Source organism: Rothia sp. ZJ932, from assembly GCF_016924835.1.
Classification (GTDB): Bacteria; Actinomycetota; Actinomycetes; order Actinomycetales; family Micrococcaceae; genus Rothia.
In genome coordinates, this window is record NZ_CP070480.1 from 57,672 (window position 1) to 115,342 (window position 57,671).

The window sequence follows — 57,671 nt, forward strand, 5'->3', positions numbered from 1 at the left end:
AATCCGCGTAAGGCAGCATTCGCCTCATGGATCGGTTCTGCCCTTGAATATTACGATTTCGCGGTTTTTGGTACAGCGGCTGCGCTGGTTCTCAACCAGATTTTCTTCCCCGACGATTCGGCGGCTTTGGGCACTCTCAAAGCGATGATGACTCTGGGTGTTGCCTACGTGGTGCGCCCCTTTGGCGCGATGCTCATGGGCCCGCTGGGCGATAAATTCGGGCGCAAATTTGTACTGATGCTAACCCTCTTCCTGATGGGTGGAGCCACCTTCGCCATCGGATGCCTGCCCACCTACGAACAGGCTGGTATGCTCGGCTCAGTTCTTCTGGTGCTCTGCCGCGTCCTGCAGGGTCTCTCAGCATCGGGAGAACAGGCATCTGCCATTTCCATGTCGCTGGAACACGCCCATGACAAATCCCGCGCCTTCACCACCAGCTGGACGCTGCAGGGCACCCAATTCGGCTCACTACTGGCAACTGCCGTCTTCATTCCCTTCGCCGCGCTACCCGAAGAACAGCTGATTTCATGGGGCTGGCGCGTACCCTTCTGGCTCTCCGCCTTCGTGGTTCTCGCCGCCTGGCTGATTCGCCGCACCCTCGAGGAGCCACCCGCCTTCACCCAGACAATCACCGTGCGTCCGCACTCAGCTCCCTTGGGCGAAGTCTTCCGCAACCACAAACGCGCAGTACTCGCCGTTGCAATGTGCGCCCTAGTTAACACCGTCAATATGATCTTCACAACCTTCGCCCTCTCCTACGCCACCAAAGGCATCGGCATTGAACGCGGCACCATGCTGTGGGTTCCCGTTGCGTCCAATGCGCTGGGTCTGCTCGCCATTCCGCTCCTCGCTCGCCTCTCAGATAAGGTTGGACGCAAGCCCGTCTTCATTGGCGGCGCACTAGTTGCCGGGGCGCTCATGTTCCCCTACCTCTACATGATTCACGAAACCAATATCCTCGGTATCTTCGTGATCGGTGTGCTCATGCACGGCGGCTTCTACTCCATGGCAAACGGCATCTGGCCCAGCTTCTACGCAGAAATGTTCCCCACCCGCGTCCGCGTCACTGGTCTGGCACTGGGCACCCAAATCGGTTTTGCCCTTTCAGGTGGGCTAGCACCCGTTGCCGCTACCGCGCTCGCCGGTGCCGATCTGACCGGCTGGGTGGGGCCTTCCATCTTCACTGTTGCCGTGGCAGTTCTGGTGGCTATCGTTGCTAGCATGCAGCGTGAAACCGCCCACCTGCCGCTCGAAGACATCGACCGCTAAAACGTCCGATTATCCCCACAGAGTCGTGTACAACACTTGCTCAGTACCCGGTCAAGTCTTCGTTTAAGGAGCTAAATAGACTAAAATAGCTCCTGACGTTACGCAACGGTAACAACCGTGCGTACCTGGCGAAAGCCTATAAATCTTATGTTTTAGACGCATCATCTGCCCTAGATTCAGTAATTTATTCACAGGTTCTAGGGCTTTTTGGTGAACTCCCCTTGTTAAAAATGAAACTTTTGACACGGGATATAAAGCGTTGAGAGCAACAAGACTAAAAAATAGAAAGGTCACCATATGACCTTTCGTCACTCTCAAGAAAGAAAAACGATGAGCAAAGTTCAGAAGACTGCCCAGCCGGCAGCTGGCCGCTCCTTGCGTGCAACCCTCACCGAGGGTCTTGCTACCGAAGCGGGCAACAACATTTCATGGCGCAGCGTTTTTGCTGGCCTCGTCACCTTCATCTCACTCTCATTGCTGTTCACCCTCGTAGGTGCAGCAATTGGTTTGGGCGGTACTGACCTAACCGCAGCAGACCCCACTGCTGGCGTAGGTACCGGTCTCGCAGTGTGGACTATCTTCTCACTGATTCTTTCACTGGGCCTCGCTGGCTTCATCGCTGGTTTGACCGCTAACCGCGCGGGTTTCATCCACGGCTTCTTGACCTGGGCAACCGGCGTTATCGCAATTGTTATCCTAGCTACCTCAGCTGTATCATCAGCTTTCGGTGCTGTCGGTAACATGCTCGGCACCGCAGGTCGCGCAGCAGGCGACGTTGTTTCAACCGCCACCAACGCAACCGGCGACGTATTCAACCTCGTCGCTGAGCAGGTTGAACTCGACACCACCGGCATTGACCGTGAAGTCATCACCGCTCTGGAAAACAGCAAAATTGAGCAGCTGCACCCCGACTACCTGCAGTCACAGCTTGACGCAACCATCAAGGACGTCCAGGATGCAGGCAAGCGCATCGTTGTTGACGGTGAAGACGCAGGCGCTGTAGCTGAAGATGTTAAGGGCAACATCGAAGAGCGCGTAGCATCGGTGACCAAAAACATTGACCGCCCCACCCTGGAACGCGAAATCGCTGCTAACACTGACATGTCACAGCGCGAAGTGAGCCAGGCAGCTGACAACATTGTTTCAGCCTACGAAGATGCTCAGAAGAACGCTGAAAAGCAGCTCAACAACCTGCAGTCAGGTGCTCAGGAAGCATTCGACCGCGGCGTAGTTGTTGCTAACGACGCAATGAACAACACCGCGAAGTACTCCCTGTACCTCTTCGCTGGTCTTGTGATTGCTGCTATCGTAACCACCGGCGCTGGCGTTGCTGGTTCACGCTTTGGCAACAAGGTTCAGAACGTCTAAGGAATTTTATTCCTAGATACATGAATCCCGTGGGGCTCGTCTGAGTTCCGCGGGATTTTTGTTTAAAGATTCTTGGAGCGTAGGTTAGCTGACCTTTTTGAGCAGGGCTGTTAGCGCAGTTCTGGCTTCTGCCACCATGTCTTCGGGTGAGGTGAAATAGTATTTTTCGGTGATAGTTGTACCGGACGCGGGCACGAACAGCTCCCCGCCAAATGCAGCCGGAACAGGGTTTGGGCTCTCTGGCTCTTCTAATAGGGTGTAGCCGTAGGCGGTGGTGTCATCGAAGCTGAGGTTCAGCACGTAGCGGTGCGCTCGTCCGCCCACTCTAAAGGTGCGCGAAAGGTCAGCATCATCAAGAAACTCACCGTCGAGTTCTAACCCGCCGTTGTATTCAAGCTCCCACCCGAACTCGCGCGCCAGCGCGTAACTGACCTCTTTAATGCCGGTATCTTGTGCCACGAAGGAGCCTCCTGAGAAAGAAAAATGGATTGTTATATTTTACTACCCTGCCCAGAATGCAATTTAAGACATGTTTTGGGTGAAAATATGCCTTAAATTGCATTCTCGATGGGAGATCCAACCAGGGTTGCGAAGTGTTCCCTCATGCGGTGTGCGTTGGGGGTGATGTCGGCGATCAGGGCGAGCGCGTCCACTGCTTGACCTACCGCCATGTAGCCGCCGGGTAGAACGTGGCACCCTAGCTGGCGGGCGGCAACAATGAGCGGGGTTTCTTGGGGGAGGTAGATGACGTCGGCAACCCACAGATTTGCGTGCAGGAGAGAAAGGTCGAGGGGCGCACCGGGGTGTACGTGCATGCCAATGGGTGAGGCATTAACGAGGCCCTGCGCTTGGGGTAGGACGTTGGCGAGTTGTTGTGGGGCGGTGGCGATGACCTGCGCCTGCGGAAAAAGTGCCTGAAGGTCGAGGGCTTTTTCGGTGGCTTTAGCGGCGTCGGGGTCTACCAGATGTAGGACGCGCACCCCTGCTTTCAGAAGGGCGTAGGCGGTTGCTGAGCCGGCACCACCGGAGCCTAGCTGCACAACGGTGTGTAGGCGTCCTGAGGCTGCGGTGACTTTGGGTAGCCCCCATTTCATGCCGGTGAGAAAGCCGGAGTAGTCGGTGTTTTCGCCGTGGCGGGTGCCGTCTGTATTTATCAGAACAGTGTTGACCGCGCCGAGGGCTACGGCTTCGGGGGAGATGGTGTCGAGGTAATCGAGCACGCTCTGTTTGCAGGGGTGGGTGATGTTGAAGGCGTTGAAGCCTAGGAGGTGGGCGGCATCAAGCAGCGCTGGGAGGGAGTCGCCGTGAAGTTCTAGGGCGTGTAGATCTATGGGGCGGTAGAGGTAGTGCAGTCCGTGGTGGGTGGCTTCTGCTTCGTGCATGGGTGGGGTGAGTGAGGCTGTGATGCCATCGCCGATGAGACCCACTAGGTACGACTCGTTTCTCAGGCTCATAGGGCTTTATCTTAGTGGTCTTTGCCGGGTGGTTAGTAACTGTTTTTACGGTGTAAGACGGTGGGTGTTTTCGCTCAGGTGAATGAGTGGCTGATTAGATAGCCGCGGGCTAGACTTAAAAGGATTTGCAATTGAATCTATGGCGGGTACACAAAGATGTGGCTTGCACTATGAAAGGCATGACGTTGGTCGAACACAATGGCGTTGAGAACAAGTGGTCAGACGAGTTGGAGTGGGTGAATCAGTATATTCTCCATTCCACTGAGGATGAGTTGTCGATGTTTTCGGCAGCTGATATTGAGCAGATGGCGGTGGCGCACCGCAAGCTGGCGGGTAGGCGTGAGCGCGGCCAGGCGGTAGTTGATGTTATTGATGTTGCTGGTGCTTCTACGGTGTTGCTGGCAACGGATGACATGAGCTTTTTGGTGAGCTCCGTGACGGCGCAAATTGCGGCGAAGTATGGGGGTATTGCTACCCTGATTCACCCGACCTTCATTGTTCAGCGTGATGATGCGGGTAATTTGGTTGATCTTAAGGGCACGGGTTTGGCTCAGCCGGTGGCGTCCGGTGATACGGTCTCGCTGCCGAGTTTGAAGGTATCTGACGAGTCAGGACGCACGTTTGTTGAGTCGTGGATTGCTGTTCGTCTTACTTCTTTGGTTGAGGGTGAAGACCGTGCCCGCCTGATTGCTGAGATTGCTGAGATTCTTGATGATGTGAAGGTCGCTGCTGCTGACCGCGCGCAGATGGTGGAGCGCGTCCTTGCTATCGCTGATTCGATGGGGGAGCTGCAAGATATTACCCTGGGTGGTCCTGAACATTATTCGGGTTTTGTGAATTCTGAGGATGACCCGGCGTCTCGTGTTGCCCCGGTGCAGGAATTCTTGCGGTGGCTGACGCGCGGTAACTTCTTGTTACTGGGCGTGAAGGCGCGTGATCTTTCGGGTGATTCCTCTGCTGTGGTGTTGGAGGATCGCCCCGGTTCTGCTTTGGGTATTTTGCGGTATGACGCGGACGCCCCTGCTCGCCGTATTGAGCTGACGGGTACGGCGCTGAATAACGTGAAGACCCCGCATCCGCTGTATATTACGAAAGCTAATTCGCGTTCAACGGTGCATCGTCATGATTACCTTGATTATATTGGCGTGCGCGATTTTGATTCTTCGGGCAAGGTTGTTGGCGAGTATGTGATTCTTGGTTTGTTCTCGATGCAGGCGTATGCGCTGCCGGCTGCTGAGACTCCGCTGGTGCGTGAGCGTGTGGCGATTGTGCGTCGTCGCTTGGGCTTCCACCCCGGTTCGCATTCTGATAAGACTCTTTCGGGTATTATTGAGGATTTCCCGCGTTTGGAGCTTTTGCACTCGAACGTGGAGTCTTTGACGGAGATGTTCCGCGGCATCATGGGTCTTGAGGAGCGTCGCACTACCCGCTTGTTCCTGCGTCCTGATGCTTTTGGTCGTTTTGTGTCTGCTGTGGTGTTCTTGCCTCGCGACCGTTATAACACCGCGGTGCGTCAGCGTATCGAAGAGGTGTTCCGCAGCGAGTTTGACCTGCTCAATATTGATTTTGAGGTTCGCCTCTCGACCTCGTCGCTGGCGCGCTTGTATTTCCGTTTGCGTTTGACTGACCCCAATACGGTGCCGCAATTGGATGTTCAGGCAATCGAGAAGCGTCTACAGCAGACGGTTCGTTCGTGGGGTGAGGCTGCGGGTGCGGCGCTTGAAGAGGGCGGACGCGCTTTGGCGGCTGCGTGGGCTGAGGCTGTGCCGATGACCTACCGTGCTGACTATGAGGTTGCGGATGCGGTAGAGGACGTCGCAATTTTCGAGTCGCTGGATGCTGATGCCGGGCGTCCTGCCGCTGTGCGTTTGGTGGAACATAACGGTGTGACTCGTTTGAAGACTTATCTTTCGAAGGCGCACACTCTAACCGAGTTGCTGCCGGTCATGCAGAATATGGGTCTGACGGTGCTGGATCAGAAGCCCTATGAGATTACTCCGGCTGATGGTCGTAACTTCTTGCTCTATGACTTTGGTGTGCAGCTGCCTGAGGGCGTTGAAGCGCAGGCAGTGCAGGATCTTTACGAGGACTCCCTGAATGCCTTTTTGAAGGGGCTGCGTGAGTCTGATTCACTGGATCGCCTGTTGCTTGCCGAGCAGCTGTCGTGGCAGCAGGTAGCGATTTTGCGCGCCTACACTCACTACCTGATTCAGCTGGGACGCGGTTTCACTCCCCAGTTTATGGCTGATACTCTGCTTGCTTTCCCGCAGGTCACCGGTGTCTTGGTGCGTTACTTTGCGGTCAGCTTTGACCCCGATTTGGGTCTGTCTGAGCAGGAGCGAGAAGACGGACGCGCTGCCCTCTGGGCTGATTTTGAGGCAACGTTGGGTGAGGTGCCCACTCTTGATGCTGACCGTTTCTTGCGCTCCTTGGGTACGGTCATGGCAGCGACCTTGCGTACCAATGCGTATGTGGGCAGCTACTCACGGGCTATTAAGGTTGATCCTGAGGCGATTGATTTCGCACCTCTGCCCCGCCCCAAGTTCGAAATTTTCGTTTATTCCCCGCGCGTGGAGGGTGTGCATCTTCGTTTTGGTTCGGTAGCCCGCGGTGGCTTGCGCTGGTCTGACCGCCGAGAGGACTTCCGCACCGAGGTTCTGGGTCTGGTTAAAGCTCAGATGGTGAAGAACTCCGTCATTATTCCTACCGGCGCGAAGGGTGGTTTCTACCCCAAGCAGCTACCTAATCCTGCTGTCGATCGTGATGCTTGGATCACTGAGGGGCGAGAGTCCTACAAGATTTTCATCCGTTCATTACTGGATGTCACCGACAACCTAGAGGTTGCAGCTGACGGCACCGAAACCGTTGTACACAACCCGCGCGTCATTGCCCGCGATGGTGATGACTACTACCTGGTTGTTGCAGCCGACAAGGGCACTGCGGCATTCTCTGATACAGCTAATTCCATTAGCGAGGAATACGGTTTCTGGCTGGGGGACGCCTTTGCTTCCGGCGGGTCGGTGGGCTATGACCACAAGGCGATGGGCATTACTGCCCGTGGTGCCTGGGAGTCGGTCAAGCGTCATTTCTCCGAGCTGGGAATTAACTGCCAAGAGGAAGAATTCACTGCAGTGGGAATTGGTGATATGAGTGGTGATGTCTTCGGTAACGGCATGATGCGCTCACGCACCACCCGCCTGGTTGCCGCCTTTGACCACCGCGATATTTTCCTCGACCCCAACCCTGACGCGGCGACCTCCTTTGAGGAGCGCGTGCGTCTGTATGAGACCCCCCGTTCGTCCTGGCAAGACTACAATCGTGAGCTGATTTCGGCAGGTGGTGGCGTCTACTCGCGTGGCGCTAAGTCGATCGATATCACCCCCGAGGTGCGCGAGGCGTTGGGTATTTCCTCAAGCGTGGAAAAACTGGCTCCTGCAGAGCTAGTCTCAGCGATCCTGCGAGCGCCGGTTGATCTGGTCTACAACGGCGGAATTGGCACCTATGTGAAAGCTGCATCGGAAACCCATGCTGAGGTGGGCGATAAAGCCAACGATGCTCTGCGTATTAACGGCGGTGAAATTCGCGCCAAGATTGTCGGTGAGGGTGGTAACCTCGGTTTCACCCAGCTGGGTCGCATTGAAGCCTCTGAGGCTGGCGTGCTTATCAATACCGACGCCATCGATAATTCCGCGGGTGTGGAAACCTCTGACCGCGAGGTGAATATCAAGATTCTGGTGGACCGCCTGGTGACCGCCGGTCGCCTCTCGGCTAACGAGCGCGCGTCCTTCATTGAATCCCACCGTGAAGATGTCGGTGCGCAGGTGCTGCAAACCAACGTCGAGCAGAACGTACTCTTGCAAGCTGAGCGTCACGGCGTGATTCCCGGTGTTGAAGCCTACATTCGTCTCATCGGTTATCTGGAGCAAGAAGCCGGTCTCAACCGTGAGGTGGAGTTCATTCCCGGTGACCAGAAGATCCGCGAGCGCTACGAAGCAACCGGTATTACCCTCACTGCCCCAGAGCTGTCGGTGCTGGCTGCTTACGTGAAGATTCACCTGACTCACCAGTTGCAGCAGACCAACTTTGCTGATGACCCCTGGTTGGGCGGCGTGCTACGTAGCTACTTCCCGCCCGCTCTGGTGGAGCGTTTCGGGGACGCACTTGAAACGCATCCGCTGCGCCGTGAGATTATCTGCACTCAGGTGGCAAACGAGATTGTGAATATTGGCGGCATTACGCACGTTTACCGCGTCATCGAAGAAACCGGTGCGCCGGTGGATGTAGTTGCCCGCGCCTTCATGGTTTCACGTGAAACATTCGGTCTTGCGGATGAGGCAGCCCTGCACCGCGCCCTGCCTGCCGACACTCCTCTAGAAGCCTGGCAGTCAGTAATTCGCGACTGGCAGCGTATTCTCGACCGCCTGGTGCGCTGGTTTATTGCCGAGCGTTCTGTGGTGGTGGGGCACCCCATTGCAGATATGATTGAGCGCTTCTCGCACATCAAGACCCTGCGCGAGAACCTGCCCGACTATCTTTCCGAAGACACTCGTGCGCGCGTCCGCGCCAAACGTGAGCAGGCGCAAGAGTGGGGGCTGTCAGAAGAGCTTACTGTTTACTGGATCCGCGCCTTTGAGTCCTTTGCGCTGATGGATGTACTGCGTATTGCAGAAGCAAATGAGCTGGACGCCGACCAGGTAGCCCACCTCTACTTCTCAGTTTACGACCGCTTCTACATCAATGACATGCTCACCTTCGTCTCGCATCTGCCGCGTACCGACCGCTGGGAGACCCTGGCTCGCTCGGCGCTGCGTGATGACCTTTACGAGATCGCTGCCGCCGTGGCGTTGAAGGTGGCACGTGAGCAAGGTCTGGACGCGTCCATGGACACCCCCCAAGAAACAGCCGAGTTGTTGCGCGATTGGGTTCGCATCAACCCCGTCCGTACCGGACGTGTGGACGATATGTTTGATGAGCTGCGTGGCGGTGCTATTGCTGAGGGTGAGCGCCCCCGTCTGGCAGTGCTCTCAGTGATGATTCGTACCCTGCGCGCGATGGTTACCAGCTAGTCAGCGGTTCGCCGAGATCCTGATTTATCGCCCAAATCCTGATTTAAAACAGGATCTCGGCAACAAATCAGGATCTCGGTGGTTGGGGTGGCATCAACTAGACTGGGAAAGAGAAAACTTCTACCCACTTTTATAAAAGGAGCTGCCCATGATTGGTGCTCACGTTGAACACAAGGACGAGTTTGTGCTGGCTGGTTTTCGCGAGCTGGTGAGCCAGGGCGCTGATGCGGGCATGGGTGCCCTGTGGCAGAAGCTAACCAAGCACGCTGAAGAGCGCGGCGTAACCATGGAGGGTGTGCGCCTTTTCGGTGTCATTCTGGGTATGAACCAGAAGAATCAGTTCGATTACATGGCTGGTATTTTGGTTGAAGATAAGGACGTCGCGGCGAAGCTCGGTTTGAACGCGATTGTTGTTCCTGCCGGTGAGTTCGCGGTGACGAATGTTGAGGGTTCCATTCCGATGAGCATCATGGCAGGCGTGGATTTGCTGATGGGAAAGTACCTGCCGACCTCCGGTTTCACCCCCAACGGCCCGGTTTTTGAAGCCTACGGTCCCGGCGACCCCACCGCCGATGACTACCAGATGCAGGTGTGGGTGCCGGTTAAAGCCGCCTAGCGCTCGAACCAGAAAAGATTATGTGAACGTGTACTCTGTGCGCACGAGGTGCCTATTGCGATGGTGTACCCCGTGCGGGCAGGGCACATTTCGCGTGTAAGGCATCTCTATTCTTCGATGAACTTCCCGGCTCTGCGGGAGCTACCTTTTGAACTGCATCCGCGTTCGCGTTCCCTGCACAAAAAAGGGGGAAGTGCGGGTGGGTGCCGGGGGTGCAGCGTCCGGTTATTCTTCTTTGGGTACGTAGGCATTCTGATTTTCCGGCTAAAGTTCCAGGCGGTGAATCTGCGGGTGCGAGCTTGTACTCTGCTCATAATTTCGTTACCTGGTTCGCTACACGCGGGGTAACCGTAGCGCTCAAGAGTTGCCTCAGATGGTGGCGAAATCGGCACTCTTGAGATGCGCGGTAATATCGAACCCGCGGTCAAGATGTCGTTTCATACCACGTCAATGGTGGCGTCGTGAAAAAGGCGTTGCTCAGCGGTGAAGGTCGCGCAGACCAGCGCATCCTGGTCGAAAATGGTGGGCAGTCAGAACTGAACTAGCCTACACAAAGCCTTATCGCTTCAGGGCACGGGGCGTGAACATAGAGAATGGGCAATTGCTGTTCGCTGGTAGACACCAGATGAACAACAATTGCCCACTTTCAGAGAAGTTCAGAACGGTTGGGGTTACGAGCCGCAGCCACAACCGCCGCAACCACAGCCACCGGTGTTCTGCGCGGCAGGCTGCATCATCGCCTGGGTGATAGATAAGGACGCGCCGCCCCCCTTCACCGCCACCGAACCCTGGGTGGGAATACCGTCGCCGAAGTCGCCACCCATCAGGTTCACGCGGTTACCGATCTCCGGGCCGCCCACGGGGTTCTCAGCAATACCCGCCAGCGTTGCCGCGAAACCAGCAGGATCAAGGGCAGGAGCTGTAGCGGGGTCATCTGCGCCACCGGTGCCACAGGCAGCTGCCGCCGCAGAAACCTTCTTCTGCTTCACCTCGTTGCTACGCGAGAAACGGCGCATCTGTTCAACGGTGGGGTACATGTACGACACCTTCACCAGACCGTCTGCCAACATCACCGGCAAAACATTACGCCCCGAAACCTCAATCAAATCGGCAACCGGCACACAATCCTCAAAAGCTGAAGGGTACGAATCCGTAGAGTAAACCGCAATATTTGCACCCTCATCAAGAAGCGCCTGCGCCTGCTCCAAAAACTCGGTGCGCTGGGCATCGCCCGCGTCCTCAGGGTTCTCACCCTCACCCCAGATAAAAATTTCTAGCTCACTGGTGCCCAACTCATCTTTACGTGCCATCACACTACCTTTCTGCACTGAAACCTTACGCCACCTGTAACGGAAAAGGCCGAGGAAAAACTTCCCGACCCTCACCCCTCACCTACTACCCAAACCAGCGCTTGAGGGCACTACGGAAACCGCCCTCGTCGCTGCCGCGCTCGCCGCGGTGCTGGTCAACAAAACCTGACCTGGTCTCTTCAGACTCCTGACGCTGGGCAACTTCATCGAGCTTAAAATCAGCGACCGACTTGCCGCGTTCATCCTCCATGACCTCTTGCTCTTCAATGATGATTTCACCCTTGGATTCTGATGCTGGTGGGGTTGATTCATCACGCAGCATCGCCAAAGCCTCAACTTGGCTGCGGTACTCTTCGCGCGGCGCAGTCGTCTCGGCGCGTTCTGCTGCCTCATCGTAAACGCCGCTAATCTGCTCTAGGTAGGCGCGCGCCTCGCGGGTAGCGTCATCCTCAGAAACAGCTGGGGTAGCACCACCGACTGAACCCGGTTCGGTGCTGATAAAGAAAGAACTCGCTGACTCAAAATCACCCTTAGACGGTGCCAGGGTGTGCGGCATCTCAGCCTCCACCAAGAAGCGCGAATCGGTCTCAATCTCAGCGGGAGTCTTCCACTCCTCGGTGCCCTCAGCCACATCAATGCGGGGAGTATCATCGTCGGCAATCAGCGGGGTGGGCTGGGTAGCGGGGGAGAGCTCGGAGGTCTGAATAACGATGTCCTCGCCCTGCTCCTTGCTGCTCTCTGTGGGTTCAGCCGATTCAGCTGACTCAGCGGTCAGTGCCTCAGGCTCCCTCTGCGTCGAGCTTTCAACCGGCTCAGCTGACTCAGCCGGGGCAACAGATGCAGGTTCAGCAACTGCGTCCTCACTTGCTGCGCCCTTCCCCTCAGCGGGAACACCTTTAGGCGTTGCCGCGCTCGCTTCGGTCTCCCACTCATTGACGCTTAGTGGCTTGGTGCCGAACTGAGTGAGGACGCGATTGACCACCTCGCCCTGCTCAGCGGTGAGTGCATTAGCGGTGGTGAACTGCGCTATATTCAGGTGCTTAGGCAGATTGTCATCCTCGACCAATACCGTCCACACGCCAAGAGGTGCGGTCAGGCTGGTAATGCTCAAATTCTTCGCTGCCGAAGTGTTCGCCAGTTGATAGTCATGATGCTGGGTGAAGCGCAGCTCTTTCAGATGCGTCAGCGGAGTGAGCTGTTCAAGATCGAACGGTGTTGAAAGCTGCTGAATCTCAATGACCGTGCTCTCTTTCAGGTGCTGGGCGCTCGGCGTCACACCGTCTGCGAAAACAGCAACATTGCCGTACTGAGCATCAACATCTGAAACGTCTCCTGCACCCTGCCAGCTCGCAGCGCGCGCCTGGGCAGAAACCAGCTCACCGTTAATGAACTCGGTCAGCGAACGGGCAACCAGGCGCGGAGGAGTCAGCTCACCGTGGGTGAACTCCACTACCTGACCGGCGCGTCCTGCCGGGCCCGGTGCAATATCAAGAGCAAACTGATTACCGGCGTCATTGCGGGCAAAAACAATCCACTCACGGGCAGTAAACAGCGGGCGAACAGCGTCCGTCTCGGCAGGTGCGGGCATCGGAGGAATCTCAGATCTACCGGCGCGCAGAGCATCATCAACCACGTTGTCGCTCTCACCGGTACCCGCCTGCAAATCAGCGGCAAACACAGGTTTACCCTCAACTTCAGCGACCTCACCCTCACGCACCAGCGCGTAATAAAAGCGTAGCTCCGGAGGGAACTCAAGACCACGGCGCTGCTGCTCAGCGTCCAACTCAACCATCGAATAACCGGTGCCGTGCCCACGCTGTAAGAGGAGCTTACGCATCAACAAAGCATCATTGCGTACTGCCGAATCCTCAGCGACAGCATTCGCGTCCTCATCCTCACGGCCAATAGGGGTGGGAGGATGCAAACGCCCCGCCTCAACGGTCTTTGCCTTAAAATCAGCGGCAATAACCGGGGCATGACCCTGCACAAAGGCAGAAGAATCAACCTCAGTGACCCTCACCGGTGCACCAGCCTCAGACACCACTTTCACGTAGTAAGACTCCGGCAGATAACCCTCACCCAACAGTTGCGCCAAGGTCTTTTCAAGCATCGCCGCAAAAGCCTTCAGGGACGGTGCCAAGGTAGAAGTTCGCACCCCATCGCTACCGTAGAAAAAGGGGCCATTCAGTACCCCGTCGTCCACAGAAAAAACAAACTCAATACGCTCATGCGTTGCAGATGCGTGCCACTGCGACAGTGCAGCAATGGTCTCAAGGCGCGAAGACAAGGGGAGAGTAGTGCTCATGTTCTCCATCATACAAGCCGTGCCTTACAAAGTGCCCGCCACCGTCCCAGCTTCTACACGCGGGTGGGCAGTTTGCTGTAACAGGGCTGCGTGCCCGCATCGACAGCAAACACACGCTGATTTTCCCCTCTTGGGCGGACGCCTGCGCCAGGGTATTGCGCCGCAGTCTCGCACAACTTAAAAACTTTTTAAAAAGTTTTTTAAAACCGCGTCATAAAATCCGTCATCACCCCTCTTTAAGGGTGACGGCGTGAAAACCGCCCCTTGCTAGACAGTGTGTTCAGTGATTAGGGAATATGCGTGAGTAGAAAGTGTCAGTAGCTCATCCTGGGGAACTGCTGGTTTGTTTTCTACTAGCGCGTACGTGCGAAGTGAAGTGCTGATGACTTCGTGCAACTGGGCAAGCAATGCGGTAACAGGTTGGGGAATCTGTTACCGCAAGCAAGGAGCGACGCTGAAGTCACATGCTACTGGGGAGTAGCCTGTTGGCTCCGGCAATGTCGTTGCTCTGACCCGCACCGCTATGGGGATAGTCGGTACGAGCAGAACCTGCTGCAGGTGGATACCTCGGGGAAAGATAACCTCCTGCAACCTTTAAGTTCCACGATGCTGTGGAGCTCATTGGCTAATCATTGGGGAATGACTAGCGCATACAACACCGGTAAAGGCCCGGTGATCGCTCCGTTAGGGTGCGGTCGCCGGGTCTTCTCCATACCCCGCACAAGCCCCTTAAAGGTGTTCTCGCTCTCATAATGCCCTTTTTGGCGAAAAGCAGTGTAGGCTAAAGGAAGTGCTCATCGGTTGATGTTGTAAGTATTTTAGAAGCATTGTAGTTTTTGATTTTTTTGCGTTTCATCCACTGGAAAACATGAGAGCACGACCTTCGCGTTCGAGGTTTGAACGCAGGAAATTTCCAGTAAGGAATAACAAAAATGGCTACAGGTATCGTCAAATGGTTTAACGCTGAAAAAGGCTACGGATTCATCCAGCCCGACGACGGATCAGAAGATCTGTTCGCTCACTTCTCAGCAATCAACTCAAACGGCTTCCGTTCACTCGAAGAAGGTCAGTCCGTTGCATACGACCCCGAGCAGGGTCAGCGCGGCATGCAGGCAGCTAACATTACTGTCCTGAGCTAATAAGCTTTTATGAAAATCCCCACCCTCCAAAGGCGGGTGGGGATTTTTTGTGTACTGAATGAAAGTCTTGCGGAGGGTATGAAATTGTCTCCGTGGTTATTTACATTTCCCCGTACTTTAACCACGGGGAAATGTAAATAACCACGGGGAGAAGTCAAACCGTTTCTGCCAGGCTTACTAGCTCTACACTCTTTCCTGGCTTAGGGGCTTTGCCGCAGGATGCATAAACCTCCGGCAGGGTGCGGGTGGCCGTGGTTGCTACCCAGCTTCTACCGTTTGTGTGGCTGATGCTCACCTTCATCAACTCATTATGGTTGTTTTCTGGTGTTTCACGTGAAACATAAAGATCGTTCATGCCAGCAGGCTCACCCTGTTCAACCAACAAAGACCTCACCGCAAGGTCAGCCACCTGTTCCTCAGGTGTGTAGCAGGAGCGTCCGCGCAGTCCTTCGAGTTCAGGGGCATCCCCGCGATGGAGAGCCTCGAAAGTCGCCCGTGCGCTGGCTGGGCTGAGTCTGCCGTAGGTGTAACCGGTGGGCAGAAAAATAGCGACCGGGGCAAACCGATGCCCTCCGGTGTGGGAACACTCCCAAATATTCTCATCGGGAAAAGCCGCATCAAGTGCCGACGCAATGGGACGACCAAACACTGCGCAGCAACGATCACGTTTGGAATGGGCGCACAGAAGGGCAAGAGTTTGCCCGGTTTCTTGCGCCCCGACAGTGGGCAGAAGGTGCGGAGCATCAAGGGGCAGGTGCAGTAAATCCTCCGGCGAATCGACGGTGAGTTCGTACAGTTTTTCTGCGCCCGGCTGGGTGACTGCTACAAAGACTCGACGAGAGTTGTGAGTATCAATCTGACCGGCGCGTCCGGGTTTGCGAATCAAAAGCAGGCGCGCACCGGCGTCCCTCATCTTGTGGGTGAGCGCAGCAGAAAGCTCGGCACCAAAGGTAGTGCCATCGAGAATATCTTTGCCCCAGTTACCGGGGTGCTCCAAGCAGACCCAGACAGTCTCAGTAGATGCTGTGCCCGGTAAGGGTTCGGCGTTGAGCAGTGAACAGGAGTCAGCGGGGGAGGTGCGAGGTGAACTCATGCCTCTCACTTTACCGCCGCTGCGCTCGGGAGGGAGCGGGTTTTGTATATTTCATCTGCGGTTCAAGAGAGTTAGGTAGTTTGAGCTGCTTGGTAAGCTGGTGGGCATGGCAAGTGAAGAAACGAAACCCGTTCGGGTAGACGCCTGGTTGTGGGCGGTGCGTATTTTCAAGACGCGCGGGCTAGCCACGGACGAGTGCAAGGCTGGGCACGTTCGCGTCAACGATGAGCACGTGAAACCTTCGCAGAAGCTGCGTATTGGCGATGTGGTGCGCGTGCGCTACCCGGGCTGGGAGAAGGTGCTTAAGGTCGAGAAGATGCTTGCCAAGCGAGTGGGTGCGCCGGTGGCGGTGACCTGTTATGAAGACTTATCAGAACCTCGACCTGCTTATTTCAGCGCCGGTGTTCCCCGGCGTGATCGCGGTACCGGCAGACCGACCAAGTTAGAGCGCCGCAAGCTCAATGACCTGCGCGGTTATGAGAAACAGTAATGACCATAATCTACCGTTTAGCGACCCTTACTGATGCGCCTGCTCTTGCTGCTGTGGTGCAAGCGTGAACGTTTGGTTTGTGGGCGGTAAGAGACCACGAGCCTTGGTTTGAACCGTTTTGTTGGTGAATCAGCGCAGTTCTGAGGAACCCCCCGGTAGCAAGCTCGCCATGCTCTCGTCCATCGCGAAGGCGAAACTGACCGGTGAGCGTCCCTCGTGGAACCAGCGGAACTATTGCACTCTCGGCTAGGGTTGATGGAGTGAAAACCTCTACGCCCTCCCTCAATCGCCAGATTCTCGCCCTCGCTGTACCGGCTTTTGGTGCCCTCATCGCTGAGCCGCTTTTTGTGATGGCTGATTCTGCTATCATCGGTCACTTGGGCACCCCGCAGCTTGCCGGGCTAACCCTCGGTTCTACAGTGGTGCAAACCATTGTTGGCTTGGCTGTTTTCTTGAGCTATTCCACCACTCCGGCGGTTGCGCGCGCGTTTGGTTCCGGTGATTTGAAGAGGGCATACACGGCAGGACGCGATGGGTTGGTCACAGCCTTGATGCTGGGAGTTTTGGTAGCAGGTGCCCTCTGGCTAACTGCGCCGGGTCTCATCACAGCACTGGGTGGCACCGGTGAGATGCACACTTTTGGCGTGGACTATTTACGCTGGTCACTGCCGGGACTGCCAGCTATGCTCGCGGTGCTTGCTGCGGTGGGCGTCCTGCGCGGTATGCAAGACACCAAAACCCCGCTCTACGTTGCCACTGGTGGCGCGGTGCTCAACGCCGGGCTGAACTGGGTACTGGTCTACCCTGCGGGTATGGGGGTTGCAGGTTCGGCGCTGGGAACATCGGCGGTGCAATGGCTCATGGCGCTAGTCTTGGGAGCAATGGTGGTGCGTGGCATGCGCGCCCATCATGTCTCAGCATTACCGGGAATAACCGGGGTGGCGGGGGTGTTGCGCGTGGGGTCTTGGTTGATGTTGCGCACACTTTCAATGCGCATCGCCCTACTTGCCACCGTGTTTGTGGTGACCGCCCAAGGTGCTGAAAACCTCGCGGCATACCAACTGGTGCTCACCTTCTTCAACTTCCTCGCCTTTGCTCTAGACTCTCTTGCAATCGCTGCCCAAGCCCTGCTGGGCAAAGAACTCGGCGCTCGCAATCTTGACCGGCCCGCAGAGCGCGATGCAGTGGTCGTTCTCAAGGATCGCCTGGTGCGCTGGGCACTCGGATTTGGCCTAGTCACAGCCCTGTTATGCCCGTTAGTTGGGTTCTTCGCAGCACCGCTTTTCACCTCTGATTCTCAGGTGCAACACCTCTTTGCGCTCGCCATGCTGGTGGTTGCGGTGGGGCAGCCACTCGCGTCCTACGTCTTCATTCTCGACGGTGTTCTCATCGGCGCCCAAGACGTGCGCTACCTAGCACTTGCCTCCCTGCTCAACGCGGTGGTTTACCTGCCCATGCTGGTAGCTGTGTACCTGATTTTCTCGGGCAGCGCATCTGTTGCCGGCTTCATCTGGCTCTGGGTTTCCTACGCCCTTGGCTACATGGGAATACGCGCTCTCACCCTGGGGCACCGTGCTCGCCAGGGCGTGTGGATTAAGTAAGGACGCATCCGACCGCCGGCAGGGTGCGCGGCAGAGGAACCGAAATCGCGTGCTATGGTTAAACTCCATGGTGAATAAAATTGGTTTTGACCGTGAGAAGTACATCGAAATGCAGTCCGCTCATATCAAGGAGCGTCGAGAGCAGATCGGTGGCAAGCTTTACCTCGAAATGGGCGGCAAACTATTTGACGACATGCACGCCTCTCGTGTGCTGCCGGGGTTCACACCCGATAACAAGATCGCGATGCTCGATCACATTCGCGACGAAGTTGAGATTCTAATTTGCATCAACGCCAAAGATCTCGAACGTAACAAAATCCGCGCTGACTTGGGTATTTCCTACGAAGACGACGTTTTGCGTCTGGTAGATGTTTTCCGTGAGCGCGGTTTTTTGGTGGAGCACATTGTGCTGACTCAGATGGAAGACGACGACCGCAAGGCTGTTGCTTTCAAGGAGCGTTTGGAGCGTCTGGGGCTGAAGGTTGCCCGTCACCGTGTGATTCCCGGTTACCCCGCAAACACTGATTTGATTGTGTCTGAAGAGGGACTGGGGCAAAACGAATTTTCTGAGACCACCCGCGATTTGGTGGTTGTAACCGCGCCGGGCCCCGGCTCAGGTAAACTGGCTACCGCGCTTTCGCAGATGTATCACGAACGCAAACGCGGTGTTGAGGCCGGTTACGCGAAGTTCGAGACTTTCCCCATTTGGAACCTTCCTCTAGAACACCCCGTCAACCTGGCTTACGAGGCGGCAACCGTTGACCTCAATGACGCCAACGTGATTGACCACTTCCACCTGAGCGCCTACGGCGAGTCAACGGTTAATTACAACCGTGACGTTGAAGCATTCCCGTTGCTGAAAACCATGCTGGAGAAGCTGACCGGCACCACCCCCTACCAGTCACCGACCGATATGGGTGTAAACATGGCGGGTAACTGCATTACGGACGATGCCGCTTGCCGTCGCGCGTCCGAGCAGGAGATCATTCGCCGCTACTATAAGGCGCTGGTTGATGAAGCGCGTGAGGGTCTGGATTCTACCCAGTCTGACCGTGCCGCTATTGTTATGGCGAAGGCTGGCATCAAGTCAACTGACCGCATGGTGGTTGAGCCCGCCCGCAAGCGTGAGGAAGAGACCCAACTGCCCGGCGCTGCAATTGAACTGCCAGATGGCACTATCGTTACCGGTCGTACCAGCGATTTGCTGGGTTGTTCATCGGCGATGCTGCTGAACGCACTCAAGCACCTGGCCGGTATTGACGATGAGGCACACCTGCTCTCACCCGAGTCGATTGCTCCGATTCAGAGCCTAAAAACTGAGCACTTGGGCAGCACTAACCCGCGTCTGCACACAGACGAGGTGCTGATTGCACTGACCGTTTCAGCAGCTACAAATGCGGACGCGCGTGCCGCCCTAGAGCAGTTGAAGAACCTGCGCGGCGCTGATGTTCACACCACCACCATTCTGGGTTCGGTTGATGAGGGAATCTTCCGCAACCTCGGTGTGCTGGTGACCAGCGACCCGAAGTTCCAGCGTAAGAGCCTCTACCAGAAGCGATAAACCCTTACCGCCGAGATCCTGATGTGTTGTCGAGATCCTGTTTTATGTCAGGATCTCGGCGATTAATCAGGATCTCGCTGTTTAAGGATGCGGATAGCGGGTAGGGTTAAAGCATCAGTTCGTCGTAGGGAGATTTAAGGGGTTGAGATGGTGCTAGGTACTGTTTTGATTTTTCTGGGTCTGGTACTGCTGGGTGTTTTGGGCTTGATGTTGCTCATGAGTATTCTGGTGGTTCCGCAGTCAGATGTGTACGTGATTGAGAAACTGGGTAAGTATCACCGCACTCTCTTCTCCGGTCTGCATTTTCGGATGCCGTTTGTTGACCGGGTTGCCTACAAGCAGACGCTGCGCGTGAAAGAGCTTGACCTGATGGTTGCAACAAAGACCAAGGACAACGTGTTCGTTCAGGTTCCTGTGAACGTGCAGTATTTCGTGAACGAGAACGAGCAGGATATTAAGAATTCGGTGTACCGCCTGTCTAACCCTGAGAACCAGATGCGTTCTTACATTCAGCAGAATATTGTGGGGTCACTGTCGAAGCTCGATCTTGATGAGGCGTACGGTTCACTGCACCAGGTTGGTCTTGCGCTGCAGGGTGAGCTGACCGAGAAGATTGGCGAGTACGGTTACGTTATTAAGGATACGAACGTCATTGACGTTGACCCCGCGCCCGAGGTGAAGGACGCGATGAACCAGGTGAACGCGTCCGAACGTAAGCGTCAGGCACAGATTCTGACCGCCGAAGGTAACAAGGCTGCCGCGATTTTGGAAGCTGAAGCTGAGCGTGATGCGCGCCGTCTACGCGGTGAGGGTATCGCCCAGGAGGGCGACGAGATCGCTAAAGGCATGAAGGAGCGCATTGATAAGCTCAAAGACGCGGGCCTATCAGCCGAGGCTGCTGTGGAGTGGCTGAAGTTCAACGACGGCATCGCAGTCTATACTGCTTTAGCGTCGAGCAACAACGCCAAGATCATCATGATGGACAACAACCTGGGCCCGACCTCCGGTCGCCCCATGACCTCCGAAGACATCACCCGCAGCATCATTCGCGCGGACGAGGTACAGGGTAGGTAGAGAGTATATATTACATTGATCTTTTACGCGCTGCAGGGGCTGGCAGGTCTCCTGCAGCGCGTTTTATAGGGGTGGAGGGAAAATGGTTAGGGAGTGTGGAGTTTCCACAAAGGATCTTGTTCCCATCTATTGGGGAAACCCATCTGCGACTCTGTGAGAAAAGGAATGTCAGCCAAGTTGTCCTGCACTAGATTTGCGACGTTCTTCGACCAACTTGAACCCGGTGAGACAGCCTCAAGTGTATACGCTATACACGTCAAGGCACCGTATAATTTTTCACTCTGAGGTAACGGCAAGGAGCTTAGCTGAGGGATTTGTCTTAGTATAGGCGTACCGACAGGAGGTAACGAACAGTTCCAGATCCGGGCATGATGGGCCGCTTTGTTGCGTAGTACTGTTAACTGCCGTAGAACTGAAGCGAGAGGATGCGCGTCCCTATATGCGGAGTTTTGATTACTTGTTCGACGTATTGATGAAACGTCAAAACCTAATAAGTCAGCGATTTTTTCTTGTTCCGTGGTCTTCAACATACTATAAGTTTTAGACATATCGCTGAAATCTAGAACATCGGCGAGTACCCAGGGAGCTAGCAGAACACCATATTTTTCCACGTTGTGGTGAACTGATGTTCGTTCTCTTGAATTGAGGGATCTACTGATACGACCAGTCACTGTACTGATGAGCTGGTAGTGGTCAAACTCTTTGCGAGGGTTGATCCTAAAAGTATCTCTTTGATAGAAAGCGAGGGGACCCATCGCCCCTAATGTTTCTGCTAGCGCTGTTCGTCCGGCAATTTCTACTCTTTCGATGCCGTCGTGGACTAAAGTTCGAAGTTTTCTATCAAATTCGTAGAGTTTTACAATGTCTGAAAAATCTGTGTTTGGCTGGAACGTATCATCGCGAATTGGGGTTCTTTGTCCAGTGGATGCTGGATTCTCTGTGCGGCAGATGTACCAATATCCACTTAACCGATAATAACCAACATAGCTTAGCCACTGCTGCGCTTCAGCTGGGTCAATCAACATCCCGCGGCTCTTCAGTAGGTCAATTTGTTGGTTGATAGTGGTGTAAGGCTTAATCTGCGCATCCATAGTTTTAAGGTAGCAGAAAAGAAATCCAGCCCACTCCAGAGAAACGAGTTTCTCCGTGCGGGCTGAACGATTAATACATACTTTACATGTATCTGTGGATAAATGCCATATTTATGTAGATTATGTGCATCACGAGGTCTCGTGCGGACGCGTGGGCCGGCTGTGCGGGTTCCCGATCTTTTCACGATCTTCTTGGGGGCTGGATCCAGCCTGAACGACCATGATGTTCCTAGCGTTGAGAGAAGGGCATCATGGATTTATTGCACGTAGTTTCAGTAGACAGTGACTTTGGGAAGGCTCTACTCATTGCGGGCAGGCGGGTAACGCCCGAAACTTTTACGCCCTTCATCCGCACATGCCGGGTCACCCAGCAACTTGTAGTTTTCTACGGTGCTGGCACGCTGCATCCGGCAGTGAGTGACGATGTAGTGACTGCTTTTTGCGATGAGGTAGGCACCCGTCAGCCTGTAAGTAGATGGTGCGACGCAGTGTCTTTTACCGAGATGCAGAGAGCAAGACTACTCAGGCAAGTCGCGCTCGCACAACGTTTGGTGGGTGAACACGCCGTAGGTATAGAAGACGCAGCGCGAACTTCCGAGGTATTGGGTTTTGCGCTCGCCCTCTTGGGGTCTGTAGACCGTGATTTCGGTGCCCCTTCCCTCATCTACAATGGATGCCTTGTCATAAGCCAACTGGAATGGGTATCAAGGCACCTACTCACCGGAGGCACAGAAGTTCTTGTAATTACAGGTTTCCACGCTCGGTGGTGTGAAGAAAAATGAGTGCCCACCGGGCAGCCTACTCGACGAAGAAGAAGCAAAAATCTAAGCTGCTTGTATGAGTAATGCGAACGAAAAATTACCTTATGGGCTTTATGAACTTGCGAAGTCACATCAAAACCTTGCACTAAGTATTCCAGAAGACGCGGAGTGGTCAGAAACAGTTTGTCGACGCAGATGACGCTCTGCATATCCCCTCACTATCGCGCTATGTTGCTGAGCGAATTACTCATCACCTTGAACAAGCAACGCCTAAAGAACGTGTAGCAATCGTTAATTCTCTACTGAGTCAGTTAGGGTCTGAGCTAGGCGAAGACAGGTTGGAATCTACCGGTGATAAAGGTGCGCTCATACAGCTAACGGAGCTTAAGCCTAAAACGCAGACGCAGCCATCAGCACGTCCTGCTACTCCCCTGTCAGAGGTGGCTCTTCTTACTAACAATCCTAAAGAACCGAGCCTTTCGGACGAAATTCAGCGTGAGCTAGAGAGCGCTGACCGCGTGGACCTTTTGTGCTCTTTTGTGAAGCTATCAGGCATTAATATTCTGAGGAAACAGCTGAGCTTTTTGAAGAGTAGGGGCATACCCTTTCGTGTTTTAACTACGGTATATATGGGGGCTACCGAGCGCCCAGCAGTTGACAAACTGGTTAAAGAGTATGGTGCCCAAGTCAAGGTAAGTTATGAGCAAAGAGTAACCCGCTTGCATGCCAAGGCATGGATTTTCCACCGTAATTCTGGGTTCACCACCGGATATGTAGGTAGCTCTAATCTTTCACATGCAGCTCTAACGGATGGTTTGGAATGGAATGTGCGCGTTTCGAATTCAGTTACACCCGGTATTTTGCGTCAGTTTGAAGTGGCTTTTCAGAATTATTGGGAGTCAGATAGTTTCGAGAGCTATGACGGCAGCGATGAAGACGGTGCCAAACTTGAGAAATCTCTGCTCAATGCTGCGATAGGTAGAGGTTCCCAGCGGCGTCCAAATATGGCCATCAACTTTTCGCATGTTGATGTTCAACCTTATCCACACCAGTCGTTGATGCTTGATGAGCTTCACGCTGAAAGAGGTAAAGGGCATCATAAGAATTTGGCTGTCGCTGCTACAGGTACTGGCAAAACTATATTCTCTGCACTGGATTATCGCAGATTATGTGAAGCTGCCGGTGGCCGTAGATTGCGTCTACTTTTTATTGCACATCAGAGTGAAATCTTAAATCAGGCGCAAAGTGCATTTGCAACGGTTATGCGGGACGAAAGTTTCGGCGAATCCTTATTCGATGGTAGAAAACCAATTCACAACGAACATATTTTCGCAACCATTCAAACCCTTGCACAGGGTGCTATGGAGGAGTATTCACCGGACTATTTTGACCTCATTATTATCGACGAATTTCACCACTCGGCGGCACCGAGTTATCGCAAAATACTGGATTACTTTAGGCCTGAGGAACTGTTGGGACTAACCGCGACCCCGGAACGTACTGATGGGACAAACGTTGCAGCTGAGTTCTTTGAAGGACGTATAGCAACCCAGCTTCGCTTGTGGGATGCGCTTGAAGAAGGTTTGCTGGTGCCTTTTCACTACTATGGCATCGATGATGGTACCGATCTCAGCGAAATTAAATTTCACTCGGGAAAGTACAATGAGTCTGATCTGACGAAGTACTATATGAGTCACACAAGACGTACGCGCATCATCTTGCAACAGCTGGAAGACAAAATTGCTTACCCTCAGCTGATGCGAGCTATCGGTTTCTGCGTCAATGTGGACCACGCAAAATATATGGCAGAACAATTTAATACAGCTGGTCTATCTGCTACATATCTTGAGGGAAACAGCACACTCGATGAGCGCACTGAAGCAATCCGTCGTCTTAAAAATCCTGATGACAAACTGTGCATAATTTTTACCGTTAATCTTTTTAACGAAGGTGTTGATATTCCTGAAGTCGATACCTTACTCATGCTTCGTCCTACCCAGTCTATTACGTTGTTCCAGCAACAGCTGGGGCGAGGGTTGCGTCGTACGGCCGATAAAGCGGTGCTCATTGTCTTGGATTTTGTGGGTAATCAGGCTAGTGGTTTTAGGTTTGATATGAAGATGCGCTCTTTCACGCGCGATGGTCATATCACAAAAAGCTTCATTGAGAGTCCTGAACTTCCTGTTGGGTGTAATTTACAGCTAGACCGCAAAGCCCAAGATCAAATTCTTAGAAGCATTAAGAAACAACTTAACCCCAAGGTTCCTGCAATGGTTGACCAGCTAAAAGTATTTGTTGAGGAGGAAAAGAAAAAGAACCTCGATGTTGTGGTTACCGAGTTGCTCGAGCCGTACCTCGAAAAGCACGGTTTAGAGCTGGCAAACATATATGGTAGGTCCGTTGCCTATAAGCAAGGACAAAACAAGAAGGGGCTCACTTTTACTTTCTTGCTGGATGCAGCCGGGCAAATCCCCCAAATTCCTTTGCTTTACGAAGAAGGTTCACGGGTGCAGCAGATTGCTAATCGTATACGGGCATTAACCCATGTCAACGATGCGCAACGGGTTGATTCCTATACCAGATTCCTTACAACAGATATAAGTGAATCCCAGATGACCTTAGCTGAAAAGCGTATGGCATGGGGTCTAGTATTTTCTTTTTGGCCCTACGGAAAATTTGAGGCGGGTAAAGAGAACCCGGTAATGACTCTTGACGAGGGCCTAATCGAGTTGCAGAAGCACCCATATTTCATCAATGAGTTACTGCAGATCTGGGCTTACAAGCTTGATATTGACCGGCATCTTCCTCAACAGAGTGCATCTCTAAGTCCAGATATTCCTTTATTAACTCATGCATCCTATAGTCGTGAAGAGATATATGCTGCGCTGGGGGCGCACGAGGGTGACAAGTTTACTAGCCCCGGTGGCTCTGTAAGCGGGGTATTAGAAGCTAAACAGACTAATACGTTGGCATTGACAGTTACTCTTGAAAAGTCAGAAAAGTATTACTCACCAGAAACAATGTACAGAGACTATGCCATCACAGAGAAGAAATTTGCATGGGACTCTCAGAACCGAACGACCCCAGAAAGCCGTCTGGGAAAAATTTATCGACACTGTTCGAATAAAGGTGAAATGCCCTTACTGTTCGTTCGGTACGTCCGTGAAGATGGTATGGGAACAAGCCCCTTTATGTTTATTGGTTCGGTGAGTTATCTGGCTCATACTGGCTCGCAGCCTATGCACATTACTTGGGATTTGGAGAGGGATTTGCCTGCTGAAATGTTTAATCTTGCGAGAGCTTCAGCTTAAATGTGGAAGTTCAAAGCCTAAGGTTTAAAGCGGACCTCAATATTTGGTCTTTTTGCTCCGCCTGCTGGGGAATTTGGGTTTCTATATGGTCAGCTTTACTTCTTGTAGAGCCAGTGATCCACCGGTTCTCCGCTGCTCCCCTCGCCTAGCAAAGTTGAAGCCTACTTGCGCCTAGACTTCATTCGCTGATTTTAGCGTAAAGTTCGATGAGATTTTGTGACAGGTTGTTACGGGCGCGCTGGTATGCCTGACTAGGACGAACGCACCTGCTGGGGAAGTTATCCACAAGTTACTTGGTAGTAAGGTGCGCCAGCTTGCCCGCTGGGCTATCTTACAAGGTAACCACTAGAACCACGCGAACCATATCGAGTACTCGCACTGAACCTCTAAGGAGACAACACCCCATGTGCCTTATGCCCTCAAAAAGTCTTGCTGTCCTGGCCCTTGCCGGGGTAGCTCTTGTTGGTTGCTCGGCAAAAAATGAAGCAACTGCTGAATCAACGGCTAGTGCAACTGCTTCAGTATCAGAAACTCAGTCGACTGCCAGCTCTAGTGCTAGTAGCTCGGAACCTGAAGTCTCGCCCCTACCCACTCTTGCTAACGGTGAGGAGGTAAAACTAAGCGATGAGGAACGTACCGCGTATGAGGCGGGGAAGTACGTGCCTGCAACTGAAACCCACCCCGCCTTGAATGTTCCTAAGCCTGTGATGCCTGAGCTTGCGAAGGAGCAGAGTTTTGAGGGGGCGAAAGCGTTTATCGAGTACTGGAACGAGGCAAATAACTATGCCATTCAGACCGGGGCTACTTCTATGGCTATGGATGCTACTGGAACGGAGTGGAAAGAACATCGAGCACTTTTAGATGAAGTTAATAAGATTTATGTTATTAAAAATGGCTGGCTGTCTGGAGCAAGCTATCAGGTTGAAGTGCCCGACTATGGGTACCAAGCTCAGATGGATAACCAAGTAGATATCGTTGTTGTACTAACTCGCTCAACTGGTGTTGTCTATGATCAAAATGGTGCGGTAGTAGAGGAGACGGGTGTATTTAATAAAAGTTCACAGCCAACCACGATGACCCTTGGATATGAGGCAGGTAGGTGGTCTGTTGCATCTTCGAGCGGAATAAATGGGGTTGATTATGAATAAAAAATTCATCCTCTCTGCGAAATCCTTTTTCCTCGCAATTTTTATCGTAGGGGCTTCATCCTCGGGTGCATTCGCTGATATGTTTGCTGAGGCAGATCAGAGCGTTGTAAATCTTCATACGCACGAGTCCGTACAGGAGCAATTAACTCTTGGCATTGAATATGCACAGCAAGAAAGCATTTCAAATTATGTGCCTGAGAAGGATCCCCACCAGTACGCCTACACTGAACCCTGTACCGTGCAGTCTACTGATTGCAACTTGAAAAAGTGCCAAGCTGGTGAGAACACGGGCGTCTTACTGTCACTTCTTTATGCTGACGCTAACGCCGCCGTTGAGGGAGTCGGTGCTCATATTGATTGGGATAATCAAAACAGGTTGGCTGGGTGGCAGCGTGCTGGTACTTTTTGCTCGGCTATCTTGGATGCTCCTGAGAGTGATGCGCCTGCGCAGCAGCTGATTATTACCGTTACTAATGAGGATTTTCGCAGTCTTAATGTTTTACCTGCCAGCATTATGGGTCAGGGTTCTGGGCATACGTTGAAGAACTTCAACACAAATTTGTGGGCTGATGCTCAGGAGCAGACTTTTGATACCCAGATTAGTGGGCGCAGTGTGCGGGTTGTTGCTACTCCGGTGAGTTATATCTTCGATTATGGTGATGGAACCACCATTACTAGCTTCAGCCCTGGCTATGGGTTGCCTGCTGGTCAGGAGTGGGCTGATATTCCTACTGATACTTCTCATGTTTACACTGAAACCGGTGACTATAACGCTACGGTGACCACTGTTTACAGTGGTAGGTATTCTGTGGAGGGTGGCCCGTGGTTGCCGGTGGCTGGCACTAATGAGGTGGTTTCTGATCCTCGCGTGGTGCGGGTGTGGAAGGTGAAGGTGGGTAACGTGGCTGAGGACTGCCTGGCGAACTCAACAGCCTGGGGCTGCTAACCCAAATCCTGCGCGTCCTGAAAACTGAAATCAGCACATATTAACCGAGAACTGTGTACCCTTAGAACCGCTGTTGGCGAGTTCGGAGACTGGTTTTGGTGCGCCTCTTCGTCGCTGAACGTCGCGTCCCAACCAATGTAGTTGCGCTCTGCCTCATCAACACGTCTGCCAGCGCGAACACGAACGTTAACAGTCTTTTCTGGAATCTTCTCAATAAAAGGGGCACAGCAATTTCCACTTGCAGCGCAGGAAGCACCAGTAAAAACGCTATGAAGAAAAAAGAACTGGCAGAAAAGTTTGGTCTCATCTCTTACTACGCTAAGGGTTACACCGATTCATATTTGGGTGTAAAAACTGCGAAAGTTAAGAAAGAGAATATCGCCCAGCTGGTTCAGCTCACCCTTGACGCCATGGTTGCAGCTCAAGAAAGTGTCTCACCTTAAGAACTGACGTGAAGCCTCCACCTGTCAATGACGGGTGGGGGCTTTACTTTTTCTCTCTGAAGGTAACCGTCATGTTCGAGTAACCGCACCGGTCGCAGCAATGAGCCGCTATACCTCTTACAGCTTGTCTGAATCCAACAGGCTTAGAGAGTCGTCCAAAGGATCAAGTGCTGCGAAGTCCATCCTTACACTAGTGCCAGTAACTCCTCGTGTACCCTTGTATCGCCGGTGAGTTCCGGGTGGAACGAAATGCCGATGATGTTGCCCTGGCGCACGCCCACAACCTCACCGCGATACTTAGCTGTAATGACAACATTTCCACCAACACGCGAGATACGGGGCGCACGAATAAAGACTGTTTTTACCGGCGTGATCTCACCCGCGACGGCCTGCCAATCGAGAACCGCCTCAGCAGAATCAACCTGCGAACCAAAGGCATTGCGTCCTACCGACACATCCAGCACCCCCAGCGACTGCTGACCCGGTGCAGAATCATCAATCTCCCGCGCCAACATAATCAACCCCGCACAGGTGCCCAAGGTTGGTAGCCCGCTTTCAACCGTATCAATGAGTGGCTCACGCAGACCAAAGATGCGCGTCAGCCGGTCAATAGTAGACGACTCCCCACCGGGTAGCACCAGGGCATCCAAGCCAACCAAGTGCTCAGGTTTCTTGACGAGAACGACGCGCGCCCCCAACCTCTCAAGCACGGCGGCATGCTCGGCAACGCCACCTTGCAAAGCCAAAACACCAACAGTTTTACCGTTGCTAACAAGAGCATCAGCCACGAAAGAACCCCCAAAGAATGTGATTACAAAAAGCCAAAGACCCTGTACACCGACGGACGCACGCGACAACGACGTATGGACAGAGCGAAGCGGAAGGACGCCTAACGCCCGCACACAAAGCGAAGGAATCAGTCGCAGAGCAGCGTCCAGAGGCGTACCCCTCCCACAAGTCAGACAAGGCGCTCACAAGCTCGCAGTGCAAAGCACATTCTGGGAATCTACCCCCAAAGTTCACCAGCGCCAGCACTAATCTTCTCTACTCCACAATTTTTACTTCCTCGCACGCTCGGAAAATACTTATTGGTGCTCGCAAGCTCGCACTGCCCTCTACTCACCGCTTCGCTGTGTTCGCAGTAAATATGATTTTTTGGTTCGCCTGTCGGCGAAAAAATCATATTTACCAGCCTCTCTCCGCCAGGCGGTGCGGTGCCGGAAGATCCGACACATTAATCCCCACCATCGCCTCACCCAAACCACGCGACGCATCCGCAACAGCCACCGGATCATCAAACTGCGCCGTCGCCCTCACAATCGCCCTCGCGCGCGCCTGCGGGTTGCCCGACTTAAAAATACCCGAACCCACAAACACACCGTCCGCGCCCAGCTGCATCATCATCGCCGCATCCGCAGGGGTCGCCACGCCACCAGCCGTAAACAGAACCACCGGCAACTTACCAGTGCGAGCCACCTCAAGCACAATGTCATAAGGAGCCGCCAACTCCTTCGCCTTCACATACAAAAGATCAGGCGAAACCGCGTGCAACGCCTGCAACTCAGCGATCTGGGTTTTGATAGTACGAATATGCTTGGTCGCCTCAGAAACATCACCCGTACCAGCCTCACCCTTAGAACGAATCATCGCCGCGCCCTCAGCAATACGACGCAACGCCTCACCCAAGTTCGTCGCACCGCACACAAAAGGAACCGTAAAAGCCTGCTTGTCGATATGATTCACGTAGTCAGCGGGGGAAAGCACCTCGGATTCATCAATGTAATCAACCTTCAGCGCCTCAAGAATCTGCGCCTCCACAAAATGCCCAATGCGAGCCTTCGCCATCACTGGAATAGAGACAGCATCAATGATGCCCTCAATCATGTCGGGGTCAGACATACGTGCCACGCCACCCTGCGCGCGAATATCAGCGGGTACCCGCTCCAGCGCCATAACAGCTACCGCACCAGCATCCTCAGCGATGCGCGCCTGCTCGGGAGTCACCACATCCATAATGACGCCGCCCTTGAGCATGTCAGCCAAACCGCGCTTTACCAGGGGTGAGCCGGTGATGTTTTCGTTAAAAGTCTTGTAATCAGTCATGTCTTTCATTCTGAACCCGCATCTGGTCTACTCTAAGAACCAGAATCACAAAGAATTTTTAGACCAGATGTATTCTCCGAGAAAACCCCACCATGTCCCGCTCTTCCGGCCCCGCCGAATTACCGCTTGCCATCAGCCGTGATGTGCCTGAGTCGATTCCTACCCAGCTCGCTGAACAGCTGCGCGCTCACATTCTGGCGGGAACCCTCGCCCCTGCGGACGCGCTGCCCTCAACCCGCGCGCTGGCGGCACGGCTTGATATTGCCCGTGGGTCGGTGGTTGCTGCCTATGAGCAGCTTTCCGCTGAGGGGTACCTTGAAACATCTAAAGGTGGCACCCGCGTTACCAAAAACTTGAAATTACAAGAAGTTCTTGGGGCTCGCTCAGGTGGGACTCAACCGGGGCACCTTCCTCGTAGCCAACAGGTGATGCTCTCAAACGGTGAGCCTTTAGTAGCGGGTGGGGGAGTGCGTCCGCCACGACCACCTGTACCGCCTAGAAATCGCACTATTAACCTCACTCCTGGCAGTCCCGATACTTCACTCTTGGCGAGTACTGCCTGGCGGGCGTCCTGGCGTGTCGCTGCCGCTGAACCCACCGCCAATTACGGTGCATCAGGTTCGCCCGCCCTGCAATATCAACTCGCTGAGCACCTGCGTACGATGCGCCACACGGTCTGCGCTCCGCACGAAATTATGGTGACTGCCGGTGCGCGTGACGGTTTTCGTTTGCTGTTGAGTTCTCTGCGAACCCAGCGCCGAGAGAGACCGCTGCGTATCGCGGTGGAGAACCCCGGCTACCCTTCGCTGTATCAGATTCCGGCGGTTTTTGGGCACGAGATCATACCTGTGAGGGTCGATCAGCACGGGCTTGACCCCGCTTCTTTGCCCGCTGAAGCTCCCGATCTTGTGCTGGTTGCCCCGAGTCACCAGTACCCGCTTGGAGCGTCGATGCCGGTCACCCGCCGCCTTGAACTGCTGGACTGGGCGCGGGAAAATAATGCCTACATCGTTGAAGATGATTACGATTCAGAACTGCGTTACGTGGGCGATGCCCTTCCGGCGCTCACTGCTCTTTCGCGGCAGCATCCTGATGATCGAACAATTATGCTGGGGTCTTTTTCTAAGACGCTGACCCCCGCTCTCGGTCTGGGGTTCATGCTGGCACCGGTGTCTCTTCACACTGATATTTTGCGGTTGCGGCGGGTCATGGGTAACCCTGTTTCAGCGTTGACGCAGGATGCCGCTACTCATTTCTTTGCTCGGGGTGGGGCGCATCGGCATATTGCGCGTATGCGCCGGGTCTACAGGCAACGCCGTGAAACCCTTGTGACTGCTCTGGCGCAGAGCCGGTTGCCTGACTGGGTGAATGTGCTCCCTATGGACGGCGGTCTTCACTTGGTTCTTGAGTTCACCGGTGTCTACGCTAGTGCAGGCTATGAGACGCTTGTCTGCGAAACTCTTATGCGAAGCGGGGTGGAGGTAGCGGCTTTGGGGGACTACTGGGCGCACGCTGCCCTCACCTCTCGCAGCCTGCCGCCAACTGGTACGGACGTGCCTTCTGATGCCCAGCGAACTTTTGGCGTAGTGCTGGGTTTCGGTGTTGAGGCGCCGCATCGTTTGCAAGCTGCTGCGCAGAAGATGACGCAAGTGCTCGATAGCATGGGTGTCGCCTGAAGATCTTTCCTGAACAGTTGCCCCTGTGTACTACCATTCTCACCCTGAAAGAAACTAAGCTAGGGAACGTGAATTTTTCTCTTGCTGCGCGCCGTTTTGTTGCGCCGACTCTCGCCTTGTCCTTGGTTTTTGTGGTGTACGGTCTTATTACCGTTTTCTGGCAGCGACCTACTCTTGATTTTGCTGCGGTGCTGATGAGTATTTATTTTTTGTGTATGGGTGGTGCGAGTTTTTTGAACTCGCGTGCAGCGAGCACTGTTGCCTATGAGGGGGATTCTCGCCGGGCGGATGCGAGCCTGCAGGACGCGCCCGTCGGGGTGAATATCGGCAGCGTGGGTCAGCTGTGGCGTTCGTTGGCGATGATTCAACTGGCAGGTGGTGTTCTCCTGCTGGTGGTTCCTCATACTGAGCTGTGGATGACTCTTATTGGTAGCATCATTCTGGGTCTTACCGGTGTGGCGCTTTTGCTGATGGGTTTGCGTGTTAAGAATGTTCTGCCCACTGATAAGGATTGGCGCATAGCCGGGTTTGTGACCGTGATGTCAGCCTTGGGTCTCACCGTGCTCTCAGATTTGGGCGCAAAAGCTATGTTGGGTGTTACTGCGGGTGGTGCGCTCATTGCCGGTATCTTCATGGTGATTGGCGCTATTTCCCTGCGCGGTCAATCCAAAAATCACCGTTAGTAGTACTCACTAAGGGCGGCGTTTACTGAGCGGTAAGTAACGCCCCGCCCCGTCGTAATACTGAGTACTTCTGGGTGGTGGCGCGGGTAGAGTAGATTGAACACTCTTTTGTGGGAAGGAATTCTAGGTGACTCAGAAACGTGGCGGCATGAAGGAACAAATTAAAGGGCCGCTTCTTATTGCGGTGGGTCTTGCCCTCGTGGCTTTTTTTGGCGTGGTGCTCTTTGCTACCGGTGGCACTAATAACCCGCCTAAGGTTCCCCTTGCGGCGTCTGTATCAGGTGCTGTTTTTGTGGTTACTCTGGTTATGTGTGCAACCCTCATGATGATTGAGACACCCAACGACGAATCCCTCGGCAAGGGCTCGGGCATCAACCGCTCCTCAGCGAAGCTCTATGCTGAAGCCCGCGCTAAGCGCGAAGCAGCAGCCCGAGAAGCCTCTAAGAATAAGACCTCATCAGCTCAGCACAGTGACTCAACAGCTCACACCCCTGAGCAACCGAGCGCCTAGAAAGACCCACTAAAGACTTTTACATGCACAAGGGGGCGCATCTTGAGACTTCATAGAAGTCAAGACGCGCCCCTTGCACATACCTCAAATTGCCAGTGTTAAACGTTCACAGCCTCAAGATTGATGACGGTATCGTCATCAACATGCTGTCTGATAGCAGCTGTTGCGCGGCGCAGGACGTCCGGCACGCTTGCTTGGCGACTGACGCCTAAACGAGCGGTTACGCGCAGGGGTTCCTCTGAGCCGAACGACGGTGCGCCTGCGGCGGTGTCTCCCACGGGTGAACTGGCACGCTTCATCACATCAGTGGCACCTTCCACCATAGAACTAATCGCAGCACCAGCGGTCCCAACCGCCTCACCCAACATCTGAGCCGCTGTAGTTGTGTCATGAGCGGTTTGCGGCTGCTGATCATTTCCGTTGTTCAACACCGCCGAACTCACCATGCGCAAGGCACCACCGACCAGGGGCGCGTCCGCATACAAACGCTCAACACCCTCAACCTCGCAAACTGCCTTGTACAAGGTGCCCAGCAACTGCTGATGATCGCTCTCATCACTGTGAGCAGGGTCTTCAATATGCAATATTTTAGGCATGAGGCGGCTCCTCGGGCTTAGCATTGAGCTCCGTTGCCGGCGAGTGGACGTCCTCAACCGTGATATCTACAGCCACAAGATTCAGCTCACTCGTACGGTCAATTTCTTCAAGGACGCGCGCTCGCACTTGCTGCGCCGCATCGGGCACCGCGGTGTTTTGGCGGACGGAAATATTCATTTCCAGTGTGATTTCGGCGTCGGGGGTCTCAATGTCACCGTGCAGGCGAACCTTGCCGACTAGAACGCCGCTGACGCTCTCGCCGGCGCGGCGAGTGGCAGAAAGAATAGCGCCCTCCGTCACGCTGAGCGTGTCGAGGGGGTGATCGCCGGTCAGCGGAATGGCGCGCCCCGCTTTCGTCTCAAGAATAAGATTCTCCAGCAGAGTTTCAACCCAACCAACGTGTGCTGTTTGGGTGTTCTCATCTTCATCGATGAGTTCCTGGGTGGCGCGTTCTAAGCGCTGCAAAGCTTCAAAACGTTGAGTGCAGGTAGGGCAGTTTTCAATGTGTTTGCCCCGGCGCTGGTGCTCGGCACCGGCGATACCGCTGTGCTCATCGTCAAGCCAGATACTCAGGTCTTCAAGGGGGATGTGATTGCTGTTCACTTCCATTCCTCCATTTCCTGAACTAGTTTGACGCGTGCGCGGGCGAGTTTTCCGCGTACGCTTGCGGGTGAGATTCCCAGCAGTTCGGCGATTTCCTGGTACGACGAACCACCTATTTCACGCATAATCCAAATCTCGCGGGACTGCTCTGGCAGGGTCTCAAGAGCGTGGGCGAGAGCGTTAATCTGGGAACCGGTGATAGCACTCTGCTCGGGGGTTTGCTCTTTTGCGTGAGATTCTGCAACAGAATCAATCGAAACATTCGATTTGCGGGTGCGAATGAGGTCTATTGCTTTTCGGCTGGTGAGGGTCATGAGCCAGCTGCGTACTTTGCTGTGGTCTTCGAGGGTGTCGAGTTTCTTCCACGCTTGGATAAAGGTTTCTTGTAGAACGTCGTCAGCATCTGCGGTTGTGCCGGTAAGGCGAATGGCGTAGGCGCGCATCGCGGGTGCATGCTTACGTACCAGTGCTTGAAACGCTGCTTGATCCCCGTTACTGGCTCTTTGGCTCAGCAGGGCGTCGGTTAATTCGCCGGCGTACTCCGCAAAAGTAGAAGACGTCATCGGTTTCCCTTTGTAGTGGGTATAGGGGTAAGAGACGCTCTCTCACCAAGTAATAAGTTTATATTACTGTCTACTTTCTCGGCAGGTAGACCCGAAAATTTATGCACCCCCTGTAGTGGAGTGTAGCGAAGATACCTCACAGGAAAGTGACTCCACCGTGCGCCCGAGAAGTCTCTCGAGATGAGCGGTGAGGTGTGGGGATGCGCTTTCAATGTGGGTGTTGATGGTGCGGGTGAGGGCCTCTGACCCGTTCTCAAAATCTTGCTGGCTAAACTTGGGGTTATTGCCCAGTAGGCGTTGCGCTAGGGGGGTTTTTGCTGAAATCGCAAGCCCCTGCGTCCGTTCGCTGACGCGCGTAGTTACCTCGTCATCGGCAACCCCGTAGGCGGCGGCAATGAGAGAGGTGGCGACGTCTTCGTAGGCACCGGTGGTGTAGGTAATCGTCAGGTTTTTATCGGGGTTGTTGGTTGTCGGTGCGGACGCGCCTGCGCCCGAAGACGAACCGGCGGGAAGATCATCTATAGACCCCACCTCAACGCTGGCAACTTCGACGGTAACAGCTGAGACACCGGTGCCGGTGAGCTGTTCTATGTGTTCAAAAATGGTCTCGCCGACAGAGTAAGCAACATCGTGTGGAAGGTGCCCCGCACTGGTGTTGATGCGCACAAGAATCTGAAAACGCCCACGCTCGTACTTGGCGGTTACACCCTGTTTTTCGGGGTGCTTATTATCAAAGAGAGAAAGAACCGTGCCCATTACACGCCCCATGGGGCTGCCCAGTGATTTCACGCCGGGAAAATCGCTCAGAAGAATACCGACCATCTTTTCAGCGGTTGCCTCGGTAACGATGGTGCGTCCTTGCACTGTTTGAGCTTCAGTCACTGCAATATCCTCGGTAAAGATAGGAGGCGACGCCGATAAACGGTAAGTGGAAGGTGCCTAACGACGCCGCCATAGTAAGACGGGGTGATTAATCGATGTGTCACGCCGAAATATAAAACTTTTTCTTACTACCAACTTAGCAGTACACCGCTAGCAGGCAGAACTCACCTACCCGATGATACGGTTTAGGGCTTCCACACCGTCAGGCGCATGGAGTTAAGCACCACGAACACCGAGCTGAACGCCATAGCAGCCCCCGCAATCATGGGGTTGAGCAAACCTGCCGCCGCCACCGGAATCGCCACCGTATTGTAGGCAAAAGCCCAAAAGAGGTTGGATTTGATGAGTTTAAGGGTGGCTTTGGAGAGCTTGAGAGCGGTGGGCACAGACTCTAATTCTGAGCGCATCAGGGTCATATCGGCAGCTTCCATTGCAACGTCGGTGCCTGAACCCATCGCGATGCCCAGATCAGCCTGTGCCAGAGCTGCTGCGTCGTTAACACCATCACCCACCATCGCCACGCTGGCACCTTCACCTTGCAGGGCGCGCACCCGCTCTACCTTCTCTTGCGGGGTCACCTGCGCATACACGTTGCCCGGTTCGATACCCACCTGGGAGGCAACTGCCTCTGCCACAGCGCGCGCATCCCCGGTCAGTAGCACGGGGGTAATACCCAGCTTCTTAATCTCGGCAATCGCCGCCGCGGCACCATTCTTGGGGGTATCTTGCAGACAAATTAGACCCACCGCCTGATTCGCCACCGCCACGGCAACGGTTGTCAGTCCGCCGGTTTCTTGCTTGTGCAGTAGCTCCTTCTGGGTGCTTGTGAGTGCTACCCCCTGTTCTGTCAAAAAACTGGGTTTGCCCACCAGCACCGCGCGTCCATCTGCCAGCGTTCCGCTGATGCCACCACCGGCAAAAGACTTGAAATCGCTGACCTGTGGCAGGGCGGACGTGTGAGCCCCCGCCGCCGCAATCGCACGGGCAAGAGGGTGTTCGCTGTGGTGCTCAACAGCGGCAGCCGGTACTAAAACATCAAGATGCATATCAGCATCTGTAGCAAAGGGGTACACAGCCATGACTTCAAGGTCGCCGGTGGTGACCGTACCCGTTTTATCGAGCACCATCGTTGATACCTTGCGGGTATCTTCAAGAACCTGGGCGCTTTTAATAAGAATGCCCAACTGCGAACCCCGCCCTGTACCCGCCAAGAGAGCTGTAGGGGTTGCCAAGCCCAGAGCACACGGGCAAGCAATGACCAGTACCGACACTGCCGCCACAAAAGCACGCGAAACATCACCGGTTACTACCAGCCACCCCACCAGGGTCAGTAGAGCAAGCACCAAAACTACCGGAACAAAAATTGAAGAAATCCTGTCAGCCAAACGCGCAATAGGAGCCTTCGACGACTGCGCCTCAGCCACCAAATGACCCATCTGCGCCAGGGCAGTTTCAGCACCCACACGAGTTGCCTCAACGGTTAGCGCGCCCGAAGTGTTTACGGTGGCACCCGTGACCTGACTACCCGGAGCAACCTCAATGGGAACAGACTCACCCGTCAGTAAAGACTCATCAACCGCAGAGGTGCCTGTTTTCACCACACCGTCCGTTGCGATTTTCTCACCCGGACGCACCGAGAAAACATCCCCCGGCAGAAGATCTTTCACGGGAATCCGAATCTCTTTATCATCCTGTATAAGGGTTGCTTCTTTTGCTCCCAGATCTAGCAGGTTGCGAAGCGCCTGCGAAGAACGTCGCTGCGTCCGCGCCTCAATGTAGCGGCCCAGCAGCAAAAACAACGCCACCATGGTCGATGAATCAAAGTAAAGATTGTGGTCGTGCGCGCTCATATCCGTCATACCCGCGTGCCCCGCATGAGCGGTCACCATAGGGTCTAAGAAAAGATTGGCAGCAGAGAAAAGGTAAGCAGAAATGACGCCCAAAGAAACGAGGGTGTCCATAGTGCCCGAAAAATGCCGGGCGTTAATAGCTGCCGAACGGTGAAAAGGCCACGACGCCCAGGTCACCACCGGCAGCGCCAAGAGCGCAACTACCCACCCCCAATGAGCAAATTGCAGGGGAGCGAACATGGTAATCGCAAAAACCGGCAGTGCGAAAAGCGCAGCCACCCAGATGCGTTTTTTCAACATCTCGGGCGAATGCAAAGATGTTGTATCAACCTCAGCGGGCTGCTGGTCAGTTTTCAGCTGCGCCGTATAACCTGCCTTTTCAATGGTTTCAATCAGCACCTCGTCGCTGATGCCTTGCGGGGCAATTACCCGCGCTGATTCCAAGGGCAGGTTGACGGATGCGTCCACCCCCTCAAGTTTTCGCAACTTACGCTCAACACGACCAACACATGAAGCGCAGGTCATGCCGCCAACGCTCACATTCACGATGCGGGTAGTAGCGGGCGTGGTAGAGAAACTCTCAAGGGGAGGCACGGTGAATCCTTTATCTCTAAAAATCGAGAGTGCAATTTAAGACATGTTTTCGCGAAAAAACGGTCTTAAATTGCACTCTCAGCGAGTAAAACTAGTTGGTAACAACCTCAAAGCCAGCTTCAGCAATAGCAGCGTTCACTGCGGTCTCGCTGATGGGGTCAGTGTGCTCAATGGTGATGGTTGATTCGCCGTCTTTGACAACGTCAACAGTTACCTCATCAACACCCTCAACCTCAGAAACCTCTTCGGTAACGCTCAGCGCGCAGTGGTTGCAGGTCAGACCGGTTGCTCGAACGGTAGTAGTAGCCATGGTGTGCTCCTTTTTTCTTCTCTATATTTCTTAGGGGCTCTTGCCGCGGGGGCAAGAAAACTAGGGGGCGCGTGTTAGCTACGCATCATGCGGGTAATAGCGTCGGTGGCTTCTTTGATTTTCTCGTCAATCAGACTTTGATCGCCGGTTTTCTCCGAGGTGATAGCGGCATCAACAACGCAGTGGCGAATGTGCTCTTCCAGCAAGTTGGTAGAAACCGCGTGCAACGCCTTATTAATAGCCGCAACCTGGGTGAGGATATCGATGCAGTACGTGTCGTTTTCGATCATGCGCTGAATACCGCGCACCTGCCCTTCAACCCGGCGCAGGCGCGTAAGGTGCGCGTCCTTAGAACTGTGATAACCGTGAACCTGGTGGTCGCAGGTGCTTCTCTTGCTCATATCCTCCACGCTATACCCCCAGGGGGTATATTTTCAAGACCTTTCCACCGTCAGCAGAGAGCAACAGGCAACCGGTTACAGGAACGGGAACTTTTTACCCCTGCCGCCTACCGTGTCTTTGGTAGGCTTAGGAGCATGGCTTCTTATATCGAGGACTACGCTCTGCTCTCAGATATGAACACCGGCGCTTTGGTTTCGCGTGCGGGTTCAATTGACTGGTTTTGCGCCCCGCGTTTCGACTCCGGCGCAGTATTCGCTGCCCTGCTGGGGGAGCGCGATAGCGGACGCTGGCTGCTTGCTCCGCTAGAGAGCGTCAATCCGAACCCAGTTGAAGAAATCAAGATTGAGCGTAGCTACCGCGAAAACACTTTCGTCCTGCAGACGGTGTGGTCTGTGGGGGACGCATCGGTGCGAGTCACCGACTTTATGCCGCTGGCTGCGGGCACCTCGATTGTGCGTAACGTGGAGGGTCTCACCGGTGAGGTCACCATGTACAACGAGTTCGCACTGCGTTTTGATAATGGCAAAACCCAGCCGTGGGTAACTCGTTATGAGGGCGTTATTGACGCTAACGGTGTGCCTGATCCTGATGAGTCGATGCTGGTGGGCATGGCTGGTCCGCACGCCCTGGTGTTCCGCGGCTCGCCGATGCCCGACGGTCAGCCTGACCAGCACGCTGGCACTTTTACCGTGACTGCCGGTCAGAACTACGTGTTCACCCTCTCTTACTTTGCATCTAACCAGAACCCGCCTGCGCCCATCGACTACCCCAAGGCACTGACCTACGCCGAAGAGCAGTGGAGCGAGTGGTCCTCGCTGTACGTTGATGAGGTTCCTGAACCCACACCCACGCAGTCCCAGCCGGTTGTTGCAAGCGAGCCGGAGGCATCCACGAATCCTGTGCCTCAGGTGGCACCACCTGCAACCGATGTAAGTGTCGATGCCCAAAGCATCGAGGTTACCCGCGAGGTTGACAGTGAAGTTATTGAACCCTCAACCCAGACCATCTCTTTTGAGGTGGACGCGGCAACCTACGAAGAGTTCGCTCAGACCAGCGCTAACCCCGTCGTTGAAGAAGACGATGAAAACGCTGCTTTTGACGCTGAATTGCGTGAGGCTCGCCTGCGCTCGCTGCTTGTGTTGCGCGCGCTGATTTCGCGTGAAACCGGTGGTTTGGTTGCTTCTGTGACTACTTCCCTCCCCGAGGTTATCGGCGGTAAGCGCAACTGGGATCACCGCTTCGCTTGGCTACGTGACGTTGCTATGGCAATGGACGTTACCCTAGCTCACGGTCACGAACGTGAAACCGCCCAGCTGCGTAACTGGATGCTGCGCGCGCTTGCTAACAACCCCTACAAGTTGCACTCGGTGTACGGTGTTGCTGGCGAGAAAGATGATCTTGACCGCCGCCTGGCTCTGACCGGTTATGAGGGGTCTCAGCCGGTGCGTTCGGGTAACGGTTCGCATTCCTATTTTCAGGGGGACGCGCTGGGTCAGGTGCTGGCTACTTTCGCGAATCTGCGCCGTCACGGCGTGGGAGAAGACCACCTCTCGTGGCCGCTGCAGCAGGCTCTTTTGAACTCTGCGGTGGAGCGTATTGGTGAACCTGACCGCTCAATTTGGGAGATGCTGGGTGAACCCCATGTATTTACTCACTCTCAGGCGATGCTGTGGGCTGCTTTTGATGCCGGTGTTACTGCGGTAACTGAGCACGGTATGACGGGGGACGCCGAGGTATGGGCTGAGGCTCGCGACCGCGTGGCGGCTGAGATTTTGGAGCACGGCTATAACGAAGAGATGAACTCTTTTGTGCAGACCTATGACGGTATACACGTTGATGCCTCCCTTTTGCAGCTCGCTCACATTGGGTTTGTGGCGTGGGATGATCCGCGCATGCTGGGCACAGTGGAGCGTATTGAAGCTGAACTGATGCATTCATCGGGCATGATTTACCGTTACATTAACCGTGATAATATCGATGGTTTCGAGGGGCAGGACAACCCACACTTTGGTGCTTCGCTGTGGCTTGCCGAGCAGTACCTGCGTTCTGGTCGCACCGAGGACGGTCGCCGTCTGCTGCGTACTGTTTTGGATCTTTCCAACGACTTGGGTTTGATGAGTTCTGAGTATGATTTTGACTTGGGACGCATGAGTGGCAACTTCCCGCACGTCATTCCACACATCGCGCTGATTCGCGCGGTGGAGGCACTCTAAAGAATGCTTTAAACGCCGGTGGGTGCGGCTCAGAAAAATCTTGAGCCGTACTTACCGGCGTTTTTATTTTTAAGTTTTGTGCAGGGCAGTGCAAGCGGCAGAGCTAGTTGTTCTGCGCCATGACGTCGAGCATCAGGGGTTTGTCGCTGGGGGCTGTGGCAGTTGCGTCCTCAACAGTAATGCCGAAGTCCGTTACCTGACTGAGATCCTGCCCGGTCATTTCGGTGAAGACCTGACCCACCGACCCATCGTTGAGCGTGCCTGAGCCTACAATCTGCCCCTCTGCATCGTAGAGCCAGATCATGTAAGCCTTTCCCTCCGGTAGCGGGGGAAGGTCAGCGGTAGCGATGGCAGCCATATTGTGCGAGGGGGAATAGACCACAGAAACGTTGGAGCCGTCCATGTTGCCTTTCGCGAGAGAAACATCCTCAGCCATGCTGATTTGATCGACTAATGCGGTGCCTGCGCTCTGCTGTTTCAGGGCAGTTAGCTGGGTGCGCGTGTCCTGCAACTGCTGGTACTGGGTGAAGCCCCAGCTACCTGCAACCAGGGCAGCTGCCGCCGCAACGAGGGTGAGCGCCCGCCAAGTGCCACTCCAGCGCTCCTGGGCTCGGCGCTGCGCGCGAGAAACAGGTGCATCAAGGGGCGAAATGAGATGTGCTGATGAAAGTGAGGGGTCTTCTGCACCGGGTAGGGACGCGCCGTCCTCTCTAGCCGGGGGCTTAACCTGCGGTGTGCTGCGTACCTGCTGCATGAGCTGCGCCTTGAGGTAGGCGGGCGGAGCAAGGGGCATAACCCCCAAACCTATAGTTGCCGCGACCTCCTGGGCATCCCGCACCTGTTCCCGCGTTGGCTTATCAAGGGCAGCCTCAAAAGTCGCCCGCTCCTGCCCGCCCAGGGAATTCAGGGCGTAACCAGCCGCGTCCTCACTCAAGAACTTATTGCTCACCGTAAACCCCCTCCAAAGCAGTGCGTAACGCCAACAAACCCGCCCGCGTTCTAGATTTAACAGTACCCAAGGGAACATTCAGTGCCCCGGCAATATCGCGTTGCGTCAGACCACCAAAATAGGCAAGGGTAATAACTTCTGTGTACTCCACCGGCAAGGACGCCAGTGCTTGAGCCACATGCTCAGCTTCAAGATGGGAGTTCACCGTCTCGTGGACGTGCTCATACACCTCTTGAAATTCCGCAGTGCCCTGAGACATATCACGGTTGTAAGAAGCCTGCACCGACCGCACCCGGTCAACTGCGCGCCGATGGGCAATCACCATCACCCACGACCTCGCTGAACCCTTCGCAGGGTCAAACAGCGGAGCCTTCTGCCACACCTCCAAAAATACCTCTTGGGTTACCTCTTCAGCGTGACTCTGATCGCGCGTGACCCGCCACACCAGCGAATAAATATAAGGCGCAAGCTGATCGTACATCCGCTCAAAACACTCTTCACTACCCGTAGCAGTACAGGCGATGAGCTCTTTCAACTGATCCTCATCAGTTGCGCCCACCGCCTGAGATGCCGGGTACAGGGTACGGTCTGTCATGCCTCTTATGCTACTCGTTAGCTCTACGCGAGCATGAATAATCCCAGTGTGATGTCGTGTTACTTCTTCATATCGTCCATGCCATCAGACATGCCGCCCATATCGTCCTTCATCATCATTGACTCGTCCATCATAGGTGAGGGCATCATCGACTCGTCCATCATCTTCTTATCCATGTCATTAGACATGCCGCCCATATCGTCCTTCATCATCATTGATTCGCTCATCATGGGCGAAGGCATCATGGATTCATCCATCATCTTTTCTTTATCCATGTTGTCCATCTTGTCGTCCATCATGGGAGACTCACTCATCATGGGTGAGGGCGTCATGGACTCTTCCATCATGGCTGATGAGGACGCCGGTGCTGAGGTTTCTTTCATCATGTCACCGGTTTTTTCGGCGTTAGCGCCGCAGGCTGCCAGACCCAGAGCGAGGGCTGCGGTTGAAACTACCATGAATGAACGCTGTGCAAAAGTTGCCACGATTTTCTCCTTGAGAATGATTTTTACCAGCCCTTGTTGGGGCGTTGACATAAAGAGTTCGTAGCCGGGTGCGCGAGCGGTTTAAGTTTTTTAAGAAAAACTTTAAAACTTTTCTATGAGAGGGGTGATTGCGTTCTGCTCACTGTGACCGTACTCTGCTCAGGTGACCGCGTTTATCGTGGTCACCTGAGCAGAACGTGGTCACTAGTGACGGGAGCCTGGTCACCTCTGAGTAGAGCCTAGTCGCATGAGGAGCAGAGCAGAGCGGAAGCAGGGGCGGGGTGGACGCAGGGGCGGGCAGTCGGGCGGTCGCGCGTCCTGAACCTGCCTGCCGTGAATGAAACTTCACCACAAAAATGCGCCCCACGACCTTCAACAGTGAAGGCGGCGGGGCGCACCACAAGTGTTTAACTTATTCTTTTACCGGTCATCATCATTATCTGAATCATTGTCGGTATCATCGACGTCGGCGTCCTTATCACCCTTATTGTCCATGTCATTCTTGTCGTCGCGCTCGCCGTTAGCGTCGTCGGCATCCTTATCTGCGGTGTCGGGTGCGTCTGACTCGTTCATGTCGTCAGTGTCTCCGGTGTTGATAGCGCTGGGCTCAACGGTTGAGGTGGGTGCCTGGGTGGTTTCGGTTTCGGCGGGTTTTGAGGCTCCACACGCTACTAACCCGAAGGTGAGAACGAGGGTGCTGAGAGCTAAAAGTGGGGTGCGTGCTGCGGGCATCGTTGCCTCCAAGGGTAAAGATAGTCAGTAGTCTGTTCTTTGTACTCTAAACCTCTTACCACGATCTTCGCAACACCCTGTGAAGCTGTGTTACTGCTCAATATTGCTGGCTTTTGCGTAGGCTGCTGCCCGCCCGGCACAAATCATGAGCTGCACTTGGTGAAAGATCATCAGCGGCAAAATAAGCAGCCCTAAGGACGCGCCGCCGAAGATAATAGCTGCCATGGGCAACCCGGTGGCGAGGGATTTTTTGGTGCCGCAGAATTGAATGGCTACCCTGTCGGCACGGCTGAATCCCAGGCGTTGCCCAACACTGTTGGTTAGTGCCAGCATGCCCAATACCAGCAGTATTGAAAGACCTACCAGTACCAGTAGCTGCGGGGGTGAAACGTGCGTCCATACCCCATCGACCACTCCCGCAGAAAAAGCGGAGTAGACCACCATACCAATTGAGGTGCGATCAACGTGTTTGGTGATTTTCTTTTTGGCTAGGTTACCTACCCAGCGCCGCAACAGCTGGCCCAGTACGAAGGGTGCCAACAGTTGTAGGGCGACATTCACAAAGACTTGCCCTGAGATAGTCAGGGAGTCTGAGCGCACGAGCAGCATGACTAGCACTGGGGTAGCCACCACGCCCACTAGGTTGGAGGCACTTGCTGCCACGATGGCACCGGCAACATTACCGCGTGCTACTGATGTAAAAGCCACCGACGATTGAACGGTAGAAGGCACGAGACTCATAAAGAGCAGTCCCAAATACAGTTCATTGCCAATAACGTATTTAAGCGGAAAGAGCGCCAGCCCAATCAGCGGGAAGACCAGGTAGGTGAAAGCGAGAATGGTGCTGTGCAGCCGCCAGTGTTTGAGACCTGCCAGGGCTTCTTGCGGTGACAGGCGTGCGCCGTAGAGAAAGAACAGCAACGCAATTGCCGCTTTGGTGGCGAGCGAGAAAGAGTCGGCGAAATCCCCGCGTGCGGGCAGCGCAATAGCGAGAACCACCGCCGCAAGAATCATGAGAATCAGTGGGTCTGGTTTGCGAAGAAAAGTTGGTAGTGGCACTGTTCTAGTCTACGGCTGGGCGGATGCGTACACGAAGAATAGAGCTGAGCGTTCCGGTGGTAGCAAGAAACCAGTGAACTAGAAAAACTACCAGCAACATCGCTGAAAGGGCATGTCAGCCCATGTTGTAGGCACCCAAGGAGCGCACTCCTACGGGGAAGGTGAGCGCTCACCAGGCTGGTGAAAAAAGTAGCCCGCGGGCAGTAACGTTGCGTCCTGACCTCTGAGCGAATACGCAAAGCCTGATAGGGGCGGTGCCTGCTGGTGTGGTCTGGAGTGGCGGTGCCGGGTGTTGATGCACGAGAAGGCATAGTTTTTAGTTTATAACTGCTCGTTCTCCTACGCCCGCCTCGGGTGTGACCACGTTATACCCAAGGTGACCGCGTTGATTGCGGTCATTTGAGCACAACGTGGTCACAGGTGAGTAGAACCTGGTCACACCGGGGGGGGAAGGCGTTGGGGGGGTGGGTGGAAAGGGCGAAACGTGCGTGCCCAGCTAGCCCGGTGCGCGTCCGCACGGTATACCCGCCCCTGAGTTGCTCTTAGACTTGCAGGTTTTTCCCGGTGTCAGCGTCAAAAAAGTGTACTGCGCCGCTGGGCTTAATCCAGATGTTGCTGTCGCGGGTGAGAGTACGCGCCGGTACTCGCACCGCCACGCACTGTTGCAGATCAGCTCCGTACCCGGCGAGTTCTACCTCGTCGGTGCGAATGTAAGCGTAGGCGTCCGCGCCTAATTCCTCGATGGTCTCAACACGCCCCGCAATACCTTTGCCCTCGTCGGTGAGTTCTAGATGTTCCGGTCGTATGCCCAGCAGGACGCACCCTGCGTTCCCCTGCTCGGTATTGGTTTGAGGTAAGGGCAGGACGAAGCTACCTAGAGAAGCGCCCTCGCCAGTCACGGGGCACCGAAAGAAATTTATCGAGGGTGAGCCTATGAAACTGGCAACAAAAGTATTGGCGGGGTGGTCGTAGATGCGGGTGGGGGTGTCGAGCTGTTGCAGTACCCCCTGGTGGAGCACTGCTACGCGGTCGCCCATTGTCATTGCTTCTATTTGGTCGTGGGTGACGTAGAGCGTGGTGATACCCAGTTGCCCGGTCACCTCTGAAATGTGGGCGCGGGTGTGCTGACGCAGTTGGGCATCCAGATGTGAGAGGGGTTCATCCATGAGGAAGGCTTGGGGTTGGCGTACGATTGCGCGCCCCATTGCCACCCGCTGCCGTTGTCCACCTGAAAGCTCTTCGGGCTTGCGGTCGAGGTAATCGGTGAGATCCAGCTTTGCCGCTGTCTCTTCAACTGCGCGCTGGATAAGATCGCGGGGCTGCTTGGCGACCACCAGTGGGAAAGCCATGTTTCCGCGCACTGTTAGATGTGGGTAGAGGGCGTAGTTTTGAAAAACCATGGCAACATCGCGGTTTTTCGGTGCCACGTGGGTGATGTCTGCACCGTTAATGAGTATGCGTCCGCTCGTGATGTTTTCTAACCCCGCTAGCATGCGCAGGGTTGTTGATTTTCCGCACCCCGAGGGACCTACAAGTACCAGAAACTCGCCGTCGGCGACCTTTAGATTTAAGTTGTCTACTGCTGGGCGTAGAGCGCCGGGGTACGTGCAGGTGACGTTCTCAAAGGTGATGGTGGCCATGATTTCTTTCGGTAGCTGCAAGGTATGCCTGCGTGCGGACGCGGGTTTCTAGTGTATCGCGGGCATCTGAGCTGTGAGCTGACCTGCCGAGAGCGCAATTTTGAACATGTTTTGCGTGAAAACCTGTGCGAAGTTGCACTCTCGGCAGGGCGCTGGTTTTAGTCTTCGGGTTGGCTTTGCGGCTGGGCCTGACCTTGCCCCTGGCTCTGCGGTGCGTTCTGTGCTGCGCGCATCCGCTCTTCGCGTATATGTGGGGGCGCCCACTGGGTTTCGAGCATGTCTGCTACGCGGCGGTCGCGGTGACGGGCAGGTACTTTCTGTTCGACCTGAACAATACCGAAGTGCTGGTTGTTTGGGTTTTCGGGGTAGGTTGCCATGTAGTCGGTTGCCTGCAGCGGGTCTGCCCAGGTCTCTGCGGGTTCGGCGGCAGGAATCATAGAGAGCGGGTAGGGCGGGTTATTCTTGGGGCGCCAAATGAGGCGTCCGGGTTCTGAGCGGTCGCGCAGGGCGTGGGCGCGCCAGGTGCCAACGGGGTGGGATGCGTTGAGGTTGGCGATCCAGGTGAAGAAGCCGCCTTCGTAGACAGCGCGGTTGGCGTATTCGTCGAAGTTCACCTCGTTCATGAGGTATTTGCCGGCGGCTAGGACGCCGGTGACTTCGGGTGCGCCCTGGGGGCAGAAGCGGTAGCCGTAGTTATCGGCGGTGTATTCTTGGGTGCGGGAGAGAATGGAGCCGACCAGGGGTAGTTGCATAAAGAGCGAGGTGAATATTAGGCGGAAGTAGCTGACGTGACCGGCTGCGATGTGCCCGACTTCGTGCCCGATAATGAAGCGCAGAGCGTTGGGGTTGCGCGGTGCGCCGCCGATTTCGAAGAGGTCTGAGTAAATCACAATGAAGCGGCGGTGCCCGTGGCCTGAGGCGAAAGCATTGATCTGGCCGTTGCCGAGCATTACGTAGGCGTCGGGGACGCGGCGTAGACCGGCGGCACGGGCTGCTTCTACTATCATTTGGTAGGCTTCGGGAAACTGTGTGGGGCTAATGCGTACGGCGTTGACGCGAATCTGTGCGTACATGAACGCACGCACTAAAAAGAGGAGTAGTGGCAGGTAGACGGCGAGCAGGGTGAGCTGCACCATGAGGCCGATATTGCTGGCGGTTCCTGTGGTTTCATCAACCTCAATCGCCATGAGGTCTGGAATGAACGAGGTTAGAAAGTAGATGCCCACACCAATATAGGTGAAGAGTGTCACACCGTAGGCAGAAATCAGCCAGGGTAGCTCGCCGGGGTGGCGTATGGCGTTAGCGAATTTGAAGGGCAGTAGTGATTGAAAACGGAAGAGCTTAGGACCCGGTAGTGGGGTGAGCGGTCTTTGGCGGGTGTCTTCTGGCATCCAGCCTTGTGAGACGTCGTTGGGTAGCGGGCGTGTGAGCCCTTCGCTGGGTGCGGATGCGCCCTCTGGTGCGTGGTGGTCTCCTGGTTGGTTGTTCATGAGTACCCTTCAAACAGTTTGTGGCTGTGACACTGAATATAAAACCAATCTATAGAGTTCGCGGTAAATATCCAAAGAGGCTGGCGGGGATATGAGGTGGGGTGGGTGCGTTCTATCTGCTTTCTTGATTCAGGTGGTGGGGTTGCAGGTGGGGTGGGTGCGTCTTATCTGCTGTGGGCTGAGAGGTGCCATGCCGCGTCCATGCCCCCTACTGGGTGACTACACATTTCTCACAGGTGGCGGGAACATGATTATACCGTTGGGGTGTAGTCAGATTTTGCTTGCGGACGCGGGTGGTGGGTGTGGGTGAGTGCCTGCCGACGCGCGTCCGCGCCGCTGGTGCTTAACTTCACAAGTAGCCTTATGGTGTGTGATGGTGCGCGAAAACTTCAGGTACTGGAGTGCAGGGTATGCGTGGGAATGAGTATGCTGAACCCTGCATTTCCCCAAGTCAAGCGGCATTTGGTGTGGCATGGGATTGTTCGTGCCGAATTGTACTTTAAAAGATCAGGTATTTAAAAGGAGTCGGTGCGTGGCAAGCCTTTCCGCCACTTTTTATTGCTCCTGAAAAAAGCGAATATATTCCAGATTTTTATAGTTTATGATTATTTCTCACCTAAACAATTACTTGCAGTGTCAATCAATAACGTTTATTGTGTTAAGTAATGTTGCTTGAGTGTGAGTATCCCCGAAGGAGAACCATGACATCATCCATTAACCGCCGCTCGCTGGTAAAGGGCGCCGCATGGGCAGCCCCCGTCGTTGCAGCAACTACCGCCATCCCAGCCTATGCGGCATCTGCCCGCTCTTGCCCCACCGTTACCATTGCTCAGACTGCCGGTAATGTCGCAGGCACCTACGTAGTAACCGTCATCTACAAGGGCACCGCAGAGGGCATGTACATCGGTGGTGTGACCCGCTACAACGATGTTCAAGAGCCAAACCAGCCTGCCATGGTGGAATACATCGATTACGACCGTAACCTGTTTGAACTAGATTTGGATGCTACCCAGTCACTGCGATACATCGGTCCCGCAAAAGAAGTCGACACTACCTTCACTTTTATCATGGGCAATAATTTTGAAGAGGCTGAGTTTCTCTCATCTGCCCCTGAAACCGTTGAATTCGTTCCTAATTCTTTGCAAATTGGTTGGACCGCAATAGCTGGGACAACCCGTTGCGGTCGTCTGCCCTCAACGTATGGTGCTAGTTCCTAAGCCATATTTGCTACTGCAACTGTGAAAATAGAGATGTAAGAAACTTCAATAAGCCTGTCTTCTCCTTGCGGAGGGACGGGTTTTTGTATGCCTCGGTATCAGTTCAGCAACTTGGGTCGCTTACCTGTTGCTTGCTGACCGGTGTGCACGCATCCACCTCACCCTTTGCTAAGTGACCACGCATTTCTTACACCCGCTGCCTGCTGGTGTATCGCCTGACGCTACCGTGCTGATGCGCTCAGCTTTTCAGTGGAACACGCCAACCTGCATGCAAGGGGAATCTGTGAAACATAAAATTGTTTCTGAGAATATAGAACTAATCAATAATTGCTGAATATTTTTCTAAAAGAAGTAAAAATTGCCAGAGCGAAATATTCTCAGAAATTATTCCAATAATCGCGGAAATTAATGTTTGCCCGTTAATCTACATAATAATAGGGAATGCCTTCGAGGGTTGAATTTACACTACTGAGGTAGCTAACTGCTATTTTATGATCTGCATCTGATAGAGCATCCTTTGCTCCTTTGGTTAGCCTAAATTCGTTGCCTTCAAGTGCTACATATTTATCGATTGCGAGCTTTTGCTTATGGGATAGAGACCCTATTCCCGCCTTATTTTGTGGGGTTGGTGCATTCCCTGCCGCAAATTTATTAATAGGCGTAGCCGATTTTCCTCATGGTGTAACCTGCTTGTTGACGTTAGCGTAGCTAGGGATTAGTTCCCACTAGGAGGGAAGTGCAATAAACACAGTTACTACAGTGTTCTTGGTGTTTCGGTCGATTCGCATCATAAACTCCTTGAGTGCTTAGTCAGTCGCTTTTGACTGAAACTTGGAGATCAAGATTTACCTATCGTGACCTGCACAATATCAGTATGGGTGGTGGAAATCAATAGTTTTTCAGATCTTGATTATTGAAGGCAACCTGGTAGGAACCTGTTTCTGGTAAGGACACGCGTCCGCCCACCTTACAGCTAGCAACCACAAAAATACCCTTGTAACCGGGTAAATTCCGGGCACAAGGGCACTTTGCAGTTACAGGGGTAATTACGTGGTTACCCCAGAAAAGCTGTTACTTAGGCGGCAACAAGTTCTACGGTTGCCTCTGCAATAGCCTTTTCCTCATTAGTCGGTACAACCAGAACGGGGATTGCTGAGTCCTCGGTGGAGATGATGCGGGCGTGGTCGCCACGAACCTTGTTTGCCTCTTCATCAATCTTGATGCCCAGGGCACCCAGGCGGTCGGTAACCAGGGTACGGAACTGGTGGGAGTTCTCACCGATACCTGCGGTGAAAATCAGCGCCTGCGCGCCACCAACAGCAACGTTGTAGCCACCGATGTACTTAGCAACACGGTATGAAGTCATATCCAGCGCGAGCTTGGCACGCTCGTCGCCCGCCTCCATCGCATCAACAACAGTACGCATGTCATTGTTGCCAGCAATAGCGAGCAGACCTGACTCCTTGTTGAGAATGGTGTCAAGGCGCTCAGTAGTCATGGTTGAATCCTGCATCAGCACAGAGGTCAAAACTGAGGGGTCGATGTCGCCTGAGCGGGTGCCCATAACCAAGCCAGCCAGGGGGGTGTAGCCCATAGAGGTATCCAGGCACTTGCCGTCCTCAATCGCGGTGATAGACGCGCCATTGCCCAGGTGAGCAACCACAGCGTTAAATTCGCTACGCTCAATACCCAAGAAATCAGCGGCAATACCGGTCACGTAATCGTGGGAGGTGCCGTGGAAGCCGTAGCGACGTACACCGTAGTCAGTGTAGAAGTTCTCGGGCACAGCGTAACGGAAAACGTGCTCGGGCATAGTCGCGTGGAAGGCGGTATCGAACACTGCAACCTGCGGAACACCGGGGTAGGTTGCGGTCGCAGCCTTCAGACCCTGTACGTGTGCGGGATTGTGCAGCGGTGCCAGCGGTGACAGCTCGTCAATCTTTTCGATGACTGATTCGTCGATGATAACCGGCTGTGAGAAGACGTCGCCGCCGTGTACAATACGATGGCCGATAGCGTCGATGGTCTTGCCGTGTAGGGGCTCTTCAAGATCCTTAGCCATCAGCTCAAGAGCCGCAGTGTGGTTAGGAATCTTAGTACCGATGTTCTCAATTAGACCCTTGGCAATCACCTGAGCATCTTCGGTAGCGCCTTCAGTGTCGCGCACCTGGTACTTCACAGATGAAGAACCGCAGTTAATAACGAGTACGAGCATAAAAATAACTCCTTGTATTGGTATGAAAAATAGAAAAGTTGTTGGCTGTAAGGACGCTTGTTCGTGAGACCTCTGGCGTGCAGGCAAAGCGAAAAGGTTAGCTTGCCGACGCTGTGCTTGCTGGGCGCAGCGGGTCTGAGTTAGCGCAAGACGTAAGAGCTGTGCTCAGTAGTTCCGATGCGAAGCACTCCTTGTAAAACATTGCACCCAGGGGCGACCATCTTACAAAGTCTGCGCTTGTATAGCAGTAATCGCGACGGTGTTGATGATGTCTTCTACGGTGCAACCGCGTGAGAGGTCGTTGACGGGCTTGTTGAGACCCTGCAGAACCGGGCCCACCGCAACGGCACCTGAGGTTTGCTGAACGGCCTTGTAGGTGTTGTTGCCGGTGTTGAGGTCGGGGAAGATGAAGACGGTTGCCTTGCCCGCAACTTCTGAATCCGGCAGTTTGGAGGCTGCGATTGATGCGTTGGATGCGGCGTCGAACTGGATGGGTCCTTCGAAGGGGAAGTCGGGGTTTGATGCCTTGAGGGCTTCGACGCCTTCGATGACGAGTTCAACGTCTGCACCTGAACCTGAGGTTCCGGTGGAGTAGGAGAGCATGGCGACCTTGGGGTCTACGCCGAACTGGCGGGCAGTTTCGGCGGAGGCTTTGGCGATGTCGGCGAGCTGTTCACCGCTGGGGTTGGGGTTCACGGCGCAGTCACCGAAGACTAGCACGCGGTCTTTCATGAGCATCAAGAAGACGGAGGAGACGATGTTGACGCCTTCGCGGGTCTTGACGAATTCCAGTGAGGGGCGAATAGTGTTGGCGGTGGTGTTGACCGCACCTGAGACCATGCCGTCAACGATGCCCTTTTTCACCATCATGGTGCCGAAGTATGAGGGGTCGGTCATCTTCTCGCGTGCCTGTTCGAGGGTGACGCCCTTCTTGGCGCGCAGCTCAGCGTAGGTGGCTGCGAAGTCTTCGGAGTATTCGTTGTTGTCGATATCGATGATGCAAACACCCTTGTCGCCTTCGTTCTTTGCAACGGGAAGGTTGATGCCTTCTTTCTGGGTGATTTCAGCGATTTTCTCGGGGTTGCCGATGAGTACGAGGTCGCAGAAGTCGCGTGCGATGATTATTTCGGACGCGCGCAGGATGCGGGGGTCGTAGCCTTCGGGCAGTACAACGGAGCGGCGGTTGGAGCGTGCCTTTTCGATGAGCCCGTGCAAGAAGCGCAGCGGGGTCATGGTGACGGGGCGGTCTAGGTCGAGGCGTTCGAGTAGTTCCTGGTCATCAACGTTGTTTGACCATGCACCGAGTGCGGCTGCTACCTTGCGGGGCTGACCGTTGGAGAGCGCGCCGTGTACGCTTGCGACCGCGCGTCCTGCTTTGAAGGTGTCTAGGTCGGTGTTGAAGACGGGGAAGGGTGAGCGTTCAACCAGTGAGCTCAGTGCTGAACCGGGGGCTAGGGTTTCGTCGAAGCCGCCGGTGAGCAGCATGCCTGAGGGGGCGGGGAAGCTGGGGGCGAGTGCTGAGGCTAGGGTTGCTACCATGACGTCTGAGCGGTCGCCGGGAACGATGACGAAGTCGCCGTCGTTCATTTGTGACAGGAAGTTCGAGACGGTCATCGCCGCGATCTTGATGTCGTGGATGTCGCGGTTGAGCATGGTTTCGTCCATGTCAGAGGCATCAAGTTCGAGCGCCTTGACGACTTCGCGGACGGAGGGAAGCGCCAGCTCGGGCAGTTCGGGGATCGCATAGACCGGGCGGTTGTGAACGCCACGGTGGGCATTGGTTTTGATGTCATCTACGAGTTCGGGATCGCAGCGGTTGACGATGATTGCCAGAACATCAACTTTGGCTTCGTTCAGTTCGGTGCGGGCAACGTCTACGGCATTGATAGCGTCGGCAGTGTTTGAGCTTTGAGCGCCGATGACAGCGATGACGGGTACACCGAGGTCGCGGGAGAGCTGCGCGTTGAGGTCGAACTCTGACGTTGCGGCGTTGTGCGCCATCAGGTCGGTACCATCAACGATGATTGCGTCGCACTCTTCAGCCATCTCGGAGTAGATAGAAACCGCGGTGGAGGAAATTTCTTCGTAGTTACCTTCAGCCAGCAGTTCACGGCAGCGTTCGAGTGAGATGCCGCCGCGTGCTACAGAAATAGTTGATTCGCTGCGTGAGGTGAGCAACTTGACCATGGGATCATCGGCTTCGGTGACGCCGTTGAAGACGGGGCGGAAGAAACCGATTTTGTTAGCTCGCTTGAGCAGTGAGGTGGAAAGACCCAGTGCAATCAGGGACTTGCCTGAGAGCGGGGTCATAGCTGAAAGGTAAATGCCGGTGGCCATGTATCTAAAACATCCTCTAGCGGTTGTGCTATACCGCTCTGTGCGGTATAGCGTGTGTTGCTCTCGCACCTCATGAAGATTGTTTTAACCGTGGGGGCGCGAAAGCCCTGTGTTCTTCTCTTAATGCTACTGAGTCTGGTGAGTGGGTGTAAATCGAAAGGGCTGAGTTGAATATGGCGTTGGGCACGCTTGCAGGCGTAGGGTAGGGAGTATGATTACGTATGACCTGGTTTCCCGTCGTGTGTTCATTTCTAGTGTGGGTGCTTTTGCCACTGCGGCAACGCTGTCAGCTTGTGGTGGTTCGGGCAGCTCCTCAGCCCAACCTAGCCAGGGTTCTGCGACGATCTCGGCGACTGCGTCCGCTAATCGTAGACCATTGCCAGTACCGCCGATTCTCGAACCTACACTTGAGGGCACCACGAAGGTTTTTGCCCTGGACGCGCGTACCGGCGAAAGCGAGATGAAGCCGGGTGTGCAGACCCCCACCTGGGGTTATAACGGGGCGTTGCTGGGCCCCACTCTTCGCATGGCTAACGGTGATAACGTGCGTATTGATGTGAAGAATTCTTTGCCTGAAACAACAACCGTTCACTGGCACGGTATGCACGTACCGGGCATCGCGGACGGCGGCCCCCACCAGCCCATCGAACCGGGTACATCGTGGAGCGCGTCCTGGCAGGTACGACAGAACGCCTCGACTCTCTGGTACCACCCTCACCCCCACGGGGAAACTTCCCGCCATGCCTACCGCGGGTTAGCGGGTCTTTTCATTATTGATGATGAATCCACCGGTACTTTGGGGCTACCCGAGGAGTACGGGGTGGATGATATTCCCCTAGTCATTCAAGACCGCCGTTTCAACGATGATGGAACTCTCGATGAAACTGACCTGCCTGACCTCGGTCTGCTGGGTGATACCACTATGCTCAACGGCATCACCAACCCTCATTTTGAGGCAACCACCTCACGGGTGCGTTTTCGTGTGCTCAACGGCTCTGTCATGCGCCTGTACAATCTCGCGTTTTCAGATGATCGCGAGTTCAGTCTGATCGGGTCTGATGGCGGTCTGCTGCATACGGCAAAAACCGTCAAGAACCTATACATTAGCCCCGGCGAGCGAGCGGAAATTCTCGTAGAATTCGCACCCGGCGACGAGATCACTCTGAAAGCTGTGCCCTTCACCGACCGGTTGGGTTTGAGCGAGGGTAGCCAGCCTGAGTTCGGCATCTTCGATTCCTTTGAGCTACTGACCCTTAGCGGCCCTGCCAGCGCCAGCGACGCGGGGCAGGTCGCGTCCACCCTCAACCAGAAGGTAGCGACCTTACCCGAGACCAGCGAGCACACCACCGAACGCAGCTTTAGCCTCACCGGCTTTCAAATCAACGGTGAGCTCATGGACGCAGAACGCATCGACTTCACCGCCCACCCCAACGAATGGGAAATCTGGACCATCACCAACAACGACAGCTGGATTCACAACTTCCACATTCACAACACCCAGTTTCGGGTGCTCTCCTATGAAGACACTTTCTACCGCGACTACAACCAGGACGCGCTACTCACCGACGGCTGGAAAGACACCGTGCTACTACCGCCGGGCGTCGAGGTGAAACTGGCGGTACGTTTCACTGATTACACCTCTACCGCCTGGCCCTACATGTACCACTGCCACCTGCTCTTCCACGAAGATCAGGGCATGATGGGGCAGTTCATGGTGGTCGAACCCGGGCAAGAACCCGATGCCGTGATTGGCAACGGTGTCACCCACGAAGCCTCACACTCTCACTAGTTCTACACCCCTTGGAGAAAACCATGTTGTTCGCTTTTTCAGTAGCACCTATGACTACCGGTGAAGACGGCTCAGTACACGATGCGGTGGCTGCCGCGGTAAAGATTGTGCGCGAATCGGGCTTGGCACACGAGACCACTTCAATGTTCACCACCATTGAAGGCGACTGGGATCAGTGTATGGACGTCATCAAACGCGCCACCGAAGCAGTCAGCGCTTACGGTAACCGCGTGTCATTGGTGATTAAAGCTGATATTCGTCCCGGTCACGACTCCGGCGAAATCACCGGCAAGGTTCAGCGTCTAGAGCAGGCTATCGCTGATTCTGTGGGTTGAGATGCCCTAAAGCAAGAAACCGCCGACTGCCTGATACGCGGATGTAGCCTGGATTAGATTCAGATAGGCTGTCGTGCCTTGTGGCAGGGAGCTTCGCCGGATTGAGCAATCACCGGAATAGACAGGGCGACCGACTCCTACAGCGCGTGTTCACTTCACATTCTTTGTGTAAGAGATATGTCTAACCGGCGTGTCTATGACCTACACATCAACAACACCGCCAGATCACAAGGCGTATGCCGTCCGTTCGAGAGATTAGAGCCTCTCGCCATCTCTGCGAAGAGCGAGCCGTTTGTGTTTCTTATGCTTCGCCAATCGACCGACCGAGCCGACCGACCGGCCTGTGTCAATTGCTGATGCCCCTTGTGCTTTTCATTCAAATACCTTTGTGTATTTTGTTTGGAAAGTACAAGGGCATCCGTTTCTCTCCCTCCCTCATCTCTCTCCCAGCCTGAGCTGTGAGGCTGAGTCTTGGAGCAGAAGGAGAGAAGCAAAGATAAAAAGAGTCTGAGCGATAGCGAAGCCCGCTTAAGCAGACTTAAGATAAAAAGTTCTTAGATCATAGAACTTAAGTGAGGGAGTTGTGAGGGCGAGACCAGAGTTATCTCCTGCGCGTAAGAGAAGAAAGGCTTATGCTCGTAAGAAAGAGGAGGAGCGGTGGGTTAAGGCAGCAGGTGAGGTGCAGACCGTCTACCGGTGTATCTGCGATAAGAATCCTGATGCATGTAAGGCAGAAGAACATAAAGGAGATTGAACTCAGCATTCGAGGACAGTCGATTTTGTTAGAAATCGTTACCTAAGTAAGGTCGATTTCCCTCAAACCAATTGATAGCCTTAAGGTGTTCTAAACTACAGCGAGATAGATGTTTTATCTGCTCTAAGTAGCTTGAAGGAGAATAAAATTAAAAACCTCGGTAAGTCGATTGCAGGTCGCGTATCAGTAGCTCTGATTCTGGGTGCATCTGGTTTCGCTAATGACTCTGCCTATGCATATTCTCAGAAGCAGTGGACCGATTGCAGCGGGTGCCGCAATTCTGGGGTCAGCGTTCTTCGCCGACCTTGCCGTAAAAATTGTCGGAGCCGGTGTAGAAGGGCGTGGAATCGCGTTTTACGCAGATTGGGGTATACCACCGCTGAAAGCAAAAATTGAATAAATATCTGAGGTGATTAAAATGGTCGACACTAGATATATACCGGTATCTGAATTATTTTTCGCACTTTATTCTTGCTTTTATTTTTCATCTTCGCATGATTCAGCGGTTTATAATGTTGCCAGTATTTTAATTCTTTGTGGAAGTGTTGTCTACTCTGCATATCGTGCAAATAAGAACTACGTAAACCCTGCGGCATCCTTCATAAAATCCGTATTGTTTATGTTAGCTGTGGTATTTATTCAGGTGGTTTGGCATAGTTCGTTGGCTCAGCTAATAGTTGTGCTTATGAGCGCTTTGTACGCTTGTATCTTTTATAAGCAACAACGAGATGAAGCAAAGATGGAATCTTAGAGAGTAGAATATTAGCCTTTTAGGTTTCTACGGAGAGGTACTGGTAAGCTTCAGTACCTCCCCGGGAGTGTAACAACCCCAACGGTTGCGCACTGTTCTAGGCTCCGCGGAACATTCGGTGTATCTGCCCGCCCTCCCAGGCACCGGAAGTCGCGATGACTTCACCATCTGAGATAAAGCCTCGGGCAGTATAGAAGCCCTTGGCACGTTCGTTATTGGCGATGACCCACAAGTAGACATCGGAATCTTCAGGGTAAATAACAGCATTAAAAAGGGCCGCTCCCAACCCG

At 54.3% G+C, this 57,671-nt stretch carries 45 protein-coding genes (2 of these 45 cut by a window edge); 20 read left to right on the forward strand and 25 right to left on the reverse strand.

Annotated features, from left to right (window positions below):
• Positions 1-1,269 carry the 3' portion of an MFS transporter gene (locus tag JR346_RS00305; protein ID WP_205482496.1) on the forward strand. 48 nt of this gene lie to the left of the window's left edge, so the window shows 1,269 of its 1,317 coding nt (coding positions 49-1,317); its start codon lies beyond the left edge, outside the window; its stop codon occupies positions 1,267-1,269.
• Between the two features lie 330 nt (positions 1,270-1,599).
• Positions 1,600-2,637 (forward strand): YrzE family protein, encoded by a 1,038-nt coding sequence (locus tag JR346_RS00310; protein WP_205482497.1) that lies wholly within the window; start codon positions 1,600-1,602, stop codon positions 2,635-2,637.
• 84 nt (positions 2,638-2,721) lie between these two features.
• On the opposite strand, the gene JR346_RS00315 is transcribed toward JR346_RS00310, so the two are convergent.
• Both JR346_RS00315 and JR346_RS00320 read right to left on the reverse strand, forming a co-directional pair.
• On the reverse strand, positions 2,722-3,096 hold the full coding sequence (locus JR346_RS00315; RefSeq protein WP_205482499.1) for a hypothetical protein: 375 nt from the start codon (positions 3,094-3,096) through the stop codon (positions 2,722-2,724).
• Between the two features lie 92 nt (positions 3,097-3,188).
• Positions 3,189-4,091: a shikimate dehydrogenase gene (locus JR346_RS00320; RefSeq protein WP_205482500.1), complete on the reverse strand. Its 903-nt coding sequence runs from the start codon at positions 4,089-4,091 to the stop codon at positions 3,189-3,191.
• A 179-nt stretch (positions 4,092-4,270) separates the two neighbouring features.
• Here JR346_RS00320 and JR346_RS00325 point away from each other — a divergent pair, with 179 nt between their 5' ends.
• Both JR346_RS00325 and JR346_RS00330 read left to right on the forward strand, forming a co-directional pair.
• A complete protein-coding gene (locus tag JR346_RS00325) occupies positions 4,271-9,157 on the forward strand; it encodes an NAD-glutamate dehydrogenase (RefSeq protein ID WP_205483777.1) in 4,887 nt (1,628 codons plus the stop codon).
• 148 nt (positions 9,158-9,305) lie between these two features.
• Positions 9,306-9,773 carry a GyrI-like domain-containing protein gene (locus JR346_RS00330; protein ID WP_204877720.1) on the forward strand — a complete coding sequence of 156 codons (468 nt, stop codon included), beginning with the start codon at positions 9,306-9,308 and terminating at the stop codon, positions 9,771-9,773.
• 671 nt (positions 9,774-10,444) lie between these two features.
• Here the strand turns inward: JR346_RS00330 and JR346_RS00335 are convergent.
• Both JR346_RS00335 and JR346_RS00340 read right to left on the reverse strand, forming a co-directional pair.
• Positions 10,445-11,083: an arsenic metallochaperone ArsD family protein gene (locus JR346_RS00335; RefSeq protein ID WP_205482502.1), complete on the reverse strand. Its 639-nt coding sequence runs from the start codon at positions 11,081-11,083 to the stop codon at positions 10,445-10,447.
• 85 nt (positions 11,084-11,168) lie between these two features.
• Positions 11,169-13,388, reverse strand: coding sequence for an SMI1/KNR4 family protein (locus JR346_RS00340; RefSeq protein ID WP_205482506.1), 2,220 nt, complete (start codon positions 13,386-13,388; stop codon positions 11,169-11,171).
• 932 nt (positions 13,389-14,320) lie between these two features.
• Here JR346_RS00340 and JR346_RS00345 point away from each other — a divergent pair.
• The gene (locus tag JR346_RS00345; protein WP_204877717.1) at positions 14,321-14,527 is read left to right on the forward strand and encodes a cold-shock protein; all 207 of its coding nucleotides are present in this window, start codon (positions 14,321-14,323) and stop codon (positions 14,525-14,527) included.
• A gap of 154 nt (positions 14,528-14,681) precedes the next feature.
• On the opposite strand, the gene JR346_RS00350 is transcribed toward JR346_RS00345, so the two are convergent.
• The gene (locus JR346_RS00350) at positions 14,682-15,620 is read right to left on the reverse strand and encodes a sucrase ferredoxin (RefSeq protein ID WP_205482507.1); all 939 of its coding nucleotides are present in this window, start codon (positions 15,618-15,620) and stop codon (positions 14,682-14,684) included.
• A 106-nt stretch (positions 15,621-15,726) separates the two neighbouring features.
• Between JR346_RS00350 and JR346_RS00355 the strand changes: the two genes are divergently transcribed.
• From JR346_RS00355 to JR346_RS00370, 4 genes are all read left to right on the forward strand, one after another.
• Entirely contained in the window at positions 15,727-16,110 is a 384-nt protein-coding gene (locus tag JR346_RS00355) for an RNA-binding S4 domain-containing protein (protein WP_204877715.1), read from the forward strand.
• A gap of 260 nt (positions 16,111-16,370) precedes the next feature.
• Positions 16,371-17,711 carry an MATE family efflux transporter gene (locus JR346_RS00360; RefSeq protein WP_240333967.1) on the forward strand — a complete coding sequence of 447 codons (1,341 nt, stop codon included), beginning with the start codon at positions 16,371-16,373 and terminating at the stop codon, positions 17,709-17,711.
• Between the two features lie 67 nt (positions 17,712-17,778).
• Entirely contained in the window at positions 17,779-19,272 is a 1,494-nt protein-coding gene (locus tag JR346_RS00365; RefSeq protein ID WP_204877714.1) for a DUF1846 domain-containing protein, read from the forward strand.
• A gap of 147 nt (positions 19,273-19,419) precedes the next feature.
• Positions 19,420-20,346: an SPFH domain-containing protein gene (locus JR346_RS00370; protein ID WP_205482508.1), complete on the forward strand. Its 927-nt coding sequence runs from the start codon at positions 19,420-19,422 to the stop codon at positions 20,344-20,346.
• A gap of 86 nt (positions 20,347-20,432) precedes the next feature.
• Here JR346_RS00370 and JR346_RS00375 read toward each other — a convergent pair whose 3' ends face one another.
• Positions 20,433-21,437: an Abi family protein gene (locus tag JR346_RS00375; protein WP_205482509.1), complete on the reverse strand. Its 1,005-nt coding sequence runs from the start codon at positions 21,435-21,437 to the stop codon at positions 20,433-20,435.
• Positions 21,438-22,536: 1,099 nt separating this feature from the next.
• Here JR346_RS00375 and JR346_RS00380 point away from each other — a divergent pair.
• From JR346_RS00380 to JR346_RS00395, 4 genes are all read left to right on the forward strand, one after another.
• Entirely contained in the window at positions 22,537-25,509 is a 2,973-nt protein-coding gene (locus JR346_RS00380; RefSeq protein ID WP_205482510.1) for a DUF3427 domain-containing protein, read from the forward strand.
• A gap of 404 nt (positions 25,510-25,913) precedes the next feature.
• Positions 25,914-26,657 carry a DUF6318 family protein gene (locus tag JR346_RS00385; protein ID WP_205482511.1) on the forward strand — a complete coding sequence of 248 codons (744 nt, stop codon included), beginning with the start codon at positions 25,914-25,916 and terminating at the stop codon, positions 26,655-26,657.
• Positions 26,650-27,603, forward strand: coding sequence for a hypothetical protein (locus JR346_RS00390; RefSeq protein ID WP_205482512.1), 954 nt, complete (start codon positions 26,650-26,652; stop codon positions 27,601-27,603). The genes JR346_RS00385 and JR346_RS00390 overlap by 8 nt, the downstream gene beginning before the upstream one ends.
• Positions 27,604-27,872: 269 nt before the next feature.
• Positions 27,873-28,046, forward strand: a complete 174-nt coding sequence (locus JR346_RS00395; protein WP_205482513.1) for a hypothetical protein — start codon at positions 27,873-27,875, stop codon at positions 28,044-28,046.
• Positions 28,047-28,231: 185 nt separating this feature from the next.
• Here JR346_RS00395 and pdxT read toward each other — a convergent pair whose 3' ends face one another.
• Both pdxT and pdxS read right to left on the reverse strand, forming a co-directional pair.
• Positions 28,232-28,834 (reverse strand): pyridoxal 5'-phosphate synthase glutaminase subunit PdxT, encoded by a 603-nt coding sequence (gene pdxT / locus JR346_RS00400; protein WP_240333968.1) that lies wholly within the window; start codon positions 28,832-28,834, stop codon positions 28,232-28,234.
• Positions 28,835-29,231: 397 nt separating this feature from the next.
• Positions 29,232-30,158 carry a pyridoxal 5'-phosphate synthase lyase subunit PdxS gene (pdxS, locus tag JR346_RS00405; protein WP_370592527.1) on the reverse strand — a complete coding sequence of 309 codons (927 nt, stop codon included), beginning with the start codon at positions 30,156-30,158 and terminating at the stop codon, positions 29,232-29,234.
• Positions 30,159-30,241: 83 nt separating this feature from the next.
• On the opposite strand from pdxS, the gene JR346_RS00410 reads away from it, so the two are divergent.
• From JR346_RS00410 to JR346_RS00420, 3 genes are all read left to right on the forward strand, one after another.
• Positions 30,242-31,825 carry a PLP-dependent aminotransferase family protein gene (locus JR346_RS00410; protein WP_205482514.1) on the forward strand — a complete coding sequence of 528 codons (1,584 nt, stop codon included), beginning with the start codon at positions 30,242-30,244 and terminating at the stop codon, positions 31,823-31,825.
• 68 nt (positions 31,826-31,893) lie between these two features.
• Positions 31,894-32,508 carry a hypothetical protein gene (locus JR346_RS00415; RefSeq protein ID WP_205482515.1) on the forward strand — a complete coding sequence of 205 codons (615 nt, stop codon included), beginning with the start codon at positions 31,894-31,896 and terminating at the stop codon, positions 32,506-32,508.
• Positions 32,509-32,635: 127 nt separating this feature from the next.
• Complete coding sequence (locus JR346_RS00420; protein WP_205482516.1) at positions 32,636-33,019, forward strand: hypothetical protein; 384 nt, start codon at positions 32,636-32,638, stop codon at positions 33,017-33,019.
• A 98-nt stretch (positions 33,020-33,117) separates the two neighbouring features.
• On the opposite strand, the gene JR346_RS00425 is transcribed toward JR346_RS00420, so the two are convergent.
• The 7 genes from JR346_RS00425 to JR346_RS00455 all read right to left on the reverse strand — a co-directional run bounded on the left by JR346_RS00425 (position 33,118) and on the right by JR346_RS00455 (position 38,819).
• Positions 33,118-33,615, reverse strand: coding sequence for a hypothetical protein (locus JR346_RS00425; RefSeq protein ID WP_204877703.1), 498 nt, complete (start codon positions 33,613-33,615; stop codon positions 33,118-33,120).
• Positions 33,608-34,219 (reverse strand): Asp23/Gls24 family envelope stress response protein, encoded by a 612-nt coding sequence (locus JR346_RS00430; RefSeq protein ID WP_204877702.1) that lies wholly within the window; start codon positions 34,217-34,219, stop codon positions 33,608-33,610. The genes JR346_RS00425 and JR346_RS00430 overlap by 8 nt, the downstream gene beginning before the upstream one ends.
• Positions 34,216-34,782 (reverse strand): RNA polymerase sigma factor, encoded by a 567-nt coding sequence (locus JR346_RS00435; protein WP_204877701.1) that lies wholly within the window; start codon positions 34,780-34,782, stop codon positions 34,216-34,218. The genes JR346_RS00430 and JR346_RS00435 overlap by 4 nt, the downstream gene beginning before the upstream one ends.
• A 99-nt stretch (positions 34,783-34,881) precedes the next feature.
• Positions 34,882-35,664, reverse strand: a complete 783-nt coding sequence (locus tag JR346_RS00440; RefSeq protein WP_204877700.1) for an Asp23/Gls24 family envelope stress response protein — start codon at positions 35,662-35,664, stop codon at positions 34,882-34,884.
• A 185-nt stretch (positions 35,665-35,849) separates the two neighbouring features.
• Complete coding sequence (locus JR346_RS00445; RefSeq protein WP_255521895.1) at positions 35,850-38,108, reverse strand: cation-translocating P-type ATPase; 2,259 nt, start codon at positions 38,106-38,108, stop codon at positions 35,850-35,852.
• A gap of 91 nt (positions 38,109-38,199) precedes the next feature.
• Positions 38,200-38,418, reverse strand: a complete 219-nt coding sequence (locus JR346_RS00450; RefSeq protein WP_204877699.1) for a heavy-metal-associated domain-containing protein — start codon at positions 38,416-38,418, stop codon at positions 38,200-38,202.
• A gap of 74 nt (positions 38,419-38,492) precedes the next feature.
• Positions 38,493-38,819 (reverse strand): metal-sensitive transcriptional regulator, encoded by a 327-nt coding sequence (locus JR346_RS00455; RefSeq protein ID WP_205482517.1) that lies wholly within the window; start codon positions 38,817-38,819, stop codon positions 38,493-38,495.
• Between the two features lie 135 nt (positions 38,820-38,954).
• Here JR346_RS00455 and JR346_RS00460 point away from each other — a divergent pair, with 135 nt between their 5' ends.
• Positions 38,955-41,033, forward strand: a complete 2,079-nt coding sequence (locus tag JR346_RS00460) for a glycoside hydrolase family 15 protein (protein WP_205482518.1) — start codon at positions 38,955-38,957, stop codon at positions 41,031-41,033.
• A 103-nt stretch (positions 41,034-41,136) separates the two neighbouring features.
• Here JR346_RS00460 and JR346_RS00465 read toward each other — a convergent pair whose 3' ends face one another.
• From JR346_RS00465 to JR346_RS00495, 7 genes are all read right to left on the reverse strand, one after another.
• The gene (locus tag JR346_RS00465) at positions 41,137-41,982 is read right to left on the reverse strand and encodes an anti-sigma factor domain-containing protein (RefSeq protein WP_205482519.1); all 846 of its coding nucleotides are present in this window, start codon (positions 41,980-41,982) and stop codon (positions 41,137-41,139) included.
• Positions 41,972-42,577, reverse strand: coding sequence for a sigma-70 family RNA polymerase sigma factor (locus JR346_RS00470; RefSeq protein WP_205482520.1), 606 nt, complete (start codon positions 42,575-42,577; stop codon positions 41,972-41,974). The genes JR346_RS00465 and JR346_RS00470 overlap by 11 nt, the downstream gene beginning before the upstream one ends.
• Positions 42,578-42,636: 59 nt before the next feature.
• Positions 42,637-43,062: a hypothetical protein gene (locus JR346_RS00475; RefSeq protein ID WP_205482521.1), complete on the reverse strand. Its 426-nt coding sequence runs from the start codon at positions 43,060-43,062 to the stop codon at positions 42,637-42,639.
• Between the two features lie 420 nt (positions 43,063-43,482).
• The gene (locus JR346_RS00480) at positions 43,483-43,794 is read right to left on the reverse strand and encodes a hypothetical protein (RefSeq protein WP_205482522.1); all 312 of its coding nucleotides are present in this window, start codon (positions 43,792-43,794) and stop codon (positions 43,483-43,485) included.
• A gap of 90 nt (positions 43,795-43,884) precedes the next feature.
• The gene (locus JR346_RS00485) at positions 43,885-44,853 is read right to left on the reverse strand and encodes a bile acid:sodium symporter family protein (protein WP_370592584.1); all 969 of its coding nucleotides are present in this window, start codon (positions 44,851-44,853) and stop codon (positions 43,885-43,887) included.
• Between the two features lie 542 nt (positions 44,854-45,395).
• Complete coding sequence (locus JR346_RS00490) at positions 45,396-46,493, reverse strand: ABC transporter ATP-binding protein (RefSeq protein ID WP_205482523.1); 1,098 nt, start codon at positions 46,491-46,493, stop codon at positions 45,396-45,398.
• 158 nt (positions 46,494-46,651) lie between these two features.
• Complete coding sequence (locus JR346_RS00495; protein WP_240333969.1) at positions 46,652-47,983, reverse strand: M48 family metallopeptidase; 1,332 nt, start codon at positions 47,981-47,983, stop codon at positions 46,652-46,654.
• 701 nt (positions 47,984-48,684) lie between these two features.
• Here JR346_RS00495 and JR346_RS00500 point away from each other — a divergent pair.
• The gene (locus JR346_RS00500) at positions 48,685-49,200 is read left to right on the forward strand and encodes a hypothetical protein (protein ID WP_205482524.1); all 516 of its coding nucleotides are present in this window, start codon (positions 48,685-48,687) and stop codon (positions 49,198-49,200) included.
• A 1,075-nt stretch (positions 49,201-50,275) separates the two neighbouring features.
• On the opposite strand, the gene JR346_RS00505 is transcribed toward JR346_RS00500, so the two are convergent.
• Positions 50,276-51,415, reverse strand: coding sequence for an acetate/propionate family kinase (locus JR346_RS00505; RefSeq protein WP_205482525.1), 1,140 nt, complete (start codon positions 51,413-51,415; stop codon positions 50,276-50,278).
• 222 nt (positions 51,416-51,637) lie between these two features.
• Positions 51,638-53,752 carry a phosphate acetyltransferase gene (pta, locus tag JR346_RS00510; RefSeq protein ID WP_205482526.1) on the reverse strand — a complete coding sequence of 705 codons (2,115 nt, stop codon included), beginning with the start codon at positions 53,750-53,752 and terminating at the stop codon, positions 51,638-51,640.
• A gap of 211 nt (positions 53,753-53,963) precedes the next feature.
• Between pta and JR346_RS00515 the strand changes: the two genes are divergently transcribed.
• Together JR346_RS00515 and JR346_RS00520 are read left to right on the forward strand one after the other, a co-directional pair.
• Positions 53,964-55,541 carry a multicopper oxidase family protein gene (locus JR346_RS00515; protein WP_205482527.1) on the forward strand — a complete coding sequence of 526 codons (1,578 nt, stop codon included), beginning with the start codon at positions 53,964-53,966 and terminating at the stop codon, positions 55,539-55,541.
• 23 nt (positions 55,542-55,564) lie between these two features.
• On the forward strand, positions 55,565-55,876 hold the full coding sequence (locus tag JR346_RS00520) for a thiamine-binding protein (RefSeq protein WP_205482528.1): 312 nt from the start codon (positions 55,565-55,567) through the stop codon (positions 55,874-55,876).
• A gap of 1,602 nt (positions 55,877-57,478) precedes the next feature.
• On the opposite strand, the gene JR346_RS00525 is transcribed toward JR346_RS00520, so the two are convergent.
• Positions 57,479-57,671, reverse strand: the end of a protein-coding gene (locus JR346_RS00525; RefSeq protein ID WP_205482529.1) for a GNAT family N-acetyltransferase. 410 nt of this gene lie beyond the right edge of the window; only the last 193 of its 603 coding nucleotides appear in the window; its start codon lies off the right edge, out of view; it ends in the stop codon at positions 57,479-57,481.

Coding starts and splice junctions, on each gene's coding strand:
- JR346_RS00310 (WP_205482497.1), top strand. CDS start 1,600: ATGAGCAAAGTTCAGAAGACTGCCCAGCCGGCAGCTGGCCGCTCCTTG.
- JR346_RS00320 (WP_205482500.1), bottom strand. CDS start 4,091: ATGAGCCTGAGAAACGAGTCGTACCTAGTGGGTCTCATCGGCGATGGC.
- JR346_RS00325 (WP_205483777.1), top strand. CDS start 4,271: ATGACGTTGGTCGAACACAATGGCGTTGAGAACAAGTGGTCAGACGAG.
- JR346_RS00330 (WP_204877720.1), top strand. CDS start 9,306: ATGATTGGTGCTCACGTTGAACACAAGGACGAGTTTGTGCTGGCTGGT.
- JR346_RS00335 (WP_205482502.1), bottom strand. CDS start 11,083: ATGGCACGTAAAGATGAGTTGGGCACCAGTGAGCTAGAAATTTTTATC.
- JR346_RS00340 (WP_205482506.1), bottom strand. CDS start 13,388: ATGAGCACTACTCTCCCCTTGTCTTCGCGCCTTGAGACCATTGCTGCA.
- JR346_RS00345 (WP_204877717.1), top strand. CDS start 14,321: ATGGCTACAGGTATCGTCAAATGGTTTAACGCTGAAAAAGGCTACGGA.
- JR346_RS00350 (WP_205482507.1), bottom strand. CDS start 15,620: ATGAGTTCACCTCGCACCTCCCCCGCTGACTCCTGTTCACTGCTCAAC.
- JR346_RS00355 (WP_204877715.1), top strand. CDS start 15,727: ATGGCAAGTGAAGAAACGAAACCCGTTCGGGTAGACGCCTGGTTGTGG.
- JR346_RS00365 (WP_204877714.1), top strand. CDS start 17,779: ATGGTGAATAAAATTGGTTTTGACCGTGAGAAGTACATCGAAATGCAG.
- JR346_RS00370 (WP_205482508.1), top strand. CDS start 19,420: ATGGTGCTAGGTACTGTTTTGATTTTTCTGGGTCTGGTACTGCTGGGT.
- JR346_RS00375 (WP_205482509.1), bottom strand. CDS start 21,437: ATGGATGCGCAGATTAAGCCTTACACCACTATCAACCAACAAATTGAC.
- JR346_RS00385 (WP_205482511.1), top strand. CDS start 25,914: ATGTGCCTTATGCCCTCAAAAAGTCTTGCTGTCCTGGCCCTTGCCGGG.
- JR346_RS00390 (WP_205482512.1), top strand. CDS start 26,650: ATGAATAAAAAATTCATCCTCTCTGCGAAATCCTTTTTCCTCGCAATT.
- JR346_RS00395 (WP_205482513.1), top strand. CDS start 27,873: ATGAAGAAAAAAGAACTGGCAGAAAAGTTTGGTCTCATCTCTTACTAC.
- pdxS (WP_370592527.1), bottom strand. CDS start 30,158: ATGAAAGACATGACTGATTACAAGACTTTTAACGAAAACATCACCGGC.
- JR346_RS00410 (WP_205482514.1), top strand. CDS start 30,242: ATGTCCCGCTCTTCCGGCCCCGCCGAATTACCGCTTGCCATCAGCCGT.
- JR346_RS00425 (WP_204877703.1), bottom strand. CDS start 33,615: ATGCCTAAAATATTGCATATTGAAGACCCTGCTCACAGTGATGAGAGC.
- JR346_RS00435 (WP_204877701.1), bottom strand. CDS start 34,782: ATGACGTCTTCTACTTTTGCGGAGTACGCCGGCGAATTAACCGACGCC.
- JR346_RS00450 (WP_204877699.1), bottom strand. CDS start 38,418: ATGGCTACTACTACCGTTCGAGCAACCGGTCTGACCTGCAACCACTGC.
- JR346_RS00455 (WP_205482517.1), bottom strand. CDS start 38,819: ATGAGCAAGAGAAGCACCTGCGACCACCAGGTTCACGGTTATCACAGT.
- JR346_RS00460 (WP_205482518.1), top strand. CDS start 38,955: ATGGCTTCTTATATCGAGGACTACGCTCTGCTCTCAGATATGAACACC.
- JR346_RS00470 (WP_205482520.1), bottom strand. CDS start 42,577: ATGACAGACCGTACCCTGTACCCGGCATCTCAGGCGGTGGGCGCAACT.
- JR346_RS00480 (WP_205482522.1), bottom strand. CDS start 43,794: ATGCCCGCAGCACGCACCCCACTTTTAGCTCTCAGCACCCTCGTTCTC.
- JR346_RS00490 (WP_205482523.1), bottom strand. CDS start 46,493: ATGGCCACCATCACCTTTGAGAACGTCACCTGCACGTACCCCGGCGCT.
- JR346_RS00495 (WP_240333969.1), bottom strand. CDS start 47,983: ATGAACAACCAACCAGGAGACCACCACGCACCAGAGGGCGCATCCGCA.
- JR346_RS00500 (WP_205482524.1), top strand. CDS start 48,685: ATGACATCATCCATTAACCGCCGCTCGCTGGTAAAGGGCGCCGCATGG.
- JR346_RS00505 (WP_205482525.1), bottom strand. CDS start 51,415: ATGCTCGTACTCGTTATTAACTGCGGTTCTTCATCTGTGAAGTACCAG.
- pta (WP_205482526.1), bottom strand. CDS start 53,752: ATGGCCACCGGCATTTACCTTTCAGCTATGACCCCGCTCTCAGGCAAG.
- JR346_RS00515 (WP_205482527.1), top strand. CDS start 53,964: ATGATTACGTATGACCTGGTTTCCCGTCGTGTGTTCATTTCTAGTGTG.
- JR346_RS00520 (WP_205482528.1), top strand. CDS start 55,565: ATGTTGTTCGCTTTTTCAGTAGCACCTATGACTACCGGTGAAGACGGC.